General features: G+C 70.7%; 50 protein-coding genes, 1 tRNA gene, 3 pseudogenes and 1 riboswitch (1 of these 55 cut by a window edge). Of the genes and pseudogenes, 27 read left to right on the top strand and 27 right to left on the bottom strand.

Annotated elements, in window-relative coordinates; all coding sequences use genetic code 11:
• From ACFRFC_RS28535 to ACFRFC_RS28525, 3 genes and pseudogenes are all read right to left on the bottom strand, one after another.
• Positions 1-208, bottom strand: partial view of a GNAT family N-acetyltransferase gene (locus tag ACFRFC_RS28535; protein WP_382692918.1) — the start only. It extends 464 nt beyond the left edge of the window; only the first 208 of its 672 coding nucleotides appear in the window; its start codon is at positions 206-208; the stop codon falls past the left edge of the window.
• 196 nt (positions 209-404) lie between these two features.
• A pseudogene (locus ACFRFC_RS28530) lies at positions 405-1510 on the bottom strand (family 2 encapsulin nanocompartment cargo protein polyprenyl transferase).
• A gap of 124 nt (positions 1511-1634) precedes the next feature.
• On the bottom strand, positions 1635-3041 hold the full coding sequence (locus ACFRFC_RS28525) for a family 2B encapsulin nanocompartment shell protein (protein ID WP_382692919.1): 1407 nt from the start codon (positions 3039-3041) through the stop codon (positions 1635-1637).
• 362 nt (positions 3042-3403) lie between these two features.
• On the opposite strand from ACFRFC_RS28525, the gene ACFRFC_RS28520 reads away from it, so the two are divergent.
• Together ACFRFC_RS28520 and ACFRFC_RS28515 are read left to right on the top strand one after the other, a co-directional pair.
• Positions 3404-3994: an N-acetylmuramoyl-L-alanine amidase gene (locus ACFRFC_RS28520; protein WP_382692921.1), complete on the top strand. Its 591-nt coding sequence runs from the start codon at positions 3404-3406 to the stop codon at positions 3992-3994.
• A gap of 50 nt (positions 3995-4044) precedes the next feature.
• On the top strand, positions 4045-4977 hold the full coding sequence (locus ACFRFC_RS28515; RefSeq protein ID WP_382692923.1) for a 1-aminocyclopropane-1-carboxylate deaminase/D-cysteine desulfhydrase: 933 nt from the start codon (positions 4045-4047) through the stop codon (positions 4975-4977).
• A 5-nt stretch (positions 4978-4982) separates the two neighbouring features.
• Here ACFRFC_RS28515 and ACFRFC_RS28510 read toward each other — a convergent pair whose 3' ends face one another.
• Complete coding sequence (locus ACFRFC_RS28510) at positions 4983-6581, bottom strand: Na+/H+ antiporter (protein WP_382692925.1); 1599 nt, start codon at positions 6579-6581, stop codon at positions 4983-4985.
• A 61-nt stretch (positions 6582-6642) separates the two neighbouring features.
• Here ACFRFC_RS28510 and ACFRFC_RS28505 point away from each other — a divergent pair, with 61 nt between their 5' ends.
• The 3 genes from ACFRFC_RS28505 to ACFRFC_RS28495 all read left to right on the top strand — a co-directional run bounded on the left by ACFRFC_RS28505 (position 6643) and on the right by ACFRFC_RS28495 (position 8758).
• Positions 6643-6903: a UBP-type zinc finger domain-containing protein gene (locus tag ACFRFC_RS28505; RefSeq protein ID WP_382692927.1), complete on the top strand. Its 261-nt coding sequence runs from the start codon at positions 6643-6645 to the stop codon at positions 6901-6903.
• A gap of 305 nt (positions 6904-7208) precedes the next feature.
• Entirely contained in the window at positions 7209-7622 is a 414-nt protein-coding gene (locus ACFRFC_RS28500; protein ID WP_030784224.1) for an anti-sigma regulatory factor, read from the top strand.
• 17 nt (positions 7623-7639) lie between these two features.
• Positions 7640-8758, top strand: a complete 1119-nt coding sequence (locus ACFRFC_RS28495) for an RNA polymerase sigma factor SigF (RefSeq protein ID WP_382692943.1) — start codon at positions 7640-7642, stop codon at positions 8756-8758.
• Positions 8759-8801: 43 nt separating this feature from the next.
• Here ACFRFC_RS28495 and ACFRFC_RS28490 read toward each other — a convergent pair whose 3' ends face one another.
• Positions 8802-9254, bottom strand: coding sequence for a hypothetical protein (locus tag ACFRFC_RS28490; protein ID WP_382692930.1), 453 nt, complete (start codon positions 9252-9254; stop codon positions 8802-8804).
• A gap of 150 nt (positions 9255-9404) precedes the next feature.
• Here ACFRFC_RS28490 and ACFRFC_RS28485 point away from each other — a divergent pair, with 150 nt between their 5' ends.
• Complete coding sequence (locus ACFRFC_RS28485) at positions 9405-10373, top strand: diacylglycerol/lipid kinase family protein (protein WP_382692931.1); 969 nt, start codon at positions 9405-9407, stop codon at positions 10371-10373.
• A gap of 321 nt (positions 10374-10694) precedes the next feature.
• Complete coding sequence (locus tag ACFRFC_RS28480) at positions 10695-10952, top strand: WhiB family transcriptional regulator (protein WP_003992873.1); 258 nt, start codon at positions 10695-10697, stop codon at positions 10950-10952.
• A gap of 224 nt (positions 10953-11176) precedes the next feature.
• Here ACFRFC_RS28480 and ACFRFC_RS28475 read toward each other — a convergent pair whose 3' ends face one another.
• The 3 genes and pseudogenes from ACFRFC_RS28475 to ACFRFC_RS28465 all read right to left on the bottom strand — a co-directional run bounded on the left by ACFRFC_RS28475 (position 11177) and on the right by ACFRFC_RS28465 (position 15147).
• Positions 11177-12643: a sensor histidine kinase gene (locus ACFRFC_RS28475; protein WP_382692945.1), complete on the bottom strand. Its 1467-nt coding sequence runs from the start codon at positions 12641-12643 to the stop codon at positions 11177-11179.
• A gap of 752 nt (positions 12644-13395) precedes the next feature.
• Positions 13396-13907: pseudogene (locus ACFRFC_RS28470) on the bottom strand (TetR/AcrR family transcriptional regulator).
• A gap of 169 nt (positions 13908-14076) precedes the next feature.
• Positions 14077-15147 carry an SIS domain-containing protein gene (locus tag ACFRFC_RS28465; protein ID WP_382692932.1) on the bottom strand — a complete coding sequence of 357 codons (1071 nt, stop codon included), beginning with the start codon at positions 15145-15147 and terminating at the stop codon, positions 14077-14079.
• 828 nt (positions 15148-15975) lie between these two features.
• On the opposite strand from ACFRFC_RS28465, the gene nagB reads away from it, so the two are divergent.
• A complete protein-coding gene (gene nagB, locus ACFRFC_RS28460) occupies positions 15976-16761 on the top strand; it encodes a glucosamine-6-phosphate deaminase (RefSeq protein WP_382692934.1) in 786 nt (261 codons plus the stop codon).
• Positions 16762-16933: 172 nt separating this feature from the next.
• On the opposite strand, the gene ACFRFC_RS28455 is transcribed toward nagB, so the two are convergent.
• From ACFRFC_RS28455 to ACFRFC_RS28440, 4 genes are all read right to left on the bottom strand, one after another.
• Positions 16934-18448: a glycoside hydrolase family 3 protein gene (locus ACFRFC_RS28455; protein ID WP_382692936.1), complete on the bottom strand. Its 1515-nt coding sequence runs from the start codon at positions 18446-18448 to the stop codon at positions 16934-16936.
• A gap of 8 nt (positions 18449-18456) precedes the next feature.
• A complete protein-coding gene (locus ACFRFC_RS28450) occupies positions 18457-19287 on the bottom strand; it encodes a carbohydrate ABC transporter permease (RefSeq protein WP_382692937.1) in 831 nt (276 codons plus the stop codon).
• Entirely contained in the window at positions 19284-20261 is a 978-nt protein-coding gene (locus ACFRFC_RS28445; protein ID WP_382692938.1) for a carbohydrate ABC transporter permease, read from the bottom strand. Before ACFRFC_RS28445 ends, ACFRFC_RS28450 begins: the two co-directional genes overlap by 4 nt.
• 97 nt (positions 20262-20358) lie before the next feature.
• Entirely contained in the window at positions 20359-21636 is a 1278-nt protein-coding gene (locus tag ACFRFC_RS28440; RefSeq protein WP_382685127.1) for an extracellular solute-binding protein, read from the bottom strand.
• A 445-nt stretch (positions 21637-22081) separates the two neighbouring features.
• Here ACFRFC_RS28440 and ACFRFC_RS28435 point away from each other — a divergent pair, with 445 nt between their 5' ends.
• From ACFRFC_RS28435 to ACFRFC_RS28420, 4 genes are all read left to right on the top strand, one after another.
• On the top strand, positions 22082-22846 hold the full coding sequence (locus tag ACFRFC_RS28435; protein WP_382685125.1) for a GntR family transcriptional regulator: 765 nt from the start codon (positions 22082-22084) through the stop codon (positions 22844-22846).
• A gap of 123 nt (positions 22847-22969) precedes the next feature.
• A complete protein-coding gene (locus ACFRFC_RS28430; RefSeq protein ID WP_382685123.1) occupies positions 22970-25120 on the top strand; it encodes a carbon starvation CstA family protein in 2151 nt (716 codons plus the stop codon).
• Positions 25092-25334, top strand: a complete 243-nt coding sequence (locus tag ACFRFC_RS28425) for a YbdD/YjiX family protein (RefSeq protein ID WP_382685121.1) — start codon at positions 25092-25094, stop codon at positions 25332-25334. The genes ACFRFC_RS28430 and ACFRFC_RS28425 overlap by 29 nt, the downstream gene beginning before the upstream one ends.
• Positions 25335-25642: 308 nt before the next feature.
• Positions 25643-26149: a GNAT family N-acetyltransferase gene (locus ACFRFC_RS28420; RefSeq protein WP_382685119.1), complete on the top strand. Its 507-nt coding sequence runs from the start codon at positions 25643-25645 to the stop codon at positions 26147-26149.
• A gap of 77 nt (positions 26150-26226) precedes the next feature.
• On the opposite strand, the pseudogene ACFRFC_RS28415 reads toward ACFRFC_RS28420, so the two are convergent.
• A pseudogene (locus ACFRFC_RS28415) lies at positions 26227-27421 on the bottom strand (RNA-guided endonuclease InsQ/TnpB family protein).
• 17 nt (positions 27422-27438) lie between these two features.
• Between ACFRFC_RS28415 and tnpA the strand changes: the two are divergent.
• The 3 genes from tnpA to ACFRFC_RS28400 all read left to right on the top strand — a co-directional run bounded on the left by tnpA (position 27439) and on the right by ACFRFC_RS28400 (position 31693).
• A complete protein-coding gene (gene tnpA / locus ACFRFC_RS28410) occupies positions 27439-27867 on the top strand; it encodes an IS200/IS605 family transposase (RefSeq protein ID WP_382685116.1) in 429 nt (142 codons plus the stop codon).
• A gap of 194 nt (positions 27868-28061) precedes the next feature.
• Positions 28062-28151, top strand: a riboswitch (cobalamin riboswitch).
• A 147-nt stretch (positions 28152-28298) separates the two neighbouring features.
• Positions 28299-30680 (top strand): ribonucleoside-diphosphate reductase subunit alpha, encoded by a 2382-nt coding sequence (locus ACFRFC_RS28405; protein ID WP_382685113.1) that lies wholly within the window; start codon positions 28299-28301, stop codon positions 30678-30680.
• The gene (locus tag ACFRFC_RS28400) at positions 30680-31693 is read left to right on the top strand and encodes a ribonucleotide-diphosphate reductase subunit beta (protein WP_382685110.1); all 1014 of its coding nucleotides are present in this window, start codon (positions 30680-30682) and stop codon (positions 31691-31693) included. Before ACFRFC_RS28405 ends, ACFRFC_RS28400 begins: the two co-directional genes overlap by 1 nt.
• Here the strand turns inward: ACFRFC_RS28400 and ACFRFC_RS28395 are convergent.
• Positions 31606-31866 carry a hypothetical protein gene (locus ACFRFC_RS28395; RefSeq protein ID WP_382685107.1) on the bottom strand — a complete coding sequence of 87 codons (261 nt, stop codon included), beginning with the start codon at positions 31864-31866 and terminating at the stop codon, positions 31606-31608. The two genes, ACFRFC_RS28400 and ACFRFC_RS28395, sit on opposite strands and share 88 nt — an antisense overlap.
• 92 nt (positions 31867-31958) lie before the next feature.
• Here ACFRFC_RS28395 and ACFRFC_RS28390 point away from each other — a divergent pair, with 92 nt between their 5' ends.
• Complete coding sequence (locus ACFRFC_RS28390) at positions 31959-32924, top strand: GlxA family transcriptional regulator (RefSeq protein ID WP_382685104.1); 966 nt, start codon at positions 31959-31961, stop codon at positions 32922-32924.
• Positions 32925-33008: 84 nt separating this feature from the next.
• On the opposite strand, the gene ACFRFC_RS28385 is transcribed toward ACFRFC_RS28390, so the two are convergent.
• The 10 genes from ACFRFC_RS28385 to ACFRFC_RS28340 all read right to left on the bottom strand — a co-directional run bounded on the left by ACFRFC_RS28385 (position 33009) and on the right by ACFRFC_RS28340 (position 43408).
• Positions 33009-34385 (bottom strand): cytochrome P450, encoded by a 1377-nt coding sequence (locus ACFRFC_RS28385; RefSeq protein ID WP_382685101.1) that lies wholly within the window; start codon positions 34383-34385, stop codon positions 33009-33011.
• Entirely contained in the window at positions 34382-35395 is a 1014-nt protein-coding gene (gene cyc1, locus ACFRFC_RS28380) for an epi-isozizaene synthase (protein WP_382685099.1), read from the bottom strand. Before cyc1 ends, ACFRFC_RS28385 begins: the two co-directional genes overlap by 4 nt.
• 383 nt (positions 35396-35778) lie before the next feature.
• The gene (gene def, locus ACFRFC_RS28375; RefSeq protein ID WP_382685097.1) at positions 35779-36429 is read right to left on the bottom strand and encodes a peptide deformylase; all 651 of its coding nucleotides are present in this window, start codon (positions 36427-36429) and stop codon (positions 35779-35781) included.
• A 201-nt stretch (positions 36430-36630) separates the two neighbouring features.
• Positions 36631-37611, bottom strand: a complete 981-nt coding sequence (locus ACFRFC_RS28370) for a tetratricopeptide repeat protein (protein ID WP_382685169.1) — start codon at positions 37609-37611, stop codon at positions 36631-36633.
• Between the two features lie 149 nt (positions 37612-37760).
• Positions 37761-38993, bottom strand: coding sequence for an HD-GYP domain-containing protein (locus ACFRFC_RS28365; RefSeq protein WP_382685095.1), 1233 nt, complete (start codon positions 38991-38993; stop codon positions 37761-37763).
• Entirely contained in the window at positions 38990-40306 is a 1317-nt protein-coding gene (locus ACFRFC_RS28360) for an HD-GYP domain-containing protein (RefSeq protein ID WP_382685092.1), read from the bottom strand. Before ACFRFC_RS28360 ends, ACFRFC_RS28365 begins: the two co-directional genes overlap by 4 nt.
• 191 nt (positions 40307-40497) lie before the next feature.
• On the bottom strand, positions 40498-40824 hold the full coding sequence (gene rsrA, locus ACFRFC_RS28355) for a mycothiol system anti-sigma-R factor (protein ID WP_382685090.1): 327 nt from the start codon (positions 40822-40824) through the stop codon (positions 40498-40500).
• Positions 40821-41504: an RNA polymerase sigma factor SigR gene (sigR, locus tag ACFRFC_RS28350; protein WP_382685088.1), complete on the bottom strand. Its 684-nt coding sequence runs from the start codon at positions 41502-41504 to the stop codon at positions 40821-40823. Before sigR ends, rsrA begins: the two co-directional genes overlap by 4 nt.
• A gap of 311 nt (positions 41505-41815) precedes the next feature.
• Positions 41816-42505: an alpha/beta family hydrolase gene (locus ACFRFC_RS28345; RefSeq protein ID WP_382685086.1), complete on the bottom strand. Its 690-nt coding sequence runs from the start codon at positions 42503-42505 to the stop codon at positions 41816-41818.
• A gap of 87 nt (positions 42506-42592) precedes the next feature.
• Positions 42593-43408 (bottom strand): SOS response-associated peptidase, encoded by an 816-nt coding sequence (locus tag ACFRFC_RS28340; RefSeq protein ID WP_382685084.1) that lies wholly within the window; start codon positions 43406-43408, stop codon positions 42593-42595.
• A 50-nt stretch (positions 43409-43458) separates the two neighbouring features.
• Here ACFRFC_RS28340 and ACFRFC_RS28335 point away from each other — a divergent pair, with 50 nt between their 5' ends.
• The 4 genes from ACFRFC_RS28335 (at position 43459) to ACFRFC_RS28320 (ending at position 47201) form a co-directional block, all read left to right on the top strand.
• Entirely contained in the window at positions 43459-44172 is a 714-nt protein-coding gene (locus ACFRFC_RS28335; protein WP_382685082.1) for a M50 family metallopeptidase, read from the top strand.
• A gap of 209 nt (positions 44173-44381) precedes the next feature.
• On the top strand, positions 44382-45698 hold the full coding sequence (gene aroA, locus ACFRFC_RS28330) for a 3-phosphoshikimate 1-carboxyvinyltransferase (protein ID WP_382685079.1): 1317 nt from the start codon (positions 44382-44384) through the stop codon (positions 45696-45698).
• A 10-nt stretch (positions 45699-45708) separates the two neighbouring features.
• Positions 45709-46719 carry a ribosome small subunit-dependent GTPase A gene (gene rsgA, locus ACFRFC_RS28325; RefSeq protein ID WP_382685076.1) on the top strand — a complete coding sequence of 337 codons (1011 nt, stop codon included), beginning with the start codon at positions 45709-45711 and terminating at the stop codon, positions 46717-46719.
• Positions 46720-46877: 158 nt separating this feature from the next.
• Positions 46878-47201 (top strand): DMT family transporter, encoded by a 324-nt coding sequence (locus ACFRFC_RS28320; protein ID WP_382685074.1) that lies wholly within the window; start codon positions 46878-46880, stop codon positions 47199-47201.
• Here ACFRFC_RS28320 and ACFRFC_RS28315 read toward each other — a convergent pair.
• On the bottom strand, positions 47146-47814 hold the full coding sequence (locus tag ACFRFC_RS28315; RefSeq protein ID WP_382685167.1) for a TetR/AcrR family transcriptional regulator: 669 nt from the start codon (positions 47812-47814) through the stop codon (positions 47146-47148). The two genes, ACFRFC_RS28320 and ACFRFC_RS28315, sit on opposite strands and share 56 nt — an antisense overlap.
• A gap of 565 nt (positions 47815-48379) precedes the next feature.
• On the opposite strand from ACFRFC_RS28315, the gene hisN reads away from it, so the two are divergent.
• Both hisN and ACFRFC_RS28305 read left to right on the top strand, forming a co-directional pair.
• Positions 48380-49180, top strand: coding sequence for a histidinol-phosphatase (gene hisN, locus ACFRFC_RS28310; protein ID WP_382685072.1), 801 nt, complete (start codon positions 48380-48382; stop codon positions 49178-49180).
• 210 nt (positions 49181-49390) lie between these two features.
• On the top strand, positions 49391-49783 hold the full coding sequence (locus ACFRFC_RS28305) for a cyclic nucleotide-binding/CBS domain-containing protein (RefSeq protein ID WP_382685069.1): 393 nt from the start codon (positions 49391-49393) through the stop codon (positions 49781-49783).
• 87 nt (positions 49784-49870) lie between these two features.
• Here the strand turns inward: ACFRFC_RS28305 and ACFRFC_RS28300 are convergent, their stop codons facing one another.
• Complete coding sequence (locus ACFRFC_RS28300) at positions 49871-51322, bottom strand: catalase (protein WP_382685067.1); 1452 nt, start codon at positions 51320-51322, stop codon at positions 49871-49873.
• 133 nt (positions 51323-51455) lie between these two features.
• On the opposite strand from ACFRFC_RS28300, the gene ACFRFC_RS28295 reads away from it, so the two are divergent.
• Positions 51456-51872, top strand: coding sequence for a Fur family transcriptional regulator (locus tag ACFRFC_RS28295; protein ID WP_382685065.1), 417 nt, complete (start codon positions 51456-51458; stop codon positions 51870-51872).
• A 187-nt stretch (positions 51873-52059) separates the two neighbouring features.
• On the opposite strand, the gene ACFRFC_RS28290 is transcribed toward ACFRFC_RS28295, so the two are convergent.
• A tRNA-Met gene (locus ACFRFC_RS28290) sits at positions 52060-52133 on the bottom strand.
• A gap of 231 nt (positions 52134-52364) precedes the next feature.
• Here ACFRFC_RS28290 and ACFRFC_RS28285 point away from each other — a divergent pair.
• From ACFRFC_RS28285 to ACFRFC_RS28270, 4 genes are all read left to right on the top strand, one after another.
• A complete protein-coding gene (locus tag ACFRFC_RS28285) occupies positions 52365-52793 on the top strand; it encodes a hypothetical protein (protein ID WP_382685063.1) in 429 nt (142 codons plus the stop codon).
• Between the two features lie 50 nt (positions 52794-52843).
• Positions 52844-54376, top strand: coding sequence for a sensor histidine kinase (locus ACFRFC_RS28280; protein ID WP_382685060.1), 1533 nt, complete (start codon positions 52844-52846; stop codon positions 54374-54376).
• Positions 54279-54938 (top strand): response regulator transcription factor, encoded by a 660-nt coding sequence (locus ACFRFC_RS28275; protein ID WP_382685058.1) that lies wholly within the window; start codon positions 54279-54281, stop codon positions 54936-54938. The genes ACFRFC_RS28280 and ACFRFC_RS28275 overlap by 98 nt, the downstream gene beginning before the upstream one ends.
• A gap of 281 nt (positions 54939-55219) precedes the next feature.
• Positions 55220-55822, top strand: a complete 603-nt coding sequence (locus ACFRFC_RS28270; protein ID WP_382685056.1) for a carbonic anhydrase — start codon at positions 55220-55222, stop codon at positions 55820-55822.
• The last annotated feature ends 405 nt before the right edge of the window (positions 55823-56227 follow it).

The following is a 56227-nucleotide window of genomic DNA, read 5'->3' as shown; positions in this document are numbered from 1 at the left end:
AGGCCGTCTCGTCCTCGGTGATGTCGATACGGCCTTCCGCGAGCACGGTGTCGGTGAAGGCCGCCATGAGACGGTGATGGGTGCTCCGGCGGTACTCCTCGCCGGGAAAGACCCAACCGCTCACCGGATCGTCCTGGAACGCCTCGTCCAGCAGCCGGACGATCAGTTCCCGGTCGTCCTCGCCCGCCGCCCGAATCGCCACGCCCATGTTTCGCCCCTCGCCTCAACACACGCTGTCACTCCGGCGGTTGAAGGGTAGCCGGGCGGCACCGGTGGTGGCCGGACGAAAGGTGAGTCCCGCACACAGTGGCGCTGTACGGGACCCACCCTGCCGGAGCCGGAGCGTCCGGAGCGGCCTCCGGGACGAGACGGCCCTCAGGCCCTCCCCGGCACCCGGCCCCGCCTCAACTGCTGCGCCTGGTCACGAACTCCGCGAGGGACAGCAGACCGCCCGCCGCCTCCGGGTCCGGGATCGCGCGGGCCAGTTCGTCCATCGCGCGGGCCATCCGGTCGGCCGCCTGGGTCTGCGCCCAGTCCCGGCCCCGGCCCGCTCGATGGCCGACGCCGTGCGCTCCAGGTCACGCTGGTCGTACGGCTCCCCGTACAGCGCGGCCAGTTCGGCCGCCTCGGGCCCGCCCGAGGTGAGCGCGGCGACCACCGGCAGGGACTTCTTGCGGGCGGCCAGATCCGCACCGGCCAGCTTGCCGGTACGGGCCGGGTCGCCCCAGATGCCGATCACATCGTCGATCAGCTGGAAGGCGAGCCCGGCGGCCCGCCCGAACGCGTCCAGCGCCTCGACATCCTCGTCCGCCGCGCCCGCGTACAGCGCGCCGACGGCACACGCGCAGCCGATCAGCGCGCCCGTCTTGGACTGGGCCATGGTGAACACCTCGTCGAGGGTGACCTCGTCGGGTGCCCTGTCCTCCATGGCGGTGTCCGCGTGCTGCCCCTCGCACAGTTCCACGACGCAGGCGGCGAGCCGGGCCGCGGCCCGCGGGGCCGCCGGGTGCGGGTCCTGTGCGAGCAGCAGCATGGCCAGCGCCTGGAGGGCGTCCCCGGCCAGGATCGCGTCGGGGTCGCCGAACACGGTCCAGGCGGTGGGCCGATGACGCCGGGTGACGTCCCGGTCCATCACATCGTCGTGCAGCAGGGTGAAGTTGTGCACCAGCTCCACCGCCGCCGCGGCCCGCACCGCGCCCGCGCGGGCGCCCGGACCGCCGAGCGACTCGGCGGCGGTGAGCACCAGCGCCGGGCGGATCGCCTTGCCGGCGCCGCCCGTCGCGGGCGTGCCGTCGGGGTTCTCCCAGCCGAAGTGGTAGCGGGCGACCCGGCGCATCTGGGACGGCAGGGTGTCGATCGCGGACCGCAGTTCGGGATCGACGTCCGCCTTCGTGCCGTTCAGGATCACGGCCGCCTCCGGCCCGTCGTGCGGGCCGGGGCGGTCGTCCGGGGGTGTGGCGACGGTGTTCTCCCGCGCCTCGCCGGTCCGTCCTGCGGTGTCACGCGTCATGGACTCGGCCATCGGATCCCCCTTGAGAAGCCCGCGGACGGCGCGGTCGCCGCTCCGGCCGGTGGCGCACTCCGGGGATGTACCCGCCCGGTGGGGCGGGGACACGGCGCAGGCGCGGGAGGGGTCACTGCCAGCGGCCGATCTCGACGTTCTCCAGCACGCCGAGCGCGTCCGGGACCAGCACGGCCGCCGAGTAGTAGGCCGTGACGAGGTACTTGATGATGGCCTGTTCGTTGATGCCCATGAACCGCACCGACAGGCTCGGCTCGATCTCGTCCGGCAGACCGGACTGCCGCAGCCCGATGACACCCTGGTCCTGCTCGCCGGTACGCATGGCGATGATGGAGGTCGTACGGGCCTCGCTGATCGGGATCTTGTTGCTCGGGTAGATCGGCACTCCGCGCCAGGTCGGGATGCGGTTGCCGCCGATGTCGACGGTCTCCGGGACCAGCCCGCGCCGGTTCAGCTCCCGCCCGAACGCGGCGATGGCGCGCGGGTGGGCGAGGAACAGCTTGGTGCCGCGGCGGCGGCTGAGCAGTTCGTCCAGGTCGTCCGGGCCGGGCACGCCGTCGTGCGGCTGGATCCGCTGGTCGTACTCGCAGTTGTTCAGCAGCCCGAACTCACGGTTGTTGATCAGCTCGTGCTCCTGGCGCTCCTTGAGCGCCTCGACCGTGAGCCGCAACTGCTGCTCGGTCTGATTCATCGGCTGGTTGTACAGATCGGCGACGCGCGAGTGGACCCGCAGCACGGTCTGGGCGACGCTCAGCTCGTACTCGCGCGGCCGGGCCTCGTAGTCGACGAAGGTGTGCGGGATGTCCGGCTCGCCGGAGTGACCGGCCGCGAGGTCGATCTCCTTCTCGCCGTACTTGTTGGTGCGCTGCGCGGGGATCGCGCGCAGCTCCTGGAGATGCTCGCGCAACGATTCGGCACGCTCGGCGACCTGCTCGAAGTGCGTCCGCGACAACACCAGCACGGTGCACGCCGTGGCCGCGCGGACGGTGAACTCCCAGATCTCGTCGGGGTCCAGCAGCGCCTGGTCTCCGAAGTACGCGCCGTCGGCGAGCGCCCCGAGCACGGCTTCGTCGCCGTAGGGCCCGGTGCCGACCTTCTCGACCCGGCCGTGCGCCAGCAGATACACCTCGTCGGTCGGGTTGCCGAAGGAGGCGATCACCTCCCCCGCGGCGATCTCCCGCTGGCTGCACCGCGCCGCCAGTTCGGTCAGCACCTCGCCGTCCTCGTACGACCGCAGGGCCGGCAGTTCGCCCAGCTCCGCGGGGATGACCTCCACCCGGTCCCCGGTCTTCACAAAGGTGATGCGGCCGTCGCCGACGGCGTAGCTCAGCCGCCGGTTCACCCGGTACGTGCCGCCCTGCACATCCACCCACGGCAGCGTCCGCAGCAGCCAGCGCGAGCTGATCTCCTGCATCTGCGGCACGGACTTGGTCGTGGTGGCCAGGTTCCGCGCGGCTGCCGTGCCCAGACTCTGCTGCGGCTTGCCCTGCTCTGCGCGGACCTCTTCGCCTACCGACATATGGAATTGCCCTCCCAGTCATACCCGGGCAGCGATCTGCACCGGGCACCGAACTCCGTGGGACAGCGTTTCATCACCCAGGGTGCCGGTGCTATTACCCGAAAGAGCGGGACTGGATCACCGCGCGCCGGGGCATATTTGAGGCTCTCGACCGGCGGACGATTCCGCCCGCACGCCCCCCTCGTAGCCCCCTCGTAGCCCCCTCCTACCCACTCCGACCGTTCCCGTACCGGAACGGATCTGTCCGAATCCGCTCGCACGCTGTACGAACGGATGGTTCGGAGTGTGTGCATTCGGTACAAGCAGCGGTACGAGACGGCCGCGACCGGCGGTTGGCGCTCAGCTGTGCGAAGGAGGCGGTCATGGCCCCACCCATGTCCGCGAACACGTTTCTGAATGCGCTCCGCGACGAGGGACTGAAGGTCGTGGAGGTCGGCGACTGGCGCAACCACAACCGCAACAGCAAGGGCCCGTGGGGGCCGGTGCACGGCGTGATGATCCACCACACCGTCACCAAGGGCAGCGCGAAGACCGTCCAGATCTGCCGCGACGGCTATGCCTCGCTGCCCGGCCCGCTCTGCCACGGTGTCATCACCAAGGACGGCACGGTCCACCTGGTCGGCCACGGCCGCGCCAACCACGCGGGCTCCGGCGACGACGACGTCCTCAAGGCGGTCATCGCCGAGAAGGCACTCCCGCCGGACAACGAGGCGAACACCGACGGCAACACACATTTCTACGGCTTCGAGTGCGAGAACCTCGGCGACGGCAAGGACCCGTGGCCGGCCGCGCAGCTCGACGCCATCGCCAGAGCCGCCGCCGCGGTCTGCCGCGTCCATGGCTGGACCGAGCGGTCGGTGATCGGCCATCTGGAGTGGCAGCCCGGAAAGGTCGACCCGCGCGGCTTCACCATGGCGTCGATGCGGGAGCGGGTGAAGGAGCGGCTGAAGTAGCCGCGCCCGACCGTCGCCGGGCGCGCGGCGACATGGCCGACAATGGGCCGATGACCAGCCCCGACGCCGTCGCCGCGCTGCGCCCCCGGCTCCCCTCCCCGCTCGTGGAGGTGTCCGACACCCGCTTCGCGCGCCATGGCGTCGGCCTCCTCCTCAAGCGGGACGATCTGATCCACCCGTCGCTGATCGGCAACAAGTGGCGCAAGCTGGCACCGAACCTGGCCGCGGCGGCGGGCCGTACGATCCTGACCTTCGGCGGCGCCTACTCCCACCATCTGCGCGCCACCGCCGCCGCGGGCCGCCTCCTGGGCCTGTCCACGGTCGGGGTGGTCCGCGGCGACGAACTGGCCGGCGCCCCGCTCAACCCCTCCCTCACCCGCTGCGCCGCCGACGGCATGCGCCTGCACTTCGTCGACAGATCGACGTACCGCCATGCGACGCGGCCGGACACCCTCGCGGCGATCCTGCGCGCGACGGACGCCGAGGACGCCCATGTCGTCCCCGAGGGCGGCAGCAACACCCACGCGGTACGGGGCTGCCGGGCGCTCGGCGAGGAACTGCGCGGCTCGGCGGAGGTGGCCGCCGTCCCCTGCGGCACCGGCGGCACCCTGGCGGGCCTGGCCGCGGGCCTGGCCCCCGACCAGCACGCTCTCGGCGTTCCGGTCCTCAGGGGCGGCTTCCTCGGCGCGGACGTACGCGCCCTGCAAACCCGCGCCTTCGGCGGCCCGCGCGGCGCCTGGAGCCTGGCCGACGGTTTCCATTTCGGCGGCTACGCGCGCGTGCCGGAGGAACTCGACACCTTCGCGGCCGACTTCGAACAGCGCCATGGACTGGCTGTGGAACGTCTGTATGTCGCCAAGTTGCTCTATGCCCTTGTCGCCCTGGCGCGGGAGGGCGCCTTCCCGCGCGGGACGGGCGTGGCGGCGGTCATCACGGGGGCGCCCTTCACCGGGGACGCCGATGGCTCGGGGAAAGGCTCCTAGGCCCCTTACGCCGACGCCTCCCGGTACGCCGCCGCCTCTTCCAGGTCGAGGCGGCGCAGGAGCGTGCGGAGCATCTCGTCGTCGATGTAGCGCAGGTCGCGCAGGCGGACGAAGACGTCCCGTTCGGCGCCGATCATCTCCCGGGAGAGCCGGCGGTAGGTGTCGTCGACGGTCTCGCCGGTGATGGGGTTGGGCTGGCCCAGGCGTTCCCACACGGAGTTGCGGCGGCGCTCCAGGACCGTGCGCAGGCGGTCGGCGAGGGGGCCGGGGAGCGCGTTGCGCTCGTCTTCGAGGAGTTCGTCCAGGCGGGCCTCGGCGGCCCGGGACGCCTGCGCCTGCGCGTTGGCCTCGGCCAGTGTCTCGGCCTGGCTGTCCTTGCCGGGCAGTTTGAGCGCGCGGATGAGGGGCGGGAGGGTGAGGCCCTGGAGGACGAGGGTGCCGATGACCGTGGTGAACGTCAGGAACAGGATCAGGTTGCGCCCGGGGAAGGGCTCGGAGTCGTCCATGGTGACCGGGATGGAGAAGGCGATGGCGAGCGACACCACGCCGCGCATCCCGGCCCAGGAGATGACGAAGGCGCCCTTCCAGGTCGGATTGTCCTCTCGTCTGCGCACCCGCGCGGAGAGGATCCGGGGCAGGAAGGCCGCCGGATAGACCCAGATGAAGCGGGTGACCACGACCGCCAGGAAGACGGCGACCGCGTACCAGACGGCGTCCGCCACCGCGTACTCCCCGAGGCCGCGCAGCACCACCGGCAGCTGGAGGCCGATGAGGGCGAAGACGGCCGACTCCAGGACGAAGGCGACCATGCGCCATACGGCGTCCTCCTGGAGGCGGGTGGCGAAATCGACCTCCCACGCGCGATGCCCGAGATACAGCGCCACGACGACGACGGCCAGCACCCCGGAGGCGTGCACCTGCTCGGCGACAGCATAGGCGGCGAACGGGATGAGCAGGGAGAGCGTGTTCTGGAGCAGCGCCTCCTTGAGGTGGATGCGCAGCCAGTGGATCGGGAACATCAGCAGCACCCCGATGCCGATGCCGCCGACCGCCGCGATCACGAACTCGCCGATCCCGCCCGCCCAGCTCGCGCCCTCGCCGACCGCCGCCGCGACGGCGACCCGGTAGGCGGTGATCGCGGTGGCGTCGTTCACCAGCGACTCGCCCTGGAGGATCGTGGTGATCCTGGACGGCAGCCCCACCCGGCGCGCGACCGCCGTCGCGGCGACCGCGTCCGGCGGCGCCACCACCGCGCCCAGCACCAGCGCGGCGGTCAGCGGCAGCCCCGGTACGAGCAGATAGGCCGCGTATCCGACGGCGAGCGTCGCGAAGAGCACGTACCCGACGGACAGCAGTGCCACCGGCCGCCATTGCGCGCGCAGGTCGAGATAGGAGCTGTCGGTGGCGGCGGTGTGCAGCAGCGGGGGCAGCAGCAGCGGCAGCACGATGTGCGGGTCCAGCGCGTAGTCCGGGACTCCGGGTACGTACGACACGGCCAGCCCCACCGTCACCAGCAGCAGCGGGGCGGGCACCGGGGTGCGCCGGCCGACCGCGGCGACCGCGGCGCTGCCCGCCACCAGCAACAGCAGCGGCATCACGTCCATGCGCCATCCCCGCCCTTCGTTTGCGCGCGGTCACCCGCACACCCGTCGTAATCTGGCAATCATGAAACAGTGCACGCACGTCGACGCGCTGCCGCACCCGGAACCGGCTCCGCTCAGCGAGACCTGCCTGGAATGTCTCGCCGACGGCACGAACCCGGTGCAACTGCGGCTCTGCCTCTCCTGTGGCCACGTCGGCTGCTGCGACTCCTCGCCGCACCGGCACGCGACCGAGCACTACAAGGGTTCCGGTCACGCGGTGATGCAGACCTTCGAGCCCGGCGAGAACTGGCGCTGGTGCTTCATCGATCATGTCCTGGTGTGATCCGCGGCCGACATCATGTGATCCTTGGCCCTCACCATGTGATCCGGGACGGGTCCGGATCCGGGACGGTTCGACCGTCTGACGTCTGGGTACGTCAATGCGGCGCGCGCTCTTCCCATTTGGGCCCGCCACACCCCTAGCCACGGAGCGTATCCGAGGGTTTACTATGAGTGACAGCAAGGGGATGGGGTCACGGGGACAGCATTGTTGAGAGCGCGGTAGCGTCACCGCTGAACGACACATCGCGTTACCCCCCGGGGGGCGACCCTCGGCCCCGAACAGCTTGTACCACCTTGGAGGTGAGGGTGTCCCAGATCGCAGGCGAGCCCGCGACCCAGGACTTCGTGGAAGTCCGGCTGCCGGCCGCGGGTGCCTACCTGTCGGTGCTGCGGACGGCCACGGCCGGCCTCGCGGCCCGTTTGGACTTCACCCTGGACGAGATCGAGGACCTGCGCATCGCGGTGGACGAGGCCTGCGCGATCCTGCTCCAGCAGGCCGTGCCGGGCTCCGTGCTCAGCTGTGTCTTCCGATTGGTCGACGACTCGCTGGAGGTCACCGTCTCCGCGCCGACCACGGACGGTCACGCCCCGGCGCGGGACACCTTCGCCTGGACCGTGCTGTCGGCCCTGGCGGGCAAGGTCTCCTCCGCGGTGGACGACGACAAGACCGTTTCGATCAGCCTGTACAAACAGCGCGGCGCGGGACCCGGGCCGGCGTGAAGGACGGGGACGGGCCGGTGCGGGACGATGAGCGCGGCACACGGGAGCGTGCGGCCGAGGGCGCCACGGATGCCCCGGGCGGCTCCCGGCCCATGGCGGACGGCATCGGCATCGACGCCATCCCCGAGCAGGCCCGGCCGCACCCGGAGGACGTGTCCGGCGACGCCGCGCGGACCGGCTCCCCGGGCGAGGGACGGAATCAGGAAGATGCCGTGCAGAGCACGCCTCTGTCGCGGCGGAGCGGGGTGTCCCCTGTCCGGGCTGACGCTGAGGCTCGGGGAAGGGCAACGGGCGGGACGATGAGCGAGCACGAGCGAAACTCCGAGCATGCCGCGCCGGGCGCGCAGAGCACGCAGAGCGCGCCGGTCACTCGGCACGACCCCCACGACCGCAGCGGGGCGCGTGCGATGTTCGTGGAGCTGCGCAAGCTGAAGGAGGGCAGCCCGGAGTACGCGGAGCTGCGCAATCGGCTGGTCCGCATGCATCTGCCGCTCGTGGAGCACCTCGCGCGCCGGTTCCGCAACCGCGGCGAGCCGCTGGACGACCTCACCCAGGTCGCCACGATCGGGCTGATCAAGTCCGTCGACCGCTTCGACCCGGAGCGCGGCGTGGAGTTCTCCACGTACGCCACGCCGACGGTCGTCGGCGAGATCAAGCGGCACTTCCGCGACAAGGGCTGGGCGGTGCGCGTCCCCCGCCGCCTCCAGGAGCTGCGCCTGGCGCTGACGACGGCCACGGCCGAGCTGTCCCAGCTGCACGGCCGCTCCCCCACGGTCCATGAGCTGGCCGAGAAACTGGCGATCTCGGAGGAGGAGGTCCTGGAGGGCCTGGAGTCGGCCAACGCGTACTCCACGCTGTCCCTGGACGTCCCCGACACCGACGACGAGTCCCCCGCGGTCGCCGACACACTGGGCGCGGAGGACGAGGCCCTGGAGGGCGTCGAGTACCGCGAATCCCTCAAGCCGCTGCTGGAGGATCTGCCTCCGCGCGAGAAGCGCATCCTGCTGCTGCGCTTCTTCGGCAATATGACCCAGTCCCAGATCGCCCAGGAGGTCGGCATCTCCCAGATGCACGTCTCCCGTCTGCTGGCCCGCACCCTGGCCCAGCTCCGGGAGAAGCTCCTGGTGGAGGAGTGACGGGACGCGGCGACGCACGGAGCGTCGGCATCCTCCGCGCGGGCTACTTCGGCTTCGCGTCGTCGGCCATCGCGCCCGGTCCCCGGATGTCCAGGGCGCGGGTCGTCTCCCCGTTCACCAGCAGGCCGAGGGCCACCACCGCCGCCACCCCCAGGGCGATGCCCGCCGGGATGGCGGCGCTGTCGGTCTGGAGGAGGTTGTAGGCGACGGGCAGCGCGATGATCTGGGTGATGACGGCGGGACCGCGGCTCCAGCTGCGGCGGTTGAGCAGACCGCGGGCGGCGAGCAACGGCAGCAGGGCGAGGACGACGAGGGTGAGACCGCCGGTGACGGCCTGCTGCCGGTCGTCCGGGTCGCCCGCGAGCCCGAGGACGAGGATCCACACACCGCCGACGACGAGCGCGAGCCCTTCCAGGCCGGTCAGCGCGGCCGCGTACAGCAGCCGGCGAGGGCGGGGTGCGGTGGCTTCCGGCGTGGGATTCTGGTCACTGCTCACCCCAGCAGGGTAGCCCTCGGGGGGTACGCCACCCCGTACGGGCCCTGGGCGTCCGGGCCGACGCCAGCCCCGGTACCCCTGCCCGATCCCCTCCCCCGTCCCCGCTTCACGGCTGGGACCGGGTACCACCGAATAGGTACGCTGCAACCCATGCGTGCACTCCTCGTGGTCAATCCGGCGGCAACCACCACCAGCGCGCGCACGCGCGATGTGCTGATCCACGCGCTCGCGAGCGAGATGAAGCTGGAAGTGGTCACCACCGAGTACCGCGGCCACGCCCGCGACCTGGGCCGCCAGGCGACGGACAGCGGCAACATCGACCTGGTGGTGGCGCTCGGCGGCGACGGCACGGTCAACGAGGTCGTCAACGGCCTGCTGCACTCCGGCCCCGATCCGGACCGGCTGCCCGGCCTCGCGGTGGTCCCCGGCGGCTCCACCAATGTCTTCGCCCGCGCCCTGGATCTCCCCAATGACGCCGTCGAGGCCACCGGCGCCCTGCTGAACGCCCTGCGCGAGGGCACTGAGCGCACGGTCGGCCTGGGCCTCGCCGCCGGGACGCCGGGCACGGAGGACGAGGCGGTGCCGTCCCGCTGGTTCACCTTCAACTCGGGGCTCGGTTTCGATGCCGGGGTCGTGGGGCGGGTCGAACAGCAGCGCGAGCGCGGCCGGAGATCGACGCACGCGCTGTATGTGCGCCAGGTGGTGCGCCAGTTCCTGGGCGAGCCCAGCCGCCGGCACGGTTCCATCACCTTGGAGCGGGCCGGTGAGGATCCGGTGTCCGATCTGGTGGTGTGCATAGCCTCGAACACCGCGCCCTGGACGTTCCTGGGCAATCGCCCGATGTACGCGTCGCCTAAGGCGTCGTTCGATACCGGCCTCGATGTCTTCGCTCTCAGTCGGCTGTCCACCGCCGCGGTTGCCCGATATGGCACACAATTGCTTACTTCGTCCCCCGAGCGGGGACCGCATGGCAGGCACGCCCTCTCACTCCATGACTTGGACCAGTTCACCTTGCATTCGAAGGTGCCATTGCCGCTTCAGATGGACGGTGACCACCTGGGGCTGCGTACCAGCGTGACGTTCACAGGTGTACGCCGTGCACTGCGTGTGATTGTGTGAGCAGAAGGGGCTAAAGTCCTTTCACTCGAACGTTTAGGCCAGGGTCCACCCCATGGAAGTACGGCTGTGATGTAGTCGACACCGAGGAATCAAAAAAAACTTTTCAGAAGGGGTTGTATCCGCCGCTGAGGTTTGCGAGTCTCTACGTGGCGATCGAGACGGCCCGCAACACCGGCCTCCACAGATCACCGGAACCCCTCTTCAAACCCACAGGACCACGCCAGGGAAACCTGACGGTCGGCCCTTCCCTTGTTGAGGGATTCGTGAAAGCGTTCACATTCACAAGCAATCAGTACGTAATACCAAGGAGAGGTAGCAGCCATGGACTGGCGTCACAACGCCGTTTGCCGCGAGGAAGACCCCGAGCTCTTCTTCCCCATCGGCAACACCGGTCCTGCGCTGCTGCAGATCGAGGAAGCCAAGGCCGTCTGCCGTCGCTGCCCGGTTATCGAGCAGTGCTTGCAGTGGGCGCTTGAGTCCGGTCAGGACTCCGGCGTCTGGGGTGGTCTCAGCGAGGACGAGCGCCGCGCCATGAAGCGCCGCGCCGCCCGCAACCGGGCCCGTCAGGCCTCCGCCTGACCTACCCGCCCCGTACGACAGCCTGAGCTTGGCGGCGCGTACAGCGAGTACGCAACTCCCGCCCCCGAGCCGCAGCGCGCAGTACCCCTGATGCGCATGGGCCCCGGACCGTTACGACGGTCCGGGGTTCTTTGCGTTTGGGGGCGTGTGGGGGGGTGCGTCTGGGCCCAGCCGGCGGGCACCGCTTCTGCTTGTGCGCCTTCTGTTGCCTGTGCGCCTTCTGGCTACTTGTGCGCCCGTACCGGGATGTCCAGGATCACCTGGGTGCCGCGGTCCGGGGCCGGGACCATGTCGAAGCTGCCGCCCAACTCGCCCTCCACCAGTGTCCGGACGATCTGGAGGCCCAGGTTCCCCGAGGTGTGCGGGTCGAAGCCGGGCGGCAGGCCCACCCCGTCGTCCTGGACCGTGACCAGCAGACGGGCCTGTTTCGTCGTACCGCCACGGACCGCCGAGACCTCGACCGTGCCGGTGTCGCCCTCCTTGAAGCCGTGTTCCAGGGCGTTCTGGAGCACCTCGGTGAGCACCATGGCCAGCGGGGTGGCCACCTCGGCCTCCAGGATGCCGAAGCGGCCGGAGCGGCGGCCCGCGACCTTGCCGGGCGAGATCTCGGCGACCATGGCGAGCACCCGGTCGGCGATCTCGTCGAACTCCACGCGCTCGTCGAGGTTCTGGGAGAGCGTCTCGTGCACGATGGCGATCGAGCCGACCCGGCGGACCGCCTCCTCCAGGGCCGCGCGTCCGCGCTCGGACTCGATCCGGCGGGCCTGGAGCCGCAGCAGGGCGGCGACGGTCTGGAGGTTGTTCTTCACCCGGTGGTGGATCTCCCGGATGGTGGCGTCCTTGGTGATCAACTCGCGCTCGCGGCGACGCAGTTCGGTGACATCGCGCAGCAGCACCAGCGAACCGGTGCGGGTGCCCTTCGGCTTGAGCGGGATCGTACGGAACTGGATCACCCCGTCGCGGGCCTCGATCTCGAAGGAGCGGGGGGCCCAGCCGCTGGCGACCTTGGCGAGCGCCTCGTCCACCGGGCCACGGGTGGGGGCGAGTTCGGCGGTCGTACCGCCCAGGTGGTGGCCCACGAGGTCGGCGGCGAGGCCGAGGCGGTGGTAGGCGGAGAGCGCGTTCGGGGAGGCGTACTGGACGATGCCGTCGGCGTCGACCCGGATCAGGCCGTCGCCGACGCGCGGTGAGGCGTCCATGTCGACCTGCTGGTCGGCGAACGGGAAGGCACCGGCCGCGATCATCTGCGCGAGGTCGGAGGCGCTCTGGAGGTACGTCAGCTCCAGGCGGCTCGGGGTGCGCACGGTGAGCAGGTTGGTGTTGCGGGCGATGACGCCGAGGACGCGTGACTTGCGGCGCACCGGGATCGACTCGATGCGGACCGGGACCTCCTCGCGCCACTCGGGGTCGCCCTCGCGCACGATCCGGCCCTCGTCGAGCGCCGCGTCCAGCATCGGGCGGCGGCCGCGCGGGACGAGGTGGCCGACCATGTCGTCCTGGTAGGAGGTGGGGCCGGTGTTGGGGCGCATCTGGGCCACGGAGACATAGCGTGTGCCGTCGCGGGTGGGTACCCACAGAACCAGGTCGGCGAAGGAGAGATCGGAGAGCAGCTGCCACTCCGAGACCAGCAGATGGAGCCACTCCAGGTCGGAGTCGTCGAGGGCGGTGTGCTGGTGGACCAGCTCGTTCATGGAGGGCACGCTGCGAGCGTACCCGGGGGTCTGTGAGCCGCCGAAATGTGCGGCCCTGTGCCAGGGGCTCATGGGTGTCCCCCGGTGTGGGGTAGGGGCGCGGGGTGCGCGGTGGGTGGGGGGTGCGGGACCTGCACGGTGGGTGCGGTGGGTCCCCTGTGGCCGGTGGGTGCCGTGTGGACCGTGGGTGACGGGGAGGTCGGTGGAGCGGGCCGGGTGTGGCGGCCGGCGAGGGGCACGTCCGGAAAGGGGGTGGCGGCCGGCGGGAGACACGCGTCCGGTAAGGGGGTGGTGTCCGGGAGACGGACGGCGGTATCCGGCGCGCGAAGGGCATCCGGTGGACGAAGGATCTCCGGTGAGTGCGGGGCATCCGGTAGGTGAGCCGGGCCGGGAGACACCCGCGGGCCGCGGCGCCTGAGAGGGACCCTCAACCCTCCCGGCACCGCAGCCCGGAGCAACAACGGCCGTGGGGTGTGCGGTCCCGGTCGGCCGAAGGATGAGGATCCGGGGCAGTCAGGGCAGAGAGCACCGGTTCCTCGGTCCGTCTTCCTGTGCGGGGAAGACGGAGGCTTGTAGGCGATTGGCTGGGCAATCGGCTGTGCGGCCGACCGTACGATCGACCCGGTCCCCGTCTCGCGGGGTTCCCCACTTCCAGCATTGTGGACTAGACCACTCCGCGTGTCCATGAGTCAGGGGCGGCGAATTGTTGGAGACTGTTGGTTGTTGACGCCTGGCAGCCTAACCCGCCGACGTCAACCGCGGGGCCAGTTGGTCAGGGCGATTTCGACGAGCGCTTCCAGTTCCTCGCGGCTCGCGCCGTCGCGCGCCTGCTGCGACATGCCCTGGATCATGGCCCCGGCGAACCGGGCGAGCGCGGAGGTGTCGGTTCCGGCGGGCAACTCACCGGCTGCGACGGCCGCCGCGATACGGCGCTCGAAGCCGGCGATGTCGGCATTGCGCCGGTCCCGCAGCGATGCCTCGACATCCGGGCTGGTGCAGTTGGTGGCGGCGTGCGCATAGAGACAGCCGCGGGGATGGCCGGGTTCGGTGTAGACGACGGCGGCCTCCTTCAGCACTCGCTCGACGGCGGCCCGGGCGGTGGGCTCCTCGGCGAGCGCGGCGGCGCCGAAGGATCCGTACCTCTTGTCGTACTCGACCACGGCCTCGTCGAACAGGGCGCGCTTGTCGCTGAACGCCGCGTAGAGGTGGGCGCTCCGATGCCCATCTCGCGGGTGAGGTCGGAGACCGAGATGGCCCAGCACATGCCGGGTCGGTGTCGGTGTTCGGCCGGGTGGGGACGGTGGCGGACGTCGCGGATGTGGGGGCGTTCCTGGCGTCGCCGGATGTGCGGTGGGTCACCGGGCAGCACCCGGACGCGACGGGGGGGATCGCTGCTGGCTCCGTGGACGGGAGGGGGTGACTGAGGTGCCGGGTCAGCGGGTCTCCGTGACCTTGGCCAGGGCGCGCGGGGCGTCCGGGTCCTGGCCGCGGGCGATGGTGACCTCGTAGGCGAGGAGTTGGAGGGGGATGATCTCCAGCACGGGCTGGACCTCCTCCGCGACGCCCTCGGTGGGCAGGACGAATCCGGCCGAGGCGCGCTCGACCTGGGCGGCGGGTCCGATGACGACGAGATCGGCGCCCCGGCCGCGCAGCCGGTCGAGGACGGGCCGGAGGGCTTCGCCGCCCTTGCCGTCGGTGACGACCGCGATGACCGGGGAGACGTTGTCGACCATGGCGAGCGGGCCGTGCAGCAGATCGGCGCCGGAGTAGGAGAGGGCGGGGATATAGCTGGTCTCCATGAGCTTGAGGGCGGCTTCCTTGGCGGTGGGGTAGCCGTAGCCGCGGGAGGTGATGACCATGCGCTCGGCGAAGCGGTAGCGGGCGGCGAGGGCACGGATCTCGTCCTGCCGGGCGAGGAGTTGCCCGGCGAGGTCGGGGAGCACCTCGGCGGCGGTGCCGTCGCCGCCGCGCAGGCCCTCGACGAAGAGGTAGAGGGCGAGGAGGGAGGCGGTGTAGGTCTTGGTCGCGGGGAGCGCCTTCTCGGGGCCGGCCAGGATGTCGATGTGGTACTCGGAGACGGCGGCGAGCGGTGAGTCGGGGTTGTTGGTCACGGCGAGGGTGACGGCACCGGCCTCGCGGGCGGCCCGGGCAGAGGCCACCAGGTCGGGCGAGCCGCCGGACTGGCTGACGGTGATGACCAGGACATCGGTGAGGTCGGGGCGGGCGCCATAGGCGGTGGTGGTGGACATGGAGGTGAGACCGCAGGGCAGGCCGAGGCGGATCTCCAGGAGGTACTTGGCGTAGAGGGCGGCGTTGTCGGAGGTGCCGCGGGCGGCCAGCAGGACGAAACGGGGCTTGCGGGCGGCGACCTCGCGGGCGACCTGCCGGATGACCGGGGCGCCGTCCGCCAGAATCCGCCGCAGCACGGCAGGCTGCTCGGCCATCTCGCGGGCCATGATCCGCCCGGGGACATCGCCGCGGGGTTGGGGGGTGGTGACGGTCATGCGGGGGCCCTCCGGGGGTTTGGGGGTGGCGGTGAGGGGTGGAGTTCGGTTCGGGGTGGGTTGGGGGTGAGTGCGGGTTCTTGTGCGGGTGGCGGCGCCGGTGCGGGTGGCGGTCGCGGTGCGAGTATCGGCTCTGGCGCGAGTGCGGGCGCTCATGCCGGTGCGAGTGTCGGCCCCGGACTCGGGCCGGCTCTGGGGCGGGTTCTGGTGTCGGTGCCGTTGCTCGTGCGGCGTTTGGTGGCGGGGGTGCCCTTCGTCCAGCTCCTGGTGTCGGGGCTGCTCTTCATGCGGCACCTGGTATCGGGGCCGCTCCAGGTACGGCCTTGGGTGTCCGTGACGTTCCTCGGCGGGCTCTGATGTCCGGGCCCGATGTCGGCCTGGCTGCTCGTGCCAGAAACGTCGTCGTACGGTCTCAGTGTCGCCGCGTCCCGGGGCTCTGGGCCCATCGGACCGCAGGGCCGCGAGACCGCAGGGCCGCGAGGGCCTTGGGCCCTGGAGCCCCCAAGCCCCTGGAGCCCCGGGCTCCGTGACCCGCGGCTGCGCGGCTCCCCGAACCCGCGCCCTGGCGCCCTCGCCGCCCCGCGCCCTCGCGATCCCGCGACCCTCCGTCCCCGTTCCCGCCCCCGTTCCCGTCCCGCCGGAGGCCCCGCATAGGGCTCCTGGTGCCATTGCAAGCCCAGGTCCGCTCCCCCGTGCGGAGGGTGTAGGGGACGGGTGTGGACCTGGGACGGGAGAGGGATCCCTGGTAGATTGGTCTAAACCACACGGCCCGATTTCGGGTTTTCCGCGTCTCCCTTCGCGTCCCCTCTTCAGAACGGCAGGACCAGCGTGGAAGTTGTCATCGTTCCGGATGCCGCGGCGGGCGGCGAGCTGATCGCCGAGGCCATGGCACAGCTGCTGCGGCAGACGCCGGACGCCCTGGTCGGGGTGGCCACCGGCTCGACGCCGCTGCCCGTCTACCAGGCGCTGGCGGGCAAGGTGCGCTCCGGTGCCGTGGACGTCTCGCGGGCGCGGATCGCACAGCTCGACGAATATGTGGGGCTGCCGGCCGAGCACCCCGAGTCGTACCGTTCGGTGCTGCGGCGTGAGGTGCTGGAGCCGCTGGGGATCGGGATGGCCGCGTTCATGGGACCGGACGGTACGGCGGAGGACATTCCGGGGGCCTGCGCGGCGTACGACCAGGCGCTGGGCGAGGCCGGTGGGGTGGATCTGCAACTGCTGGGGATCGGGACGGACGGGCACATCGGGTTCAACGAGCCGTGTTCGTCGCTGGCCTCGCGGACCCGGATCAAGACGCTGACGGAGCAGACCCGGGTGGACAACGCGCGGTTCTTCGACGGGGACATCGAGCAGGTGCCGCATCACGTGATCACGCAGGGGATAGGGACGATCCTGGAGGCGCGGCATCTGGTGCTGCTGGCCACGGGTGAGGGCAAGGCGGACGCGGTGGCGGCGACGGTGGAGGGGCCGGTGGCGGCGGTGTGCCCGGCGTCGGCGCTCCAGTTGCATCCGCATGCGACGGTCGTGGTGGACGAGGCGGCGGCGTCCAAGCTGAAGCTGGCGGAGTACTTCCGGCACACCTTCGCCCACAAGCCCGGGTGGCAGGGGATATAGCGGATCCAGCGGATCCAGCGGTCCTGCTCGGAGTCGCGCACAAGGCAAAGGTGCCGGTCGCCCCAGGACTCGGGGGACCGGCACCTTTCTGTTCACCTTGGCTCGGACGTCCTGGAGGGGCGCGGGGGACTGCGCGACCAGCCCCCGCTCACCCGCACACGGCGATGCGGGCTCAGGCCCCCGCGACCGCCCCCACGATCGCCTCCGCCGCCGCCCGCCCGCACACCCGCGCCGCCCCGTGCGTGGCGATATGCAGAGCCCCCCTCGGGGGTGCCTGCGGTACGCCCATTTCGACCACGATCGTGTCGGGGCGCGAGGCCAGGACCGTGGTGAGGGCGTCGGACATCCAGGCATGGCGATGCTCGTCGCGGACCACGGCGACCAACGGGCGTCCCCCGGCGGCCGCGAGGACGTCCCCGGCGGCGTCGGCGCCCGTGTAGGTCGCGGACCGCGTGCCCGGCAGCAGTTCGGCCAGGTCGGCGACCGGACCCCACGGCGTCTCCTCGCCCACCGCGATATTGGCGACCGGCGCGAAGAGCGCCACGTACGGCGCCGTGGTCAACGGGGAGAAACCTTCCGCCGCCGTCAGCTTCAACGCCCTGCGCGCAGCCGTCAGCCCGATGTCCCGAGGGACGGAGGCGGCGGAAGCGGTACCGGCGGAGCCCTCCGCGGAGCCGTCCCGGGTCCAGCGGGCCAGGGCGCGCACCCGCTCGGCGGCGTCCGCGAGCCGTTCCTCCGGAAGGTCGCCCGAGCGGACCGCGGCCACGATGGCGTCGCGCAGCCGCCATACCGTCTCGTCGTCGGCGAGGCCGCCGCCCACACAGATCGCGTCGGCACCGGCGGCCAGCGCGAGGACGGTGCCGCGCTCGATGCCGTAGGGGCCGGAGATGGCCTGCATCTCCACGGCGTCCGTGACGATCAGGCCGTCATGGCCGAGTTCGCGGCGCAGCAGACCGGTCAGAATGCCCGATGACAGCGTTGCCGGACGGTCCGGGTCCAGTGCCGGGACCAGGATGTGGGCGCTCATCACCGCGAGGCTGCCGGCCGCGATGCCCGCCCGGAAGGGGGCGAGGTCGCGGACGGCGAGCACCTCGGCGTCGACGTCGATGCGCGGCACGGCGTGGTGGGAGTCCACGGAGGTGTCCCCGTGGCCCGGGAAGTGCTTGACGCAGGCCGCCACGCCCGCGGCCTGGAGGCCCTGCACATAGGCGGCGGTGTGCCGGGCGACCAGCTCGGGGTCGGCGCCGAAGGAGCGGACCCCGATCACCGGGTTGTCGGCGTTGGAGTTGACGTCGGCGGACGGCGCCCAGTTGAAGTTGACGCCGCACTCGGCGAGCCGGCGGCCGAGTTCGTAGGCCACGTCCCAGGTGAGGGCGGGGTCGTCGACCGCGCCGAGGGCGTGGTTGCCGGGGAAGGAGGAGCCCGTACGGACCTCCAGGCGGGTGACGTCGCCGCCCTCCTCGTCGATCGCGACGAGGACGTCGTCGCGTTCGGCGCGCAACTGGGCGGTGAGCGCGGCCAGCTGTTCGGGCGAGGCGACATTGCGGCCGAACAGGCCCACCGAGGCGAGGCCCTCGCCGAGCCGGCGCAGCAGCCAGTCGGGGGCGGTGGTGCCGGGGAAGCCGGGCTGGAGGACCGTCAGGGCGTCACGCGTGAGCGTGTCGGTTTCGCTGGCGATGGTCGTCACGGTGGGCGTTATCCCTTCACGGCGCCCGCGGTCAGTCCGCCGACGACCTTGCGCTGGAGGTAGAGGAAGAGGACGAGGATGGGGATCGCGAACAGCGTGGAGGCGGCCATGGTGGCGCCCCAGTCATTGCCGAAGACGCTCTGGAAGCTGCTCAGCCACAGCGGCAGCGTCTGCGCGTGGGCTTCCTTGTTGACGACCAGGACGAGCGGGAACTCGTTCCAGGCGGTGATGAAGCCGAACATGGAGGTGGCCATCAGGCCGGGCGCGAGCAGCGGGAAGATGACCTTGCGGAACGCCTGGACACGGGTGCAGCCGTCGACCATGGCGGACTCCTCCAGCTCCTTGGGCACGGCGGCGACGAAGCCGCGCAGCGTCAGGATGGTGAAGGGCAGGATCATCATCGTGTAGAAGAGCGTCAGCGGGACCAGGCTGTTCAGCATCGACGCGTCGCGCACGATCATGTAGATCGCGATGATCATGACTTCCCAGGGCGCCATCTGCGCCATCATGAAGCCGACGATGAAGCCGCGCCGCCCCTTGAACCGCATCCGGGCCAGCGCGAAGGACGCGGCGAGCGCGATGAGCAGCGAGAAGGAGACCGCGAGGGTGGTGACGATGAACGAGTTCGCGACGAACGTCCAGAAGTTGTCCGCCGAGACCGCGGTCGTGAAGTGGTCGAAGGTGACGTCGGTCGGGAACCAGACCGGGTTCTCGGAGATGATGTCGCCGGTCGGCTTGAACGCCGTGGAGAACATCCAGTACACGGGGAAGACGAAGCCGATGAACAGGATGATGGCCGTGACATTGGGCCACACCCGGCCGAAGAGCGTGCGATTCACAGCTGCCCCTCCTCCTCTTGCTTGAGCACGAGCCGCAGGTAGTAGGCGGTGATACCGAGCAGGATCAGGATGGTCAGTACGGCGATCGCCGCGCCCATGCCGTAGTGCTGGTTACCGACGCCCTCGACGTAGGCGTAGACGGGCAGGATCTCGGTGAGCCGGTCGGGGCCACCACCGTTGAAGGTGAAGACCTGCACGAACGCCTTGAAGACCCAGATGACCTCTAGGAACGTGGTGGCGTAGAGGAAGGGGCCCAGGAACGGCATGGTGACCGTGCGGAAGCTGCGCCAGGCGCCGGCCCCGTCCAGGGCGGCGGCCTCGTACAGCTCGCCGGGGATGGTGGTGGTGGCCGCGTAGAGGTTGAGCGCGACGAAGGGGATGGACCCCCAGACGATCAGCAGGGTGACGACGAAGAACGTCGACATCTGGCTGCTGGTCCAGCTGTAGTCGGCCATGGAGTGCCAGCCGAGCTTGTCCAGTACCCAGTTGACGACGCCGAAGCGCTGGGCGAACAGCCACTGGTAGACGGTGCTGGCGGCGACCACGGGCATCGCCCAGGCCAGCACGAGGCCGACCATCAGGGTGACCCGCATCTTGTTGCCCAGCCGGGCGAGGAGCAGACCGATGAGGGCGCCGAGGACCATGATCAGGGCGACGTTGACGGCCGTGAACAGGATCGACCGCAGGGTGACCCGCCAGAAGTCACCTCCGGTCAGGGTCTCCTTGTAGTTGTCCAGGCCGTTCCACTCGGTGACGCGCTGGATGAGCTGCGCCATGTTGAGGTTCTGGAAGGACAGCAGAAGGTCCTTCAGCAGCGGCCAGCCCAGCAGCAGCACGGTGGCCACGATGGCCGGCAGCAGCAGCAGATAGGGCGCGAGGTCGCCGCTGCGCTTCTTGGGTCTGCCGGTTCCGCCGCCATCGGTCTTCCGGATCGGTACCTGATCCGAGGGCGGCCGTTCGGTCTGCACGGTCATGCTCGCGATCTCTCTTCTCGACCTACGTACGTTCGCCGGGGCGGGGACGGCCCGAGGGCCGTCCCCGCCCCGGCATGAGCGCAGAGCGCTGGTGCTGCTACTCCTGCGACAGGCGCTTGTTGAACTCGTCCTCGACCTGCGCGGCGGCTTCGGCCGGGGTCTTGCCGTTGAGCACGGCGGTCAGGTAGCTCTTGATCGGGTTCGGCGCGTTCTCGACCGCGGCCCACTCCGCGATCAGCGGGGTGGTGCCACCGAACGCGGCGGCCGGGGCGGCGGCCTCGGCGGCGGCGTTACCGGTCAGGTTGGACTGGAGCGACTCCTTGTTCGGGATGACGCCGTTGGTCGCGGAGAGCTTGCCCTCGAACTCGTCCGACAGCGTGATCTTCAGGAACTCCTTGGCGAGATCCTGCTGCTCGCTGCCCTGGGCGACCGCGAGGTTGGAGCCACCGAGGAAGACGCCCTCGGGCTGCTCGGCGGTCGGACCCGGGATGGTGAAGTAGCCGATCTGCTCCTCGATCTCGGGGTTGGCCTCGATCGCGATGCCGGCTTCCCAGCCCATGCCGATGAAGGCACCGACGTTGCCCTCGGCGAAGACCTCACCCTGCTGCGGGGTGGCCTCGTCCTTGTCCTTGGGGGCCTCGGACAGGGCCTGGAACTTCTTGTACGTCTCCGCGGCGGCGGCGACCTCGGGAGAGTCGAGGTTGGAGACCCACTTGTCGCCGTCCTGCTTGACCAGCTCGCCGCCCTCGCCGACGACCAGGCCGACGAAGTAGTACCAGTTCTGGCCGGGCAGGTAGATCGGCTCGGCGTCGGTCTTCTCGCCGATGGTCTCAAGGTCCGTGTAGAACTGGTCGCGGGTGGTCGGCGTCTCCGTGATGCCGGCCTCCTCCCAGACCTGCTTGTTGTAGAGGACGACACGGTTGGCGAAGTACCAGGGAGCCGCGTACTGCGTACCGTCGTAGATGGAGGACTCGTTCAGCGCCTCGGTCCAGTCGGCGCCGATCTCCTCCTTCAGGTCACTCAGGTCGGCCAGACCGCCGGTCTTGGCGTAGGCCGGCGTCTGGGTGTTACCGATCTCGAAGACGTCCGGCGGGTTCTCCTCGGACAGCGCGGTGGTCAGCTTCTGCTGGATGCCGTTCCACTGCTGGACCTCGAACTCGACCTTCGCCCCGGTCTCCTTCTCGAAGGCCGCGGCCACCTCCGCCTGCCAGTCGTCGGGCGAGGAACCGTCCATCACCCAGACGGTCAGCGTCTGTCCCGCGAACCCGTCAGCGCTCGTGTCCCCGCCACTGTCGTCCCCGCTGTCCCCTCCGCACGCCGCGATGGAAACCATCATCGCCGCGACACCGATCGCGGATATCAGCTTGCGCTTCACGCCACCCTCCTCAGGGATGCCACAAACCCCCCTGCCTCCCCGCGGTGCTCAGTCGAAACGCCGTGCGTACCGTCAATGGGGCCGGGACCTGGACCAATGGTGTAGACCAGTACCGGGAGCTTGGCTCAGACCAATTGGCCTGTCAAGGGTGGTTAAGCGCCCTCCGTGCGTCCGTGATGACACCGAGATATGCAGGGAACTTTCATTGCGCAAGGCACGTATCGGACGTACCACTTCGGGCATACCACCTGCGTCATCATGGTGTGATGGACTAGACCAACCGGGGTCACGAAGGTATACAGAGGAGATCACGGACGTGCGGCGGACCATCCGGAGGCGACAGAGGCAACCGGGAGCGGCCACGCGCGTACAAAGCCGTGCCACGATGTGAGCCGCGTCCGGCGGGTGCCGGTCGCTTCGGCACCCGGAGCCGGGAAGGCAGAGCATGACCACCGACGTCAGCAGTGCGGAGAACGAGGGTGGGGCGACCGTCCGTACCGCGCGCGTGCCCAAGTACTACCGCCTGAAGAAGCATTTGCTCGACATGACGGAGACGCAGGCGCCCGGCACCCCGGTGCCGCCCGAGCGCACACTGGCCGCCGAGTTCGACACCTCGCGCACCACCGTCCGCCAGGCACTCCAGGAACTGGTGGTCGAGGGGCGGCTCGAACGGATCCAGGGCAAGGGCACGTTCGTCGCCAAGCCGAAGGTCTCCCAGGCGCTGCAACTCACCTCGTACACCGAGGACATGCGCGCCCAGGGACTCGAACCCACCTCCCAGCTGCTGGACATCGGCTACATCACCGCCGACGACCGGCTCGCCGGGCTGCTGGACATCAGTCCGGGCGGCCGGGTGCTGCGGATCGAGCGGCTGCGCATGGCCAACGGCGAGCCGATGGCCATAGAGACCACCCATCTGTCCGCCAAGCGCTTCCCCGCGCTGCGCCGGAGCCTGGTCAAATACACCTCCCTCTACACCGCCCTCGCGGAGGTGTACGACGTCCATCTCGCCGAGGCCGAGGAGACCATCGAGACCTCCCTGGCCACCCCGCGCGAGGCCGGCCTGCTCGGCACCGACGTGGGGCTGCCGATGCTGATGCTGTCCCGCCACTCCCTCGACCGCGACGGCAAGCCGGTGGAATGGGTGCGGTCGGTCTACCGCGGGGACCGGTACAAGTTCGTCGCCCGACTGAAGCGGCCGGAGGCGTAGGACCGTACGCGGTACGTCCGCTTTACACAATCCCCTTACGCGGCACCGGTGTTCATGGCGTAGCGCGGATCATCCCGCTGCCGTACCGTCCTCCCGTCATCGCAGACGACGGGAGGACGACCCGTGCGCAGAGCACACCCCGCACCCGCCAGAACCATCGCCGTCTGGACCCTGGTCGCACTGGTCGCCGGGGCCGGCTGGACGGTGCTCGCGCTGTCCCGCGGTGAGGAGATCTCCGCCGCCTGGATGATCGCGGCGGCCCTCGGCTCGTACGCGATCGCCTACCGCTTCTACTCCAAGTTCATCGCGTACAAGGTCCTCAAGGTCGACCGGACCCGGGCCACGCCGGCCGAACGCCTCGACAACGGGGTCGACTTCCACCCCACCGACCGGCGGGTGCTGCTCGGCCATCACTTCGCGGCCATCGCCGGTGCCGGGCCGCTGGTGGGTCCCGTGCTCGCCGCGCAGATGGGCTATCTGCCGGGCACCATCTGGATCATCGTCGGGGTGATCCTCGCGGGCGCGGTCCAGGACATGGTGGTGCTGTTCTTCTCCACCCGCCGCGACGGGCGTTCGCTCGGGCAGATGGCACGTGAGGAGATCGGCCCGTTCGGCGGGGCCGCCGCGCTGCTCGCCGCGTTCGCCATCATGATCATTCTGCTGGGTGTGCTGGCGCTGGTCGTCGTCAACGCCCTCGCCGAGTCCCCGTGGGGCACCTTCTCCATCGGCATGACGATCCCGATCGCCCTGCTGATGGGCTTCTATCTGCGGGTCCTGCGCCCCGGCCGGGTGGTCGAGGTGTCACTGATCGGGGTGGCCCTGCTCCTGCTCGCGCTGGTCTCGGGCCGCTGGGTGGCCGAGTCGTCCTGGGCGGACACCTTCACCCTCGAACCGGCCACGCTGGTGATCTGGCTGGTGGCGTACGGCTTCATCGCCTCGATCCTGCCGGTGTGGATGCTGCTGGCCCCGCGCGACTATCTCTCCACGTTCATGAAGATCGGCACGATCGCGCTGCTCGCGCTCGGGGTCGTCATCGCCCTGCCGACGCTGCGGATGGACGCGGTCACCCCCTTCGCCTCCAGCGGCGACGGGCCGGTCTTCGCGGGGTCGCTCTTCCCGTTCGTGTTCATCACCATCGCCTGCGGCGCCCTGTCGGGCTTCCACGCGCTGATCTCCAGCGGCACCACGCCCAAGATGATCCAGAAGGAGACGCAGGTCCGGATGATCGGGTACGGCTCCATGCTGATGGAGTCGTCCGTCGCCGTGATGGCGCTGATCGCGGCCAGCATCATCGACCCGGGCCTGTACTTCGCGATGAACGCGCCCGCCGGGGTCATCGGGACGACGGTGGAGAGCGCGTCGCAGGTGGTGACGGGCTGGGGCTACTCGATCTCGCCCGAGGACCTCGCCCAGGCGGCCAGGAACGTCGAGGAGTCCTCGCTCCTCTCCCGCACCGGCGGGGCGCCCACCCTCGCGGTCGGTGTCTCGGAGATCTTCTCGCAGGTCACGGGCGGTGGCCTGCGCGCCTTCTGGTACCACTTCGCCATCATGTTCGAGGCGCTGTTCATTCTGACCGCGCTGGACGCCGGTACGCGCGTGGGCCGGTTCATGCTCCAGGACATGCTGGGGAACGTGTACAAGCCGTTCAGGAACATCAGCTGGAAGCCGGGGCTGATCCTCACCAGCGCGCTCGTGTGCGGCCTGTGGGGGTACTTCCTGTGGGTGGGCGTCCACGAACCGCTCGGCGGCATCAACCAGCTCTTCCCGATCTTCGGCATCGCCAACCAGCTGCTCGCCGCCGTCGCCCTCGCCGTGTGCACCACCCTGCTGGTCAAGTCCGGGCGCCTGAAGTGGGCCTGGGTGACGGGCGTCCCGCTGCTCTGGGACGCGACGGTGACGCTGACCGCCAGCTACCAGAAGGTGTTCTCCTCCGACCCGAGGGTCGGATTCTTCAAGCAGCGCCAGATCTTCCAGGACGCGATCGACGAGGGTACGGTCCTGGCGCCGGCCAAGACGATGGACGACATGCGGACGGTCGTCACCAACTCCACGGTCGACGGCGTCCTCACGGCCGTGCTGGCCCTGCTGATCATCGTGGTCCTCGTGGACGCGGCCCGCGTCTGCGTCCGCCATGTCCGGCGTCCGGCCCTCTCCACGCTGAGTGAGGCGCCGTACGTCGAGTCGAGGATCGTCGCCCCGGACGGTCTGTTCCCGACCGGGCGGGAGAGGGAGGAGGCGGCGCGGGATGCGGTCGGCACGGCGGCGGGGTCTTGAGGCGCGGGGGGTGCGGAGGGGTTGGTGCCGCCGGGCCCTGGCGGGCGTGCGCTGGTATCTGCGGGAGCTGACCGACGAGTCGGCGTACGACCGCTACTGCGCGCATCTGCGCAAGGGCGATCCCGAGGCGGAGGTGCCGTCCCTGCGGGGCTTCGAACGGATGCGGATGGATCGGCGGGAGGGGGATCCCCGGGAGGGGTTCCGGTGCTGCTGAGCCGGTGCGGGGTGCTGGTGCGGGGTGCTGGTGCGGGTCCGTCGTGGTTGCTCGCGCAGTTCCCCGCGCCCGTGAGGTCGGGTGCCGGCACCCGGGATTCCCAGGGCCCGGACGAGAGGGACAGGGGAACGTCCCGTACGAGTTCGAGATCGACCGCACCTGGTACGGCACGCCCGCCGCCACGCCCCCAGGGGCGCGGGGAACTGCGCGACCAGCCCACGGCGGCGGTCGGCGGACAGACGGCATCGAGCCCCCAGTGCCTCGGAAAATGCGCAGCCACTCAAAGGCGCCCCAGGCAGACTCACCCCATGGACCTCCACATCAGACCCGCGACCCCAGACGAGTACTCCCTCCTCGGGGACCTCGTCGCCCACGCCTACCTCCGCGAGGGCCTCCTGGACTTCGGCGAGGACGACCCCTACCTCCCGGTCCTCAAGGACGTCGCCGGACGAGCCGAACACGCCGAGATCCTGGTCGCCGAAACCCCGGCGGGAGCCATCGGCACGATCACCTTCGTGCCCGTCGGCGGCGGCCCCATGGCCGACATAGCGGGCCCCGCCGAGGCAGAGATCCGGATGCTCGCGGTCACCCCGGAGGCCCGCGGCAAGGGCGCCGGCGAGGCCCTCGTACGCGCCTGCATCGAGCGCGCGGACACCGCGGAGCGCATCGTGCTCTCCTCGCAGAGCGCCATGCACGCCGCCCACCGCCTCTACGAACGCCTCGGTTTCGTCCGCACCCCGAGCCGCGACTGGAATCCCGTGCCGCACCTGGACGACCTCACTCTCCTCACCTACGAGTTGACACTGTCAACTTGACCCGGTCCTGAAGGACCGGGCTTGGAGGTAGTGCCCAGCTGGCTGCTGGGGTGGACTCCTCCGTCCAGACACCCCGTCTACGGGGTGGCAGGGACGCGTGACTCACGCCCCGCTCTCCACACATTCTCGCCGCGTGCGGCGATGTTGTGGGAAGCGTTCCGGTCGGCGTGGGCAACGACCCCGCACCCCCGGCAGATGAAAAGCCCCTGATCGACACGGTTGCGTCTGTCGACGTGGCCGCACTCGGCGCACGTCTGCGACGTGTACGCGGGATCAACGAAGACCAGGGGCACACCGGCCCGCTTGGCCTTGTAGACGATGAAGTCCCCGAGTTGGGCGAACGCCCAGGAGTGGAGTGCGACCCTCCCCCACTGCCCAAAGGGCGTGGGAGGTACCCCCAGGCTTGCGGAGCCGTACCCGGTTGCGGATGCCCTTGAGTTCTTCGAGGGACAGGCCGCGCCCGGTGCGTTCAGCCTCGGTCACGATCGTCTTGGAGATGATGTGGTTCTGATTGGCGGCGTGCCGCGCTTCCTTGCGGGCACGTGCCTTGAGTCGCCGCCTGGCACTCTTGGTGCGCTTCTTCTGGAGCTTGGCACGCAGGGCAAGCTGCCGCTTGCGGTACCGGTTGAGCCCCCGCCCCGCGGCGAGGTAGCCGGTGGAGGCGGTGGCGATGTTCTCGATGCCGAGGTCCACGCCGATGAAGCCGTCCGGCTCGTACTGCTCCGCTTCGGGCACGCCACAGGTGGCGACGAGGTAGAACACGCCGTCACGCTCGATCAGGTCGGACTCGCCCTGCCGGTGCGCCTGGAGCATCTTGAGCGCGTCGGCGGAGCACACGAACGGCACGTTCCTGACCCGGCCGTCCACGGTCCAGATGGACACGGTCCGCCGGTCGTACTGCCAGCTCAGACACCGGTCGTCATACGGCTGGGCGGCCTCTGGACGAAAGGTGACCGGCTTGGACCCGGCCTTGCGGCGACGCCTGGAGCCTTCCTTGCCGAGGTTCCCGGCACGAATGTTGGCCTTGAGCGTGGTGTACGAGTCGCGCACCTTCTTGATGACGTGCTGCGCGGCCTGCGCTCCCAGCCCCCGCGCTCTGAGTTCGGCGTAGGTGTGCTTGCGCAACTCGTACTCACGCGGCACGCCATGCTCGAACGCGACCTCCGACACCCAGTTCGCGGCGTCATTGACCGTGCGCAGGGTGCGCTCAAACACGGAGGCCTGTACGGCATCCGGCATCAGTTTGACCTGCGTCACGATCTTCACGGACATGACCGTAGCATTGATCTATGTCACCACGCTGGGAACCAAACCCCCACATTCACAGGGGTCGTAGCGTCGTCCACACCCTCCACGCGCACTTGGTCTTCACACCCAAGCACCGGCGCGGACCATTCACCGACGAGATCCTCCGGCGCTGCGAAGAGGTCATGCGCGACGTGTGCACCGACTTCGGCTCAGAGCTGAAGGAGTTCAACGGCGAACGCGACCACGTCCACCTGCTCGTGCACTACCCACCCAAGGTCGCCATCTCCCGACTCGTCGGCTCCCTCAAGGGCGTCTCCGCCCGGCGCCTGCGGCAGGAGTTCCCCGACCACATCCGCACGTACCTATGGGGTGAGCACTTCTGGTCACCGTCCTACTACGCCGCCTCGTGCGGCGGCGCCCCGCTCACCGCCATCAAGGAGTACATCGAGAACCAGAAACGTCCCAGCTGAGGTCAACAACTCTGACCCATGCACCCGCGCGGGCCAGGGCAGCGTCAAGAAGCGCTTCCTCCCGGCGTGCTTCCTCCCGGGCGTGAACGCCCGGGGTTCCGCGCTAGGTCATGCCGAAACCGGCGCGACACAACATCTGGGGGTGACCCGACAGCACGGCACAAGATGTATGCTCATGCTCGCTGTCGCCGCAGGGGAATCCGGTGCAAATCCGGAACTGTCCCGCAACGGTGTACTTGTGCGCATCCGTCCCGTACGGCCCGCACCTGGTCAGTCCGAGGACCTGCCGACAGCGCGCCCGGCCATCCGGTCCGGGTGCCATGACGTCCGGGCCTCGTGGAGTGGGCCGGTGGACGCGACGCCCCGTGCGCTCGTGAGCCGTCGGCCCCTGCCCTCCCCGAGGCCCCGTGCCGAGCGAGGGAGAGCCCCACGTGACGATCGCGCCAGCCGATCCGGCTTCAGCAACCGCCCCAGCAGTCGCTTCCGCCGAGGAGACCGACGGTCCCGGCGCCGCGCTTCTGCGGACGCTGACCGAGCTGATCGCCGACCTGCCCGACGCCGACCCCGGCCGGGTGGCCGCCGCCGCCCTGCGCGGCCGGTCCGCGCGGGCCGACGGCGCGGAGCTGCGCGAGCTGGCCACCGAGGCCGCCGCCGGTCTGATCTCCGAGGACCCCGTCTACTCCCGGCTGGCCGCCCGGCTGCTGACCCTCTCCATCGCCGCCGAGGCCGCCTCCCAGGGCGTGACCACCTTCACCGGGTCCGTGGCGACCGGCCACCGCGAGGGCCTGATCGCCGACCGCACCGCCGCCTTCGTGACGCTGCACGCGGCCCGCCTCGACGCGCTCATCGACCCCGGCGCCGACGACCGCTTCGGCTACTTCGGCCTGCGCACCCTGCACAGCCGCTATCTGCTGCGCCACCCCATCACCCGCCAGGTGATCGAGACCCCGCAGCACTTCCTGCTCCGGGTCGCCGCCGGACTCGCCGAGGACGACACGGTCCGCGCGCTGGACGAGGTCGCCGCGCTGTACACCCTGATGAGCCGCCTGGACTATCTGCCCTCCTCCCCCACCCTCTTCAACTCCGGCACCCGCCACCCCCAGATGTCCTCCTGCTACCTCCTGGACTCCCCCAAGGACGAGCTGGACTCCCTCTACGACCGCTACCACCAGGTCGCCCGGCTCTCCAAGCACGCCGGCGGCATCGGGCTCTCCTACTCCCGCATCCGTGCCCGCGGCTCCCTGATCCGCGGCACCAACGGGCACTCCAACGGCATCGTGCCGTTCCTCAAGACGCTCGACGCCTCGGTGGCCGCGGTGAACCAGGGCGGGCGGCGCAAGGGCGCGGCGGCGGTGTATCTGGAGACCTGGCACTCCGACATCGAGGAGTTCCTGGAGCTGCGCGACAACACCGGTGAGGACGCCCGCCGTACGCACAATCTGAACCTCGCGCACTGGGTGCCGGACGAGTTCATGCGACGGGTCGACACCGACGGGATCTGGTCACTGTTCTCGCCCGCCGACGTGCCCGAGCTGGTCGACCTGTGGGGCGCGGAGTTCGACGCGGCCTACCGGGCGGCCGAGCGCAAGGGGCTGGCCCGCAAGACGCTGCCCGCCCGTGAGCTGTACGGCCGGATGATGCGCACGCTCGCGCAGACCGGCCAGGGCTGGATGACCTTCAAGGACGCCGCCAACCGCACGGCCAACCAGACCGCCGAGCCGGGCCAGGTCGTCCACTCCTCCAATCTCTGCACGGAGATCCTGGAGGTCACGGACGACGGCGAGACCGCGGTCTGCAACCTGGGCTCGGTCAACCTCGGCGCCTTTGTCGACCAGGGCGCGAACGGCATCGACTGGGAGCGGCTGGACGAGACGGTCCGTACGGCGGTGACGTTCCTGGACCGGGTCGTGGACATCAACTTCTACCCGACCGAGCAGGCCGAGCGCTCAAACTCCCGCTGGCGTCCGGTGGGCCTGGGCGCGATGGGCCTCCAGGACGTCTTCTTCAAGCTGCGGCTGCCCTTCGACTCGCCCGAGGCGAAGGCCCTGTCCACCCGGATCGCCGAGCGGATCATGCTGGCCGCGTACGAGGCGTCCGCCGACCTCGCCGAGCGCAACGGCCCGCTGCCGGCCTGGGACAGGACCCGTACCGCGCGCGGTGTGCTGCACCCCGATCACTACGGTGTCGAGGCGACCTGGCCCGAGCGCTGGGCGGCGCTGCGGGAACGGATCGCCGCCACCGGGATGCGCAACTCCCTGCTGCTGGCCATCGCGCCCACCGCGACCATCGCGTCCATCGCGGGCGTCTACGAATGCATCGAGCCGCAGGTGTCCAACCTGTTCAAGCGCGAGACGCTCTCCGGGGAGTTCCTCCAGGTCAACTCGTATCTGGTGCAGGACCTGAAGAACCTGGGGGTGTGGGACGCCCGTACCCGGGAGGCGCTGCGCGAGGCCAGTGGCTCGGTGCAGGGCTTCGCGTGGATCCCGGAAGAGGTGCGGGGGCTGTACCGCACGGCCTGGGAGATCCCGCAGCGCGGTCTGATCGACATGGCCGCCGCCCGTACGCCGTATCTGGACCAGTCCCAGTCGCTGAATCTCTTCCTGGAGACGCCGACCATCGGCAAGTTGTCGTCGATGTACGCCTATGCCTGGAAGCAGGGGCTGAAGACGACGTACTACCTGCGCTCGCGCCCGGCGACCCGGATCGCCCGCGCGGCCCAGGCGCAACCCACCATTCCCGTCCAGCAGGCGCCCGAGGCCGACGCCGTCGCCTGCTCCCTCGAAAACCCCGAGAGCTGCGAGGCCTGCCAGTAATGTCCACCCGTAACACGAACCTGCTCGACCCGGGCTTCGAACTGACGCTCCGCCCGATGCGCTACCCCGACTTCTACGAGCGCTACCGGGACGCCATCAAGAACACCTGGACCGTGGAGGAGGTCGACCTCCACTCGGACGTCGCCGATCTCGCGAGGCTCAGCCCCGCCGAGCAGCACCTCATCGGCCGGCTGGTGGCGTTCTTCGCGACGGGTGACTCGATCGTGGCGAACAACCTGGTGCTGACGCTGTACAAGCACATCAACTCGCCCGAGGCGCGGCTGTATCTGAGCCGGCAGCTGTTCGAGGAGGCCGTGCACGTCCAGTTCTATCTGACGCTGCTCGACACCTATCTCCCCGACCCGGCGGACCGCGTCGCCGCCTTCGACGCGGTGGAGAACATCCCGTCCATCCGCGAGAAGGCCGGCTTCTGCTTCAAGTGGATCAACGAGGTCGAGAAGCTGGACCGCCTGGAGACCCCGGCCGACCGCCGCCGCTTCGTCCTGAACCTGATCTGCTTCGCCGCGTGCATCGAGGGCCTGTTCTTCTACGGTGCCTTCGCGTACGTCTACTGGTTCCGCAGCCGGGGTCTGCTGCACGGCCTGGCGACCGGCACCAACTGGGTGTTCCGTGACGAGACCATGCACATGTCCTTCGCGTTCGAGGTCGTGGACACCGTCCGCAAGGAGGAGCCGGAGCTGTTCGACGACCGGCTTCGGCAGGAGGTCACCGACATGCTCGCGGAGGCCGTCCAGGCCGAGCTGCAATTCGCCCGCGACCTGTGCGGTGACGGCCTCCCCGGCATGAACACCGAGTCGATGCGGCAGTACCTGGAGTGTGTCGCCGACCAGCGGCTCACCCGGCTGGGCTTCGCGCCGGTCTACGGTTCGCAGAACCCCTTCTCCTTCATGGAGCTGCAAGGGGTTCAGGAGCTGACCAACTTCTTCGAGCGGCGGCCCTCGGCGTACCAGGTGGCGGTGGAGGGCACCGTGGACCTGGACGAGGACTTCTGAGGCTTCCCGGGTCCGTTCCGCTTCCCGGGGCCTTCGCCCTTCTCGGCCTCCCTGAGCTGACGGTCGATGCGGTGCTCGCGCACCGCGCCGATCAGCGCGGGGAGGATCACGAGGAGGAGGATGCCGAGGACGGCCAGCAGGCCGATGAGTCCTTGTGTCTGCGCTGTAGTCATGACATCACTGTCGCTCCGGCGACTCCTGACCGACAGTGGCAGGACTGCCGCACTACCTCGACATCCTGCCAAGCGCGCGGCACACTGGCAGCATGCTGAAAAACGTGGCCGTCGCCCTGCTCGACGGCGCCCATCCCTTTGAGCTGGGCGTCGTCTGCGAGGTCTTCGGCATGGACCGCAGCGACGAGGGACTGCCGGTCTACGACTTCGCGGTGGTCTCGGCCGACGGCCCCACCCTGACCACCCACGTCCCCGGCTTCACCATGGCCACCCCGCACGGCCTGGAGCGCCTGGAGAGCGCCGACCTGATCGCCGTACCGGCGGGCAACGAATATGTCGTACGGGACTATCCGCGCCCCCTGCTGGACGCGCTGGTCCGCGCGGTCGACCGGGGCGCGCGGGTGCTCAGCGTCTGCTCCGGGGTGTTCGTGCTCGGCGCCGCCGGGCTGCTGGACGGCCGGCGCTGCGCGGCGCACTGGCTGCACGTCGAGGAGCTGTCCCGGCGCTATCCGCGCGCCAAGGTCGAGCCGGATGTGCTCTACGTCGACGACGACCCGGTGATCACCTCGGCGGGCACGGCCGCCGGGATCGACGCCTGTCTGCACCTTGTGCGCAAGGAGCAGGGGCCCGAGGTCGCCAACCGGATCGCCCGGCGCATGGTGGTGCCGCCGCACCGGGACGGCGGCCAGGCCCAGTACATCGAACGCCCGCTGCCGGCCGCGCCCTGCGACACCGTCGGCGAGGTGCTGGCCTGGATGGATCAGCACCTCGCCGAGGAGATGACGGTCGAACAGCTGGCGGCCCGCGCCCTGATGTCGCCGCGGACCTTCGCCCGCCGCTTCCAGCAGGAGACCGGCACGACGCCCTACCGCTGGATCCTGCGCCAGCGGGTGCTGCTGGCCCAGCGGCTGCTGGAGGCGACGGACGAGACGGTCGACGCCATCGCCTCCCGGACCGGGTTCGGCTCGGCGGCGGCGCTGCGGCACCAGTTCCTGCGTGCCATGGGGATCACCCCGAACGCCTACCGACGCACCTTCCGGGGCCCGGCGGCAGCCTGACCGCCCGGCCCGCGCCCTGGATCACCGGGTCCCCGGATCACCTGGGCCCGCAGTCACCTGGGCCGGCGCGACCCGGACCCCGGATCACCGCGGCACCGGCGTGAGCAGCAGCCGGTTCGGGCGCAGCGTGATGCCCAGCCGGGTCGCGTCGTCGGAGCCGGACGCCTGGACGAACCGGTACCTGTTCGCCAGCGCCGCCGTGATCAGCGACAGCAGGGCCATCGAGAAGTGATCGCTCGGGCACTTGCGATTGCCGACACCGAACGGAGCCATGGCGAATTTCGGAACATCTTGCGATCGTTCCGGAAGCCATCGATCAGGATCGAACAGAAGGTTCTCGTCGTACGATCGCGGATCGCGTTGGACCGCGTACGGGCTGTACACGATGTCGGCCCCGGCCGGAATGCGATACCCGCCGAGTTCGGAGTCCTCCACTGCACGACGGGTCAGTATCCATACCGCCGGCCGCAAACGCATCGTCTCCACGATGACATTGTTGGTGTGCCGCAGCTTGCGGACGTCGTCGAATGCGACGGGCCGCCCGCCGGTGACGGATTGGACCTCCGCACGCACCTTGTCCGCGTGCTCCGGGTGTTCGGCGAGGACCAGGAGCAGCGACGTGACCATCGACGCGACGGTTTCACTGCCGGGCAGGAGTATCGCGACCACCTGGTCGTGGATCTCCTGTTCCCCGATGGGGTCACCATTGTCGTCCTTCGCCGACAGCAATGCCGTCAGCAAATCGTCCGGCTTTTGACCGGATGCCCGGCGCTCAGCGACGATCTCGTCCACCAGGAGATGCAAATCGGCCAAGGCCCGGTTGAATTCCCGGTTGGCCGGAAGCGGCAGCCTGTACAGCGGTCCGAGGGGCACCACCATCCGCCGGTACATGCCCCGGAAGACCACGGCGAGCGCGTCGCACAGCCGCTCCGCCCGCTCGTCCATGTACGCGCCGCGCAGCAGACAGCGCGCGGCGATGCGCACCGCGACCCGGAACGCCTCGCCCGTGCACTCGATGGTCTCGCCCGGCCGCCAGCGCTCGGCCAGCGCGTGGGCCTCCTCCTCCATGATCGACGCGTAGCCCGGGATGGCGTCGAGCCGGAACGCGGGCTGGATGGTGCGCCGCTGGCGGCGGTGGCGGGGGCCGTTGGCGGTGGCCACGCCCTCCGTGCCGACCAAGCCCTCCAGGGACTCCCAGAGCGGGCCGGCGATCTTGTAGTTGGGGTCCAGGGCGAGGGCGCCGGTCAGCTCCGGCGTGGTGACGGCGTACACCGTCTTGGGCCCGAGCTTCAGTCGCACGACCTCGCCGTGCGCGCGCAGCCCGGCCATGAAGCCGAGCGGGTCGCGCACCAGTTTCAGGCCGTGTCCGAAGACCGGCCGGCCGCCGCCCGCTAGGGGCGGTTCACGCAGTTCCTCTGGCCCGGGGGTGGTGGTTTCGGGCTTCACCGACTCGACGGTCATTTCTCACCTGCCGCTTCGTTGTTGACGTACGGGGGCGTGGACCGGTCGTCCCAGCTGTCGACCATGTAACGGCCGGATTCATGGTGGAACCAGTAGACGGAACTGAACCAGTTCCGCATGTTCGAGACGCAGGACCTGACGGCCCCGCCGATTTTCTTTCCGGACGCCGTGCCGTCGTCCAGTTCGTCGGCGAGACGCAGTGCCTCCCTTTCGGCGATCTGGAATCCGGAAATGCATTCCTCGACCCGGCGCCTTACTTCGGCGACGGATTCTTCGAGGGTCAGCCCTTCATGGGTGACAAGACTGATCCCGAGATTGTGCACCTCGGCGCCCGCGATTTCCTTGGGCAGCGAACAGAGGTCGTTGTACCAGGCGGCGAATTCCTGACTGAGCAATGCCGCCCGGCGAAAGGCCGGGTGCTTGCGCACCGAACGCGGGAGTTCCAGTCCCGCGGCCGGCTCCAGCAGATCCGTCCAGATCCAGTGCGCGAAGGTCAGCCGGCGCAGTGCGAGGTATTCTTCGACGCCGGGAATGATCCCCTCGGTGCGATTGTGGAACTCGCGGTCGTACGCGTCGATGACCGCGTGGAAGTGCCGGGAGAAGCGCGCGTTCCAGCTCTGCGGCAGAAACGACAGCACCCGCGTCACACTGTCCGCGAACCCTGCCACCAGGGGATCCTTGTGGTGCAGATGATCCTGGGGAGCATCGAGCGCCGCGTGCAGCCGGCGCCGCAGCCGCCGCCATGACTCGGGGCGGCGGTGCACGATGTCACGGTCGTGACGGTCGTCCCAGACGAAGAACCAGGAGCTGTAGTCCGCTATCGCCTGGAGAACGTCATCGGGGGCACCGAGGTAGTACCCCGCCATGAGGTCGGTGTAGCAAAGTCCATCGGCATATTCCTCCACCTTGTCGGCCGGCATCAGCCGCATTTCGAGCAGCCAGGCGCGGGTCTTCTCCTGGAGCCTGGGCCAATACGGGTGCAGTTGCCGCGGAAACGTCGCCTCGATCACCGGGAGAGAGAGCGATGGTGGGATCGCGGTCGTCGTCGATGTGGTGCCGTGTGGGAAAGACACGAACAAACCCCTCTCAGCCGCCAGATGCGCACACCCCTCGCGGTACCGGGCATGCGCCTTGCGTATCCCCGCACTTCCCATTCAGCACCACAACTGACCGATTTGGGAACGGATTTGCTTCATTCACTACCCCATCATGCCGAGATTCCCCTCTTGCGTGATCGATTGGGGATCGGTATGAGCACGGATCCGCTCGAACATACGAGGGCAGACGAACGGCGCCCGGCCGGGCACACATCCCGGCCGGGCGCCGTCGGTCCGGCGCGTGGGCGGCCACCGCGGCCACCGCGGGCCCCGCGGACCCGCCGCCCCGGCTCCCGTCAGTCGTTGGCGACCACGGGGTAGCGCGGCTCGTTCTCGGCCATCTGCCGCAGCGCGTCCTTGCGCTCGCGCTTGGAGAGCCGGTCGATGTAGAGGTAGCCGTGCAGGTGGTCGGTCTCGTGCTGCAAACACCGAGCGAAGTACCCGGTGCCCCGCACCTTGATCGGATTGCCCCGTTCGTCCTGCCCGGTCACCTCGGCGTAGTCCGGCCGCGCCAGCGGCGCGTAGGCCCCCGGGACCGACAGACACCCCTCGTTGCTGTCGTCCAGCCGCCGCCGGTCCGCGGGCAGCTCGACCACCTTCGGGTTGCAGACCACGCCCACATGCCGGTTGCCGTCGTCGTCCGGGCAGTCGTACACGAACACCTTCAGATCGACCCCGACCTGATTCGCGGCGAGCCCCACGCCCTCGGCGGTCCGCTGGCTGGCGAACATGTCGTCGATCAGCCGCCGCAGCTCGTCGTCGAAGACGGTGACGTCGCGGCACTCCTTGTGCAGCACCGGATTGCCCACGACCGTGATCGCCCGCGAGCCCCCCCGCCCCCGGTACGCCAGCTCCCGCTCCTCGCAGTCCTCCGTGTCCACGACAAACCCATCACCGTCGACGGGAAGCACGCCCACGTGCTGCTGTTCGGTGTCCTGCTGAGCCATGACGGACGTACGCCTTCCTACACAAGAACAGGGAGAAGATACCGATACAGGGTACGCGCGACGCCGCTCGCTGAGGGCCGCGGCCTCGGCTCGATCACGGGCACGACAACCGGCCCCTCAGGGGCGCGGGACTGTGCCCGATATGCGGCTCCGCCGCGTGGGCGCGAGAAGCGACCACGACCCGCACCCGGCGACAAAAGATCAGCACACCTCTTCGAGATCCCGCCAGTCCCGGGACTCCGGCGAGTCAGCCACCCACCCGTCCAGCAACCCCCGTACCAAGGCAGCCGGCGCAGCCACCCCGCACTCCCGCTCCGGCACCCACAGCTGCCCGTCCGTCCGATGCCCCAGCGGCCCCGGCGCCCCCGGCTCACTGTGATCGTGCGGGTCGTGATGCTCCCCGTCGCCCTCGTCGGACGGCATCCGGGACTCCGAGCAGAGCCGGCACAGCAGCCGCACGGACGACGACCAGTCCTCCGCCGCGAACCCGGCGTCGGCCGCGAGCTGCTCCAGCGCGTCCCGGTCGTCCTCGGTGGCGGCGTCGAGCAGCACCACCCAGGTCGGCACCGGCGACGGTGCCCACAGCTCGATCTCGTCGAAGACGGGGTAGGAGTGCCCGGCGGTCGTGGTCCGCTCGCCGTGCGGCACCCCGTCGTGCAGCACGACCTCGCCCCAGCGCCGCCCGGACGACGGCAGCGGGATCGACAGCACCTCGATCCGCGCCGGATCCAGCCGCCGTCCCCACACCACCTCGGCCTCGCCCTCGGGCGACAGCCGTACGGCGGCGCTGCCCAGGTCCATCCCGACCGGCTCCCCGGCGGCGGTGGCACCGCCCGGCACATGCAGCCCGTACGCCTGCCAGGCGCGGCGGGCCAGCGGCCAGTCCTGGAGGGCGGTGGCGGCGATCCCGACGTTCCACCAGTCGGGTGCCCCGGTCTCCCGCTCCAGCAGGGCGACGGCCCGCAGCCCGGCGGCTCTGGCCTGCTCCCAGTCGTGCCGGAACTTGTGCAGCAGGGCGAGGTTGAACCAGGACTCCGACAGCCAGGGTTCCAGGTCGGCCGCCCGTGTCAGCAGCGCTCCCGCGTCCTCGTACCGGCCGTCGCCGATCAGGGTGAAGGCGCGGTCCGTGGCCTGCCGCCAGGAGGCGGAGGGCCGGTGCCGTCCCTTGCCGAAGATCCTCACGATTCCCGCCTGCCAGTTCCGTTCGGTGGGCTGGCTAATGCCCCCGGACACCCTCTTCCTCGCATCCAACCACGTACGGCTGGAAGGGCGCTCATTACCCATGGGTTACCCAGCCGGGCCCGGGGTAGACCATGCCGTTTCGCCATCGCTCAACCGCCCGCCCCCCGGTTCGCCAGCACCCGGGCGAGCGCCTCCACGACCTCCGGGGCGTAGTCCCCGGCGGTGGCGAGGCGCAGCTCCTCCAGCGCGGTGAGCGGCCCCCCGGGACCGGCGTCCCGGGCCTTCTCCTCGTACGCGTTCACCGCGCGGACGATCCTGGCGGCCACCGGCTGTTCGCGGTAGGGGTCGGCCTGCCGTTCCACCACCGCCGCGACGGCCGCGTTGACGCCGGTCTGCCGGACGACCGCGCCGCCCAGCAGCGCGATCCGGCGCTGTTCGGCGGCGGGCAGCGAGGCCGTGGCACCGGCCGGGACCGGGTCGAGGAGGCTGAGCTGGCCGATGTCGTGCATGAGAGCCGCGTACTCCAGCACGGTCAGCTCCGGCTCGGTGAGCCCGAGATCGCGGCCGACGGCCTGGCTGAGCGCGGCGACCCGGTGAGCGTGCCCGGCCGGTGTGTACCCGGCGATCTCGGTGGCCCGCGCGAGGGAGGCGATGGTCTGCCGGTAGGTGGCCCGGACGGCGGAGTAGCGCCGGAAGGTGACCTGCGCGAGCAGCAGCGGCAGCGCGAACAGCGGGAGCGCCCACAGCCCGGCGACCGCGACGCCGAGCGCCATCACCGCGCCGGTCGCGCACACCGCCGAGCCGATCCCGCGCATCGCCCGCAGTTCCTCGCGCAGCAGCGGGCCGAAGGGCCAGCCGGTGCGGGAGTGCGCGAAGGCGGCGGCGAGCACGCCGTCGCACAGGGCGGTGAGCGCGAGGATGGTGACCAGCAGCAGGGCGTACCCCGGGCCGCCCCAGTCGTCGAACACGCCCTGGGTGTACAGCGGCTGGAAGCAGACGGCGGCGAATCCGGCGGCGAGCACCCGCCGGGAGAGATGGTCGAGGGTGGATCCGCGTCCGCGCGCGATGTGCGGCACGCTCCCGGCCAGGGCGGCGGCGAAGACCACGGTGACGATCTGCGCGACCCCGTGCCCGGTCGGCGCCCCGGCCACCTCCCCGAGCAGCGCGTACGACAGTGCCCCGGCGGCCCCGAGCGGCGCCGCCTCCCGGCCCTGCGCCCAGGTCCACCGGGTCAGCTCCCCCACCGCCACCAGCAGCCCGAACGCCAGCGCGATCCCCCGGTCCGCCAGCCCGTCCCACAGGGTCACCCCGAGCGATCCGCCCGCGACCAGGCCCGCGCCCCCGTGGACCAGCCTCCGCAGGACCCGGACCCCGGGGTTCACCGATGGGCTCCCTGTCTGCGCACCGCGGGCAGCGAGACGCGCGGCGTCAGGGTCTCGTCCGCGGTGACCGCCGGATGCCAGCCGGCGTCGGTGGAGGCCCGGCCCAGGGCGCGGACCAGGGCCTCGACCATGCGGGGGTCGAACTGGGCACCGGCGCAGCGGCGGAGTTCCGCGAGGGCGGCGGGGACCGGGCGGGCGCGGCTGTAGGAGCGGGTGGAGGTCATGGCGTCGAAGGCGTCGGCCACGGCGACGACCCGGGCGGGCTCGGGGATCTGCTGACCGACGAGGCCGTACGGGTAGCCGCTGCCGTCGAGGCGTTCGTGGTGGTGCAGGATCGCCGAGCGGGCCTCGCCGAGGAAGCCGATGCCGCGCACCATCTCGTGGCCGTACTCCGGATGCAGTTCGATGACCCGGCGTTCCTCGGGGGTGAGCGGTCCGTCCTTGCGCAGCAGCCGGGTGGGGACGCCGAGTTTGCCGACGTCGTGCAGGATCCCGGCGAAGCGGATCAGTTCGACGCGCTCCTCGTCCAGGCCGAGTTCACGGGCGATCATCATGGACGCCCGGCCGACCCGCTCGCTGTGCCCCCGGGTGTAGCCGTCCTTGATGTCGACGGCCTGCACCAGCGCGCGGATGGTCGCCTGATGGGCCGCGCTCTCCCGGTGGTACTGGGCGAAGGCCCACCACGACACGCACATCGGCAGCAGCACCAGCAGCGCGGCCACCGGACCGTACGGGCTGCGCCACAGCACGGCCATCATCAGCCCGGCGAGTCCGTGCACGGCGACCGGCGCCAGCGAGCGGGCCAGCAGCCCGCGCCAGGCCCGGCGCACCGGCACGCCCTCGGCCAGCACCAGGATCCCGCCGTCCAGCGCGGTCAGCACCAGGCCGAAGGCGAGCACGGCGGCCCCGGCCGGAATCAGCGCGTAGGGGAAGTCGGAGGCGACGACCGCGTCCCGGCCGCCGAACAGCCAGTGCATGTGGGTCGCGGTCCAGACGGCGAGCACCAGCCGGGCGGCCCGCCACAGCCTGCGCCAGCCGCGCGGGCGCTGCTCGACTTCGGCTATCAGCGCGCCGGGCAGCACGACGAGGGCGGCGGCGGGCGCCGGCAGCAGAAACGCTCCGGCCAGCAGGACGGGGTAGCAGGTGCCGGCGAACCGCCGGCGGGCGAGCCGCTCCCCGGCCGCGTGCAGCGCGGCGAGCAGGGCGACGGCCCACCAGGGCGTACGCAGTCCGGGCAGCGGGGTGAGACAGGCGAGCGCGGCGAGCGCGGTACAGGCGATGTACACACGGGCCCGTGCCGGTCTCGCCTCCATGACGCCCTCCCCCGACGTGCCTGTCCAGGCTCCGGAGCCTAGGACGGCATGGGGCGGCACGCGGGCGGATAACCCGTCGATTAGCACGTTCGAGTGACACAGACCCAGCCACGGGGAATCCCGTGGCCGACGGTCAGGAAGGGCGGTTCAGGACTGCGTCGCCGGGAGGCGTCACCTCACGCGGCTCGCGGTCAGGACTCCTGCGGTGCGGGGGTCGCGGTCGGGGTCGCGGTGGGCGCCGCCTCGCGCTCCGGCACGATCTGCCCGGAGCGGATCAGCTCCAGCCGCCCCATGACCTTGGCCCGCAGATCGGCGGGCACGTCGTCATGGCCGCAGCACCGCTTGACCAGCTTCTTCACGGCCTGCTCCAGGCCGTACTTCTCCAGGCAGGGCGAGCATTCCTCGAAGTGCTGCCGGAACTTGTCGCGGTCGACGTCCGGCATCTCTCTGTCGAGGAACTCGTACAGATGGTCGAGCACCTCGCTGCAATCAGTGTCGTGCGGCTCTCCGCAGCTCATGAGCCCGAGCCTTTCGCTTCGTTCGACTCTCCGGCACCGGCCGGGACGAGCCCGCGCTCACGGGCGTAGTCCTCCAGCATGCCGCGCAGTTGACGGCGGCCCCGGTGCAGCCGGGACATCACCGTGCCGATGGGTGTCCCCATGATGTCCGCGATCTCCTTGTACGCAAAGCCCTCTACGTCGGCGAGATAGACGGCGATACGGAATTCCTCGGGAATCGCCTGGAGCGCTTCCTTCACATCCGAGTCGGGCAGATGGTCCAGCGCCTGCGACTCCGCGGAACGCAGACCGGTCGACATGTGCGACTCGGCGCGGGCGAGCTGCCAGTCCTCGATCTCCTCGGCGGCGGAGCGCTGCGGCTCGCGCTGCTTCTTGCGGTACGAGTTGATGAAGGTGTTGGTGAGGATCCGGTACAGCCATGCCTTGAGGTTGGTGCCCTCACGGAACTGGTGGAAGGACGCGTACGCCTTGGCGTAGGTCTCCTGCACAAGGTCCTCGGCGTCGGCCGGATTGCGCGTCATGCGCAGCGCGGCCGAATACATCTGGTCGAGGAACTCCAGCGCGTCCCGCTCGAAGCGCGCGCTGCGCTCCGCGGTCGACTCCGTGCCGCTGCCCCGGCCCTCGGGCTGCTCCGCCTGGCCGTCGTCGGTCCCTGCGTCGGTACCGGGAACCGGACCCACCTCCTCAAGTTTCCGGGCAGGACCGAACCCGGTCCCACCAGAATCGGAGGATAGACGACGATCCGGTCCGCCCGCCGCTCGAATCGGAGCGGTCTTGGCCGCGTGCAGCACCGACCACTCCAGATCGGTGTGCGAGGCGCGGCTCGAATCCGGCTCCGCCGGGCGCGGCCCGTCCACGGGGTGGTGGCGGGAGACGGGCGGGCAAACGGTCGAACCCATGCGGCGGACTTCCTCTCCACGACGTCGGTACCGGTGCCCCGGCCCTTCTGTCCGCCTTCAACAGCAGGCAAAGCCCTGGCATTCCCGCCCCGTCAGCGCAGGCCCGAGGCCCAGTCGGTCACCCGGTCCGTGATGATCGTCACTGCCTCGTCCTGGCTGATCCCGGCCCTCCTGGGAACGGCCAGCCCATGATCGGCGGCCGGTACCTCGACCAGTTCGTAGTCCCCGCCGGGAAACTCCTCGGGCCGTCCGAACGGGTCGTTGCCGCCCTGCACGACGAGCGTGGGCACCCCGGCCCCGAGCAGCTCGGCGGCGCGCGACTTCTCCGGCCGGCCCGGCGGATGCAGCGGGAAACTGAGCGCGAGCACCCCGGCCGCCCCCAGCTCCGACGCCGTACGGCAGGCCACCCGGGCGCCCGCGCTGCGGCCCCCGGAGATCACCGGCAGCCCTTGCGCCACCAGGGCGGGCCACACCCCGCGCCACCCCACGTCCAGCGTCTTCGGCGCGGGCGCCACCTTCTTCCCGGCCACCCGCCAGGGCTGCTCCACGAGGGCGACGGTCACCCGATGGGCCGGAAGGGTGTGCGCGAGCGCCTGGAGGTCCCGCGCGTCGATGCCGCCGCCCGCCCCATGACCGACGGCGAGCACCAGCCGGGGCCGGGGCGCGGGGTGCCAGGTGATCCGGGCGGTACCGGCCTCGGTCTGGACGGTCTGGACGGTCTCGACGGCGACGTTCCCGGTAGCCGCCGCGCCTGTCCGGTCCCTGCCCTTTTCGCTGGTCACGTCGTCGCCGCCCGCTCTCGCCGCCCATTTCGGATCAGATTCCGAATTCAGATCCAGAACCCGGATCCAGGATTCAGGATTCAGGATTCAGAACAGTGTGCCCTCCTCGGGCCCCGAGAGTTCCTTCAGCAGGTCCGGTCCGTTGTTGCGGACATTGCTGACCGCCGTGGAGACCGGGTACGCGCGCATCAGGCCGGGCGGCGGCGGGGTGAGCAGGGAGCGGAGGTCCTCGGGGTCGGTGCGGGACGGATCCAGCCAGGCGTCCCAGCGGTCCGGGGTGAGCATCAGCGGCATCCGGGGGTGGATGTCGGCGAGGGCATGGGGCCCGTCGGCGGGGGCCACGGCCAGCGGGCTGGTCTCCGCCTCCGTGGTGATCACCGAGCAGGTCACCCACCAGGCCAGCGGATGCTCGTCGGGCAGGGTGCGGTCCCGCCAGAACTCGTACAGCCCGGCCATCGCGAAGACCGAGCCGTCGGCGGGCAGCACGAAGTACGGCTGTTTGCGGGGCCGCTTCTTCTTCCCCTCCACCTCCAGGTCCCGCTCGTCCTTGCCGGTGACCCACTCGTAGTAGCCGTCGGCGGGCAGGACACAGCGCCGGGCGGCGAAGGCACGGCGGAACGACGGCTTCTCGTGCACGGTCTCCGCGCGGGCGTTGATCATCCGGGCCCCGCCCTCGGGCGTCTTGGCCCAGGACGGCACCAGTCCCCACTTCAGCTTGCGCAGCTGGCGAACCGGACGGGGGTCCTCCGCGTCTTTGAGGGCACGGTCCAGGACCGCGTAGACCTCTTTGGTCGGGGCGACGTTGTAGTCGGGGGCGAGGGTCTCCTCGGGCTCCCACTTCTCGACCTCAAAGATTCCTGCGAGATCCTCGGGTCCACGACTCGATGCATACCTTCCGCACATGCGTGCCACACTGCCAGATCCCGTACGGAGACAGGGAGCGCCCCGGACCCATGGACAGCACGACAGCGACCTCGCTCTGGGACGAACTCACCGGTACACAGCCCGCCCCCGACCTCTGGGTGGTGCTGGGCACCCTGGCCGTCGTACTCGCCGTCGTCGTCCCGCACGCCCCGTGGCGGATATCCCGCAACGCGATCACCATCGCCCACGAGGGCGGCCACGGGCTGATCGCGCTGCTGACCGGCCGCAGCCTGACCGGCATCCGGCTGCACTCCGACACCAGCGGCCTGACCGTCAGCCGGGGCAAGCCGCACGGCATCGGCATGATCCTCACCGCCGCCGCGGGCTACACCGCCCCGCCCCTGCTCGGCCTCGGCGGGGCCGCGCTGCTGGGCTCCGGCCGCATCACCCTGCTGCTGTGGCTGGCGACGGCCCTGCTGCTGGCGATGCTGGTGATGATCCGCAACGCGTACGGCGTCCTGACGGTGGTCGTCAGCGGCGGCACCTTCCTGCTGGTGTCCTGGCTGGCCGGACCCCAGGTGCAGGCCGCCTTCGCGTACGCGGTGGTGTGGTTCCTGCTGGTGGGAGGGGTGCGCCCGGCCTTCGAACTCCAGGCCAAGCGGTCGCGCGGCGGCGCGGGCGATTCGGACGCGGACCAGCTGTCCCGGCTGACGCACGTCCCGGCGGGGCTGTGGTTCTTCCTGTTCCACGCGGTGTCGCTGTGCTCGCTGATAGGCGGGGGGCGCTGGCTGCTGGAGCTGTGAGGCGGCGGCTGCGGGGGCGCGGGGTGGTACCGGGGTGGTATCAGGCCGCGACTCCAGGGAGAGGAAGCGGTATCGATCCGCGGCCTTCAAGGGGAACGAGGCGGCATCGATCCACGGCTCCGCCGCGCGCGCCCGGTCGGCCCCCGGTCGCCCCCGGTCGGCGGTGGACGAAAATCCACGCCCCCCTTGCCCCTTATAAGGTTGGCCCTATGGTCCCCAACACCACGAACACCGCCCTCTGGCCCGCCCCGCACGCGAGCGGAGCCGTCCGCGCGACGGTCCACGTGCCGGGGTCCAAGTCGGTCACCAACCGCGCCCTCGTCCTCGCCTCCCTCGCCTCCGAGCCCGGCTGGCTGCGCCGCCCCCTGCGCTCCCGCGACACCCTGCTGATGGCCGGCGCCCTGCGCGCGATGGGCGTCGGCATCGAGGAGGGCGTGGGCCCCGACGGCTCCGGCGAGGCCTGGCGGGTGCTGCCGGTCGGCCTGCGCGGCGACGCCACCGTGGACGTCGGCAACGCCGGCACGGTGATGCGCTTCCTGCCGCCGGTCGCCGCCCTCGCCGAGGGCCCCGTCCGCTTCGACGGCGACCCGAGGTCGTACGAGCGTCCCCTGCACGGCGTGATCGACGCGCTGCGGGTGCTCGGGGCCCGGATCGACGACGACGGGCGCGGGGCGCTGCCGCTGACCGTGCAGGGCTCGGGTGCGCTGGAGGGCGGCCCGGTGGAGATCGACGCGTCCTCCTCGTCGCAGTTCGTCTCCGCGCTGCTGCTGTCCGGCCCGCGTTTCAACCAGGGCGTGGAGGTCCGGCACATCGGCTCAGCGCTGCCCTCGATGCCGCACATCCGGATGACCGTCGACATGCTGCGCGCGGTCGGCGCCCAGGTGGACACCCCGGAGTCGGGCGGCGAGCGCAATGTCTGGCGGGTCACGCCGGGCGCGCTGCTGGGCCGTGATCTGACCATCGAGCCGGACCTGTCGAACGCGCAGCCGTTCCTGGCGGCGGCGCTGGTGACCGGCGGCAAGGTGCTGATCCCGGACTGGCCCGCCCGGACCACCCAGCCCGGTGACCGGTTGCGGGAGATCTTCACCGAAATGGGCGGTTCCTGCGAACTGACCGACTACGGGCTGGAGTTCACCGGTTCGGGCGCCATCCACGGCGTGGACGTGGACCTGAGCGAGGTCGGTGAGCTGACCCCCGGCATCGCGGCGGTGGCGGCGCTGGCCGACTCCCCGTCCACCCTGCGGGGCGTGGCCCATCTGCGGCTGCACGAGACGGACCGGCTGGCCGCCCTCACCAAGGAGATCAACGACCTGGGCGGCGATGTCAAGGAGACCGCCGACGGTCTGCGCATCCGCCCGCGCACCCTGCACGGCGGGATCTTCCACACGTACGAGGACCACCGGATGGCGACCGCGGGCGCGATCATCGGCCTGGCGGTGAAGGACGTACAGATCGAGAACGTGGCGACGACGGCGAAGACCCTGCCGGACTTCCCCGACCTGTGGACCGGGATGCTCGGGGCATAGGGGTCACGCCATGCGCCGCTACGGCAAGCACACCGACGAGGACGACATCCGCTCGCGCCCCAACCGCAAGGGCACCCGGCCGCGTACCCACACCCGCCCCAAGCACGAGGAAGCCTCCGGGGGCATGGTCCTCACGGTCGACCGGGGCCGGCTGACCTGTCTGGTCGAGGGCCGTACGGTGATGGCGATGAAGGCCCGTGAACTGGGCCGCAAGGCGGCGGTGGTCGGCGACCGGGTGGCCCTCGTCGGCGATCTGTCCGGCAAGAAGGACACCCTCGCGCGGATCGTGCGGATCGAGGAGCGCACCTCGGTGCTGCGCCGCACGGCGGACGACGACGATCCCTACGAGCGGGTGGTCGTGGCCAACGCCGACCAGCTCGCCATCGTCACCGCCCTCGCGGACCCCGAACCCCGCCCCCGGCTGATCGACCGCTGTCTGGTCGCGGCGTACGACGGCGGCCTGGAGCCGCTGCTGGTGATGACCAAGTCGGACCTGGCCTCACCGGACAAGCTGTGGGAGCTGTACGGCGATCTGGACATCCCGTTCGTGGTGACCAGCCGGGAGGAGCTGGAGAGCGGGGCGGCGCTGGGGCGGGTCGTGGAGCAGCTGGCGAACAAGGTCACGGCATTCATCGGGCACTCCGGCGTCGGCAAGACGACCCTGGTCAACGCCCTGGTGCCACAGGAGCGCCGCCGGCTGACCGGTCATGTCAACGCGGTGACCGGCCGGGGGCGGCACACCACCACGTCGGCGCTGGCGCTGCCGCTGGGCGGCTCGGACGGATGGGTGATCGACACCCCGGGCCTGCGGTCCTTCGGCCTGGCGCACATCGATCCGTCCCGGGTCATCCTCGCCTTCCCCGACCTGGAGCCCGGCACGGTGAACTGCCCGCGCGGGTGCAGCCACGACGAGCCGGACTGCGCGCTGGACCAGTGGGTGGCCGACGGACACGCGGACCCCGCCCGGCTGTACTCGCTGCGGCGGCTGCTGTCGACGCGGGAGCGCCGGGACGGCGACTGAGCGGGAATCGAAGGATCGAAGGTGCGGGAAGGTCATTGACCTTGGCGTTGTTTGCGGTGTTGCAGGTCCGGTAAGGGCATAATCGCAACAGCCGTATCCCAAGCCCGAGTAAAGTCTGACAAGCGGTCACAGAACGTGGAGTTACGGGAGGATTGCACATGGCGTGGCTGCTGGTCATCGTCGCGGGGCTGCTCGAAACCGGCTTCGCGGTCTGTCTCAAGCTGTCGCACGGATTCACCCGGCTCTGGCCGACCGTCGCCTTCTGCATCTTCGCCCTGGGCAGCTTCGGCCTGCTCACCCTGGCCCTGAAGAAGCTGGACGTGGGTCCGGCGTACGCGGTGTGGACCGGGATCGGCGCGGCGGGCACGGCGATCTACGGCATGGTCTTCCTGGGCGATCTGGTCTCGACCCTGAAGCTCATCTCGATCAGCCTGGTGATCCTCGGCGTGATCGGCCTTCAGCTGTCGGGGTCGGCGCACTGACGTCCTGGCCGGGCCGGCGCGCGAGCACCTCCCGGATGAGCGGGGCGACCCCGCCCTCCCCGGGCGGCGCCGCGACACAGGACAGCGCGAGCCGTACCGCCAGCTCACAGCACCAGGCCAGTTCGGCGGCATCGCCCCGGGGCCGGGCCCCGTATCCCAGCAGCACGGCGACGGCCCGGTCCCGCACGAGGGTCACGAAGTCGCCGGGCGAGGGCAGCGGACCGTCGGCGCGGCGCTGGGCGGGCACGGCCGAGGAGGAGGGCACGGCGGCGAGTGAGGGGGTGGGCAGCCGCTCGCTCCAGCAGCCGGTGAGCATGGCCTTGACCAGCGCGTTCTCGCGGGCGGCGCGGGTGGTCCACTCGGCGGTGGCGGTGAGCCGGTCACGGGCGTCCAGCGGGGTGGCGAGGGCGCGTTCCACACCGGCGAGATAGCCGTCGGCCTCCCGGCGGACGAGGGCGCGGGCCAGACCGTCCTTGCTGCCGAACTCGTTGTACAGCGTCTGCCGGGACACCCCGGCCGCCGCCGCCACGTCCACCATCCGCACCGCCGACCACGGCCGCAGCGCCAGGGCGGTAAAGGCGGCGTCGAGCAGGGACTCCCGAGCAGCAGGCATCATCGGCTCCCAGGGGAACGGCACTGCGCCCAGATTTGACGCGCCGGACAGCACTGTCAAGGGTTCGCGTCGGAGGCGGGGCGGTGGCACATCTGTGCGTATGCCGGGAGCCGGGGGGTGGCGCGTCCTGTGCGTATGCCGGGGGCCAGGTGGTGGCGGGCCTCTTCGTACGCCGGGAGCGAGGTGGTGGCGCACCTGTTCGTACCTCGTTGGCTGGGCGGCGGCCCGCCCGTTCGTACGCCGGAGGCGGGGTGGCGGTGGCCCGCCCGCCCGTTCGTACGTCGGAGGCGCGGCGGGCGGCACGCCTACTCGTTCGTCGGTGGCACGGGGCGGCACGCCCGTTCGTACGTCGGAGGCGCGGCGGGCGGCACGCCCACTCGTTCGTCGGTGGCACGGCGGGCGGCACGCCCACTCGTTCGTCGGTGGCACGGGGCGGCACGCCCGTTCGTACGCCGGAGGCACAGCGGTGGCACGCTCGTTCGTGCGCCATACCGGCCCCCGCCGCACCGCGCCGCGCTCCGCCCCGCGTAGCCCGTCCCCGTCCGGGACGGATACCGTTCGCCACATGCCCGACTACCTCGACGACCTCCGCCTCGCCCACGTCCTCGCGGACGCCGCCGACGCCATCACCATGGACCGATTCAAGGCCCTCGACCTCAAGGTCGAGACCAAGCCGGACCTGACCCCGGTGAGCGAGGCGGACAAGGCGGTCGAGGAGTTCATCCGCGGCCAGCTCCAGCGCGCCCGTCCCCGCGACGCGGTGCTCGGCGAGGAGTACGGGGTCGCGGGCACCGGTCCCCGGCGCTGGGTCATCGACCCGATCGACGGGACCAAGAACTACGTCCGCGGTGTCCCCGTCTGGGCCACGCTGATCTCCCTGATGGAGGCGGCGGAGGGCGGCTTCCAGCCCGTCGTCGGTCTCGTCTCCGCCCCCGCGCTCGGCCGCCGCTGGTGGGCCGCGAAGGGACACGGCGCCTTCACCGGCCGCAGCCTCACCTCCGCGTCCCGGATGCATGTCTCCGGCGTGGCCCGGCTCGCGGACGCCTCCTTCGGGTACTCCTCCCTGACCGGCTGGGAGGAGCAGGGCCGGCTGCCCGGGTTCCTCGATCTGACCAGGGACGTCTGGCGCACCCGTGCCTACGGTGACTTCTGGCCGTACATGATGGTGGCCGAGGGTTCCCTCGATCTGTGCGCCGAGCCCGAGCTGTCCCTGTGGGACATGGCGGCGAACGCGATCGTGGTCACCGAGGCCGGCGGCACCTTCACCGGCCTGGACGGACGGCCGGGCCCGCACGGCACCAACGCCGCCGCCTCCAACGGCCTGCTCCACGACGAACTGCTCGGCTACCTCAACAACCGCCGCTGACCCAGGCGCACCCGCACCCCCACGCGCCCCACGGCAAGCGACGCGCGCCCCCTTGTTGACTCCTCCTTTGCCTGCGACTCTGAAGACCCCACCCTTGTGAATTTGTGAAACGATGAACAGACGAACCGCACCGGATGAACCGCACCAGGTGCACCCGGTGAATCAGATGAACCAAGGGGCGGGGATCTCCCAAGGAGGTGGCTCCAGCCCATGCTCGTCCGAGACGCCATGACCACCGTGGTCCTCACGATCGGTCCCGACCACACGCTCCGCCAGGCCGCCGCGCTGATGTCCGCGCGCCGCGTCGGCGCGGCGGTGGTCCATGACCCCGACGCCGACGGGATCGGCATACTCACCGAGCGCGACATCCTGGTCTCCATCGGTCTGGGCCAGGACCCGGACGTCGAGCGCGCCCACGCCCACACCACCACCGACATCGTCTTCGCGGCCCCGGCCTGGACCCTGGAGGAGGCGGCGTACGCGATGGCGCACGGCGGCTTCCGCCATCTGATCGTGCTGGACCGCGAGGGACCGGCCGGGATCGTCTCGGTCCGGGACATCATCCGCTGCTGGGCCCCGCACCGCCACCAGGTCCCCGCCTGACCCGGCCCCCGGGAAACGCCGGACGGGCCGGGCTCCCGAGGGAACCCGGCCCGCCGCCACGGCAAGCGCTCCGGTACTGCCGGGCTGTCAGCCGCGCAGGGCCTGGACGGCGGCTTCCAGCCGCTTGCCGAAGTCCTCGTCCGCCTGACGGAAGTTGCCGATCGCGCGCTCGGCGATGTCGTCGCGCGAGACCCCGGCGATCGAGCCCGCCAGGTTGGCGATCAGCCGCTCCCGCTCGCCTTCGGACATCAGCCGGTAGAGGTCACCGGCCTGCACGAAGTCGTTGTCCTCGGCGTGCGCCGGGGCCGGGTGCTCCCCGGTGGTCCCGGTGACCGCCGTGGCCGACCACAGCGGTCGGTCGGTCTGGTGGGGGCCGCCGAAGCTGTTCGGCTCGTAGTTCTTGGCGCCCTTGTGGCGGCCGTCGTACAGGTGTCCGTCCCGGCCGTAGGTACGCGCCTCGGTGGCGTGCGGGCGGTTCACCGGGAGCTGATCGGCGTTGATGCCGACCCGGTAGCGGTGGGCGTCGCCGTACGCGAAGAGCCGGGCCTGGAGCATCTTGTCCGGCGACGGGCCGATACCGGGCACGAAGTGGGCCGGCGAGAAGATGCTCTGCTCGACCTCGGCGAAGACGTTCTCCGGGTTGCGGTTCAGCTCCAGCCTGCCGATGGTGAGCGGCGGGTAGTCGGCGTGCGGCCAGATCTTGGTGAGGTCGAACGGGTTGAAGCGGTAGGCCGCCGCGTCCGCCTCCGGCATGATCTGCACCTGCACGGTCCAGGTCGGGAACTCGCCGCGCTCGATGGCCTCGCGCAGATCGCGCTGGTGCGAGTCGGGGTCCTTGCCCGCGAGCAGCTCGGCGTCCTTGGCGGTGAGGTTCTCGATGCCCTGGTCGGTCTTGAAGTGGTACTTCACCCAGAAGTTCTCACCGGCTTCGTTCGTCCACCGGTAGGTGTGCGACCCGTAGCCGTTCATGTGGCGGTACGAGGCCGGGATGCCGCGGTCGCCGAAGAGCCAGGTCACCTGGTGGGTGGCCTCCGGGCTAAGCCCCCAGAAGTCCCACACGTTGTCCGCCTCCTGGGAGCCGGTGTACGGGTCGCGCTTCTGGGTGTGGATGAAGTCCGGGAACTTGATCCCGTCCTTGATGAAGAAGACCGGGGTGTTGTTGCCGACGAGGTCGTAGTTGCCGTCCTCGGTGTAGAACTTCAGCGCCCAGCCGCGCGGGTCACGCACCGCGTCCGCCGCGCCGAGATTGCCCGCCACCGTGGAGACCCGCAGGAAGACCTCGGTCTCCTTGCCCGCCTCGGCGAGAAACGCCGCGCGGGTGTACGGGGTGACATCGGCCGTCACCGTGAAGGTGCCGTAGGCGCCGGCGCCCCGGGCGTGCACCACACGCTCCGGGATCCGCTCCCGGTTGAAGCGGGCCAGCTTCTCCAGCAGGAGCTGGTCCTGGATCAGCAGCGGACCGCCGATGCCCGCGGCCTCACTGTTCTGGTTGTCGGAGACGGGGGCTCCGGCCTCCGTCGTGAGCGGTCCCTGCGTCACGTCTGCCTCCAGCTGCGCTTTTTCCACGACCCAAAGTCAGCTTCGATCCTATAATGGACTCAGTCTAAGTCAAGCAGAACTCTAAACCCACACCTATTCAGGACCTAGCCCCCTTGCTGTTAAGGTGTTCTGCATGAGTGACCTTCTGGAACGGCTGCGCGGACGCGGATGGCGAATGACCGCGCAGCGGCGCGTCGTGGCCGAGGTCCTCGCCGGTGATCATGTGCACCTGACCGCCGACGAGGTGCACGCCCGTGCCGTGGCCAAGCTGCCGGAGATCTCCCGCGCGACGGTCTACAACACCCTCGGCGAGCTGGTCTCGCTCGGCGAGATCCTTGAGGTCAGCACCGACAAACGGGCCAAGCGCTACGACCCCAACGCGCACCGGCCGCATCACCACCTGGTGTGCGCCCAGTGCGGCGCGATCCGGGACGTCCACCCGACCGGCAATCCACTGGCCGACCTCCCCGACTCCGAACGCTTCGGTTTCTCGGTCTCGGGCGTCGAGGTGACGTACCGCGGCATCTGCCCGAACTGTTCGAGCGCGTAACCCGCAACTGACTCCCGAAGGGCCCCGGCACCACACAGGCGCCGGGGCTCTTCGGCATGCCCGGACGCCCGGCATATCCGGCCCGGCGCATATCCGGCCCGGCGGGCGCGGACCTCGGTGGCGGCACCGCACGCACAAACACCGAGGGCCGGAACCCTGTGAAAGGATTCCGGCCCTCGATCTTCAGTAGCGGGGACAGGATTTGAACCTGCGACCTCTGGGTTATGAGCCCAGCGAGCTACCGAGCTGCTCCACCCCGCGCCGCTGAATGGAACGTTACGTCACCGGGGTCCCACGAGGCAAATCACGGTGACGTGGCCGTATGGGCAGAGCCCCGCAAGCTACCGAGCGGTCGCCCCCGCCCCCGCGTATCTCCCGGCAGCGCACCGAGGGAACGCCGAGCCTCCGCCACAAGCGTCCCATCCGGCACTCAAGAAATGAGAATCCTCTCCTCTTTCAGTCAACTGTTCGATTGGACTGGACACTTTCCCCATGAAGAGGCTTCGGAAAGCCCATCTGGCGATCACCGTGGTCGCTGCCCTGGCAGGGGCCGGACTGGTGGCGGGCAGGGCCCTGGTGGACCACGGCAGGCCGCTGGATCTGGGGCCCTCGATCGAGGTACGGGACCCCCGTACGGGAGACAGCCCGCCGGTGTCCCGCCCGGCGCCGCCCAAGTCACCGCACGCTCCCTCCTCCTCGCCCCTGACCCCCACACCCACCCCCACTCCCCCCACGGCGACCCCCGCCCCGCTCCCCGTCCCGGACCCCTCCTCCCCCGAACCGCCCCCGGGGGGCCTGCCCGTGCCCTCGCTCACCCCGCCACGCAGCGGCGAGGACCCGAGCACCACACCGCCCCCGCCCTCGGCCGACGACGATGACGACGGGGCCGGCGGATCGGACGACGACACCGGAGGGGACTGATCGGCGTGCGCCGGCACACCGCCAGCGCGCGGTCCAGGATCGTGGGATGGATGCTGCTTCTCGTGGGAGCGGCACTCGCGCTCCCCACGGTCGGCATCACCGTCATCTGGCAGTCCCAGCTGGACGACCAGATCGACGCCCAACTGCTGCGCGAGGCCGACAAACTGCGGCAGTTCGCGGCCGGCGCCGAGCAGCCCGGCGCCGGACCGCGCCATCCGGACGGCGCCGCGCTGCTGACCGCCTTCATGACCATCAATCTGCCCAGCCGCGAGGAGACCTTCTTCAGCATCGTCGACGGCCGGGCGGACCGCCGGAGTTCCGCCGCGGCCCCCGCCCGGCTCGACCGGGACCCCGAGGTCGTCGCCCGGCTGTCCGCCCTGCCGGCCGACCGCGCCCGCGTCGGCTGGCTCACCGACGCGTCGGTGGGCCGGGTCCGTTACGGGGTGATCCCGGTCCGAGTGGACGGCGACCCGCACGACGTACGGCTGGTGATCCTGGAGTTCCGGGACCGGCAGCTGGCGGAGGAGCGCCGGGTCGCCAAGATGCTGCTCGGCACCGGATTCGGCGCGCTGGTGCTGGCGGGCGGGGCGAGCTGGCTGGTGGCGGGCAGGATCCTGGCCCCGGTCCGGCTGGTGCGGCACACCGCCGCCCGGATCAGCGAGTCCGACCTCACCCAGCGCCTCGATGTGCGCGGCGACGACGACGTGGCCGCGCTCGCCCACACCTTCAACCGGATGCTGGACCGGCTGGAGCGCGCCTTCACCACCCAGCGGCGCTTCCTCGACGAGGTCGGGCACGAACTGCGTACCCCCATCACGGTCGTCCGGGGCAATCTGGAACTGCTGGACGCAGGCGGGCCGCCGCGCGGCGGCTGGGACATCGCGGTGGCGGAGCGGGCGGCGACCCGCTCGCTGGTCCTGGACGAACTGGACCGGATGAGCCGGATCGTGGACGATCTGCTGCTGCTCGCCAAGGCCGAACGGCCCGACTTCCTCACCCTCGGCGAGACCAACCTCACCGATCTCATCGTGGACGTCGTCGCCAAGGCGCGGGCGCTCGGCGACCGGTACTGGCGGGTGGCGGCCGTCGCCGAGGCCACCGTCCTGGTCGACGGCCAGCGGCTCACCCAGGGCCTGATCCAGCTCGCCGCCAACGCCGTACGGCACACCCTGGACGGCGATCTCATCGAGATGGGGTCGGCGATCCGGGGCGACCAGGTGCTGCTGTGGGTGCGCGACTCCGGTCCCGGGGTCGGCCCGATGGACCGGGAGCGGATCTTCGGGCGGTTCGCCCAGGCGGGCCGGACCGGCGCGGGCGGCCCGTCGGGCGACGGCAGCGCGGGCGCCGGGATCGGGCTGGGGCTGGCGATCGTCCGCGAGATCACCGAGGCGCACGGCGGCACCGTGTGGGTGGAGGACGCGACGACCGGCGGCGCCCGGTTCGTACTGCGACTTCCGGCGTACTACCCCGGCCAGGAAGGACACCATGCACCGGATTCTCATAGCGGAGGACGAGGCGGGAATCGCCTCCTTCGTAGAAAGGGGCTTACGCGGAAATGGGTTCATTACCTCCGTAGTGGGTGATGGCCTGTCGGCGTACGAGCACGCCCGCGCCGGCGAGTGCGATCTGATGATCCTCGATCTGGGGCTGCCGGCCGTGGACGGACTGACCGTGCTGCGCAAGCTGCGGGAGATGCGGGTGACGCTGCCCGTGGTGATCCTCACCGCCCGCGACAGCGTCTCGGACGTGGTCGCTGGCCTTGAGGGGGGTGCGGACGACTACATCTCCAAGCCCTTCGCCTTCGAGGAACTGCTGGCCCGGGTACGACTGCGGCTGCGCGCCGAGGGCGGGCCCGGGTCCTCGCTGCTGCGGGCCGGTGACCTCGTACTGGATCTGCGCACCCGGCGGGTCCATGTCGACGGGCGGGTCGCCGAGCTGTCCGCCCGGGAGTTCGCCCTGACGGAGGTCTTTCTGCGCAACCCCGACCAGGTGCTGACCCGGGAGCAACTGCTCAGCCGGGTCTGGGGGTTCGACTACGACCCCGGGTCGAACATCGTCGACGTCTACGTCCGCTACGTACGGCGCAAGCTGGGGCCCGACCGGGTGGAGACGGTACGGGGGGTGGGGTACCGGCTGCGGGCGTAGTCGTCCAGGTGTAGTCCTCCAGGTGTAGTCGCCCAGCGCCTCAGGGGTGTCTGAGCTGCGCTGACGTGGATACCGAGTCGCTTCGCGGGCGGACTCCCGGCGCCGTCCGACAACGTTGCCACAGCGGTGAGAACTCTCTCACCGTGATCTCACAGGTGGCTCATCGCCCGCCCGCATGCTTCCGGGCCAGGACATCGACCCCAGGTGTCCCTTCCCTACCGGCCGCCCCGGTGGTGTCAGCCCGCGGCTGCCGGTTCGCAGATCCGGCCTGGAGCACACACATGAAGAAACTGCTCGACAACGCACGGACCTTCCACGACCGTATCGCCCCGCAGAGCGAGATGTTCCGGCGGTTCGCCGCCGGGCAGAGCCCCAGCGTCCTGTTCATCACCTGCTCCGACTCCCGGGTGGTGCCCGCGCTGATCCTGCGCACCGGCCCCGGCGAGGTCTTCGAACTGCGCAACGCCGGCAACATCGTCCCGCCGTACGACCCGGACCGCTTCTCCGGCGAGGCCGCGACCGTCCAGTACGCGGTGGAGGTGCTCAAGGTCCGGGACGTCGTGGTCTGCGGGCACTCGCACTGCGGCGCGATCGGCGCCGTGGCCAGCGGGCAGGACCTCAGCGCGCTGCCCAGCGTGGACCGCTGGGTCTCCTTCGCCCGCACCGGTCTGAGGCCCCTGCTGGACGCGCCACCGCAGGACCCGGCGCTGGCCGTGTTCGTCCAGCGCCATGTGGCCGGCCAGCTCGATGTGCTGCGCGGCTACCCCGAGGTGGCCGCCGCCGTGGACGCCGGGCGGCTGAGGCTGCACGGCTGGTACTACCGCGTCCACACCGCCGAGGTGCTCGAACTCGACGAGGGCGACGGCGAGTTCCACCGCCACTGAACCGGGCGCAGAGCCCGGTGGCACGAGCGACAACACCGGCCGTCCGCTCCCACCGGATCCGGCCGCCTCCCCCTCTCCCCCGACCATGCCCCCCACAGACGCATCCGGCCGACCCGCCCCCGAGGTCGTGCACCTCGGGCGCACACCGGTACCGCTCAGTCCTCTCCTGGGCGCACCGGCCGTCGCCGTCGCCGGATGCGGCGAAAGGACCGAACGCTGTGTCAAACGACCGAGTACGTGTGGGTAGTTCCGGACGGCACGCGCGACGCGGCGCGGGCTCCCGGGGTGGGGGGGGGGGGGGCCCCCCCCCCCCCCCCCCGCCCCCCCCCCCCCCCCGCCCGGCCCGGCGCGGCGGCGGCGGCGGGGGGTTTGAAGGGGGCCCGCCCCCGGGGGGGGGGGGGGCCC

Source organism: Streptomyces sp. NPDC056734 (assembly GCF_042790455.1).
Classification (GTDB): Bacteria; Actinomycetota; Actinomycetes; order Streptomycetales; family Streptomycetaceae; genus Streptomyces.
The sequence above is the reverse complement of the archived record's forward strand: the minus strand, read 5'-3'. Positions and strand labels throughout refer to the sequence as shown.

Bases quoted from the DNA above. Each gene is read 5' to 3' on its own strand.
- ACFRFC_RS28525 (WP_382692919.1), bottom strand. From the start codon at position 3,041: ATGTCGGTAGGCGAAGAGGTCCGCGCAGAGCAGGGCAAGCCGCAGCAG.
- ACFRFC_RS28520 (WP_382692921.1), top strand. From the start codon at position 3,404: ATGGCCCCACCCATGTCCGCGAACACGTTTCTGAATGCGCTCCGCGAC.
- ACFRFC_RS28515 (WP_382692923.1), top strand. From the start codon at position 4,045: ATGACCAGCCCCGACGCCGTCGCCGCGCTGCGCCCCCGGCTCCCCTCC.
- ACFRFC_RS28510 (WP_382692925.1), bottom strand. From the start codon at position 6,581: ATGGACGTGATGCCGCTGCTGTTGCTGGTGGCGGGCAGCGCCGCGGTC.
- ACFRFC_RS28505 (WP_382692927.1), top strand. From the start codon at position 6,643: ATGAAACAGTGCACGCACGTCGACGCGCTGCCGCACCCGGAACCGGCT.
- ACFRFC_RS28485 (WP_382692931.1), top strand. From the start codon at position 9,405: ATGCGTGCACTCCTCGTGGTCAATCCGGCGGCAACCACCACCAGCGCG.
- ACFRFC_RS28480 (WP_003992873.1), top strand. From the start codon at position 10,695: ATGGACTGGCGTCACAACGCCGTTTGCCGCGAGGAAGACCCCGAGCTC.
- ACFRFC_RS28475 (WP_382692945.1), bottom strand. From the start codon at position 12,643: ATGAACGAGCTGGTCCACCAGCACACCGCCCTCGACGACTCCGACCTG.
- ACFRFC_RS28465 (WP_382692932.1), bottom strand. From the start codon at position 15,147: ATGACCGTCACCACCCCCCAACCCCGCGGCGATGTCCCCGGGCGGATC.
- ACFRFC_RS28445 (WP_382692938.1), bottom strand. From the start codon at position 20,261: ATGACCGTGCAGACCGAACGGCCGCCCTCGGATCAGGTACCGATCCGG.
- ACFRFC_RS28435 (WP_382685125.1), top strand. From the start codon at position 22,082: ATGACCACCGACGTCAGCAGTGCGGAGAACGAGGGTGGGGCGACCGTC.
- ACFRFC_RS28425 (WP_382685121.1), top strand. From the start codon at position 25,092: ATGCGGTCGGCACGGCGGCGGGGTCTTGAGGCGCGGGGGGTGCGGAGG.
- ACFRFC_RS28420 (WP_382685119.1), top strand. From the start codon at position 25,643: ATGGACCTCCACATCAGACCCGCGACCCCAGACGAGTACTCCCTCCTC.
- tnpA (WP_382685116.1), top strand. From the start codon at position 27,439: ATGTCACCACGCTGGGAACCAAACCCCCACATTCACAGGGGTCGTAGC.
- ACFRFC_RS28400 (WP_382685110.1), top strand. From the start codon at position 30,680: ATGTCCACCCGTAACACGAACCTGCTCGACCCGGGCTTCGAACTGACG.
- ACFRFC_RS28395 (WP_382685107.1), bottom strand. From the start codon at position 31,866: ATGACTACAGCGCAGACACAAGGACTCATCGGCCTGCTGGCCGTCCTC.
- ACFRFC_RS28390 (WP_382685104.1), top strand. From the start codon at position 31,959: ATGCTGAAAAACGTGGCCGTCGCCCTGCTCGACGGCGCCCATCCCTTT.
- ACFRFC_RS28385 (WP_382685101.1), bottom strand. From the start codon at position 34,385: ATGACCGTCGAGTCGGTGAAGCCCGAAACCACCACCCCCGGGCCAGAG.
- def (WP_382685097.1), bottom strand. From the start codon at position 36,429: ATGGCTCAGCAGGACACCGAACAGCAGCACGTGGGCGTGCTTCCCGTC.
- ACFRFC_RS28360 (WP_382685092.1), bottom strand. From the start codon at position 40,306: ATGGAGGCGAGACCGGCACGGGCCCGTGTGTACATCGCCTGTACCGCG.
- rsrA (WP_382685090.1), bottom strand. From the start codon at position 40,824: ATGAGCTGCGGAGAGCCGCACGACACTGATTGCAGCGAGGTGCTCGAC.
- ACFRFC_RS28340 (WP_382685084.1), bottom strand. From the start codon at position 43,408: ATGTGCGGAAGGTATGCATCGAGTCGTGGACCCGAGGATCTCGCAGGA.
- ACFRFC_RS28335 (WP_382685082.1), top strand. From the start codon at position 43,459: ATGGACAGCACGACAGCGACCTCGCTCTGGGACGAACTCACCGGTACA.
- aroA (WP_382685079.1), top strand. From the start codon at position 44,382: ATGGTCCCCAACACCACGAACACCGCCCTCTGGCCCGCCCCGCACGCG.
- rsgA (WP_382685076.1), top strand. From the start codon at position 45,709: ATGCGCCGCTACGGCAAGCACACCGACGAGGACGACATCCGCTCGCGC.
- ACFRFC_RS28320 (WP_382685074.1), top strand. From the start codon at position 46,878: ATGGCGTGGCTGCTGGTCATCGTCGCGGGGCTGCTCGAAACCGGCTTC.
- ACFRFC_RS28315 (WP_382685167.1), bottom strand. From the start codon at position 47,814: ATGCCTGCTGCTCGGGAGTCCCTGCTCGACGCCGCCTTTACCGCCCTG.
- hisN (WP_382685072.1), top strand. From the start codon at position 48,380: ATGCCCGACTACCTCGACGACCTCCGCCTCGCCCACGTCCTCGCGGAC.
- ACFRFC_RS28305 (WP_382685069.1), top strand. From the start codon at position 49,391: ATGCTCGTCCGAGACGCCATGACCACCGTGGTCCTCACGATCGGTCCC.
- ACFRFC_RS28295 (WP_382685065.1), top strand. From the start codon at position 51,456: ATGAGTGACCTTCTGGAACGGCTGCGCGGACGCGGATGGCGAATGACC.
- ACFRFC_RS28285 (WP_382685063.1), top strand. From the start codon at position 52,365: ATGAAGAGGCTTCGGAAAGCCCATCTGGCGATCACCGTGGTCGCTGCC.
- ACFRFC_RS28280 (WP_382685060.1), top strand. From the start codon at position 52,844: ATGCTGCTTCTCGTGGGAGCGGCACTCGCGCTCCCCACGGTCGGCATC.
- ACFRFC_RS28275 (WP_382685058.1), top strand. From the start codon at position 54,279: ATGCACCGGATTCTCATAGCGGAGGACGAGGCGGGAATCGCCTCCTTC.
- ACFRFC_RS28270 (WP_382685056.1), top strand. From the start codon at position 55,220: ATGAAGAAACTGCTCGACAACGCACGGACCTTCCACGACCGTATCGCC.